The organism is Mesorhizobium sp. WSM4823, assembly GCF_055811195.1.
On record NZ_JBVVQL010000022.1, the window covers coordinates 1 to 55,971 of the forward strand.

Genomic DNA, 55,971 nt, shown 5'->3' on the forward strand with positions numbered 1-55,971 from the left:
CAGGTTGAATCCGGCGGTTGCGATTTCCGCAGCGGACCCACCCGATGTGTAGTGCAGAGTAGCCATTTATATTCCTTATTCTTATTTTCTTAGCGCCCCGCGGTGCCCTGCCTACTCGACAGGTATATTAGCTACAAATCACATACCCACACGCATTGATAGAAATCTTGAGAATTTTCGGAACGGAACGGCCCCCTGCAAGCTGGATATCGTCGCGCTCAAACCGCGTGCTGCGGCCAGCGCTGCAAGGCTGCATAGCCAGCATCTGTAAGCGCATAGACGCCGCGCTCGGCCCGGGCGAACCATCCATAGACGTTGTCAAGCAGGATCTTGGCGGCGCGCGGTGAAATGGCTTTCAGATCGCGCGGCCGCTTCGGGCCATCGGTCATCGCAGCGGCGCAGGCCAGCGCATCTTGTCTGTAAGCGGTCATTATCGGCGCACGGGAGCCACCACCGAGCACAGGGTCGCCGCGCCGGCGCCGATGCTCGTCCACCAGGCGCGATCTTCGCCTCGGGTCTCGTCGGGGTGGCAAGGCGGCCGGGCTGAGCAGCAATTCGACGTTGCCAGCGGCGCCGACCCCCAGAAGCCCGAAGCCAAGCCGCCGGCAGAGTGCGCGGAACCGGCGATCGTGCTCGCGGCCTTTGCCTCGGCTCGACATCCGCGCCGCAAGCCAGACCTCGTCGCATGACGCGGCACGATCGACACCTTGAAGTATGAGCTCGAGGTTGAACTGCAGCTTCAACTCGCAGATGACGACCACGGGCGGCTCGCCGTCACGCACGCCCACGACATCGCAGCCACCAATTTCGCCTTTGACGGTGAATTCCAGGCTCTCGAGAAACCGCTTCACCGGGATGTAAAGAGACGTTTCCTGCATGCCTGTGGCATAGCCGATTCGTGGCTGGGTGGCACCGAACCTCTTAGCCATTATCAATAGTCACCCTGCGGCCTTTGTAGAAACAATTCCAAAAATTGACATCGACACAAGAATTTGTAACTTCTCTATCATCGGCTGAATACGGGAAGGGAGAGGTTCGGTGTCGATCCGCGAAGAGTTGGCGCATACCACCCTGGCCCTCACATCCGCCGAATCCAAGATCGTGCAGGTCCTGCTTGCCGACTATCCGATGTCCGGCCTCGGGACTGCCTCGCGGCTGGCAAAGGCAGCGGGCGTCAGCGACCCGACGGTCATGCGCCTCATGGTCAAGCTCGGCTATGGCGGCTTTGCCGCCTTCCAGGCCAAGCTTCTGGCGGAAATCGAATCCCGCCTGCATTCTCCTCTGCTGATGATGGAGGCGAAGCGGCCTGCCAATTCGAGCGAAGGCACTGTCAGCGACTACTTCCATTCGGTTTCCGACAGCCTGGAGCGGACGCGCACGGCGGTTCCCTCGCAGAGCTATGGCCGCGCCGCCAGGATGCTGCTCGACTGCAAAGGCCAGGTCGTGCTGCTCGGCGGACGCTTCAGCCGCCACATCGCCTCGATGCTCGCCGGTTATCTCGTGCAGTTCCGTCCCAGCGTGCACGACATCGGCGCTCTGGCGTCGACAGATTTCGACCTGCTGATCGATCTCGGCAAGCGCGACCTGCTCGTCGTTTTCGACTATCGCCGCTACCAATCGGACGTGGTGAACTTCGCCCGCCAGGCGCGCGAGCGAGGCGTGGGCATCCTGCTTTTCACCGATCCATGGCTGTCGCCGATCTCCGAACACGCCGATCTGACGCTGATCGCGGCGATAGAGGCCAACTCGCCGTTCGACACGCTGGCCACCGCCGTCGTCCAGATGGAAACCGTATTTGCTCACGCGCTGGAGAGCGAAGGCCAGACGGTACGCAAGCGCATCGAGGACATCGAAGGGATCCGCCGCGCCAACGGCGTGACGCTCGACGCCTCGGATTTCGTCGATCCCGGCGGCCGCAGCGCAGCCGCCGGCGATCCGGCAAAGTGGGCGGCACCATTCGTCAGGGGCAAACCCAAATCGACGTAACCGGCCCGACATGGTCGGCGCAGGAGGAGCGGCCGAGCCACCCCGCAACACCAAGCAACACCAAAGAGACAATCACGAACGCCGCAGAGGCACGAAAGGACATCGACATGCTGGACAGGGATGCGGCCGTCGCCGCTGCGCAAGCCGAGATCGACAAGGATCGCGACTGGGTGATCGGGCTGACCAGCGACATGGTGCGGATTCCTTCGGTGAATCCCAAATTCGAGGCCAAACAAGGCCTGAACCGCGAGGCCGACGTGCAGGCGCTGCTGGAGCCGATCCTCAAGGCGGACGGTTTCGCGACCGAACAATGGGACGCCTTGCCGGGTCGGCCCAATCTGGTCGGCGAATGGGCCGGCGACGAGGAACGCAGCCTGATCCTGTGCGGCCATATCGATGTCGTGCCGGTCGGCGAAATGAAAAACTGGTCGGTCGATCCGTTTGGCGGCGACATTACCAACGGGCGCCTCTACGGCCGCGGCGCTGTCGACATGAAGGGCGGTGTCGCCGCCTGCATCGCGGCGGCGCACGCCATCCGCAAGGCCGGCATCAAGCTGCAGGGCCGGCTGGCGATCCACACTGTGGTCGACGAGGAGGCCGGCGGCTTCGGCGCCATGGACGCGGTCGCCAGGGGCAAGCTCGCCAAGGCGGTGCTGGTCGCCGAACCAACCTGGGGCGATGTCCTGCCGGTCGAGGGCGGGCTCGAATGGGCGCGGGTGACGATACGCGGCCGCAACGCGCATTCGGCGCTGCGCTACAATGAGATCTATCCGCAGCGCCACGACAAGGACCGGCTGGAACCCGGCGTCAACGCCATCGAGCTCGCGGCGCGCTTCATCGCCGCCGTGCGCCAATACGAGCTCGACCGCACGCGGGCCGGATCGCATCCGCTGCTGCCGCTCGGCATGAACACGATCAACATCGGCGTGATGCATGGCGGCACCGGTCTTGGCGAGAACGGCTTGCCGACGGTGATGACCAATCCGGCGATCATCCCTGATGTCGCGGTCCTCGATCTCGATATGAAATTCCTGCCCGACGAGAACTCGGCCGATTATCGCCGCGATTTCGAAACGTTCGTGCATCATTTCGCCGCCACCGACGCCTGGCTGCGCGACAACCCGCCAACCATCCAGTGGGAACTGGGCGGCCTTTATTTTCCGCCGATGAACACCGCGCCGGATCATCCGCTGGTCAGGTCGCTCGTCGCCAATAAGGCACGCATCGGCAAGACGCCTGAGGTGAAGGGCTTCGTCGCTGTCTGCGACGCCGCGCACTATGCCGGCGCCGGCGTCGACGGCGTCATCTTCGGTCCGTCCGGCGACGGTTTTCATGGCGCTGACGAATATGTCGAGATCGATTCGGTGGTGGAGACCGCCAAGGTCATCGCCGCTTCCGTCATCGACTGGTGCGGCGTCCGCTGATTTCGGCTGACTTAGGCCGGGCGCTTGATGCGACCGGCCACCACCGTCCAGGCAGCGCGGATCATGCCGACGAGGCCGCTTGGATAGACCAGCATGATCACGATGATGAGCAGCGCCGAGATCATCAGCCGCCACGCGCCGAAATCGGCCATTGCCTCGGAAAAGACGGTGAGCACGAAAGACGCGATGATGGCGCCATAGATCGTGCTTGTCCCGCCGAGAAGCACCATCGACAGGATGATGGTCGCCAGGCTCATGCCGAACACGTCGATCGAGGCGTTGCGCTGGTAGGCGGCGTAGAAGGCGCCGGCAATCCCGGTGAAGAAGGCGCTTGCCGCCAGCGTTACCATGCGCTGCCTCACCAGCGAGACGCCGCGGCTGATGGCGTATTCCTCATTGTCGCGCAGAGCCACGATGCTGGCGCCGGCGCGAGAGCGCACGAACAGCCGCAGGAACAGCGTGCTGAGGACCAGAAGTGTCAGCGCAATGTAAAAATAGGCGAGCTTGCCGTCGCGGACCATGTTGTGGTCGAAAAGATAGAGGCCGGGCACCCGCACCAGACCTTGCGTGCCGCCCGTCAGTTCCGACTGGCTGATGATGACCTGCATGACGAGCTGTGCGAAGCCGAAGGTCACCAGGATGATATAGATGCCCTTGAGCCGCAGGATCGGAATGGTCACCAGCACGGCCGCCAAGGTGGCGATGGCGCCACTCGCCAAAAGCGCGATCCACGGATCGACGCCTGCCAGCTTGGCAAGCAGGCTGTAGGCATAGACGCCGATGCCGAACAGCGCCAGATGGCCGAAATTGAAGACGCCGCCATAGCCGAGGCTGAGGTCCCAGTTCGAGGCGACGATGGCGTAGATGAAGATCATGATCAGCACATGCCGGCTGTAGCTGTCGCCGAAGACGAGTGGCAGCAGGGCAAGCAGCACGAAGCCAGCCACGAAGCCGATCGCCTCGCGGTTCCAGACGACGCGGCCGGGAGCAGACGGGATGGCGATGTCGAGAAGGGTCATGCGAGCCCCCTGGAGGGGCTGGCGAAAATACCCTCGGGGCGCACCATGAGCGTCGCGATAAGCACGAGGAAAAGCAGTGCGGGCGTCCAGTAAAGGCCGAAATAGTAGTTGCTCGCCGCCTCGAAGAACCCGATCAGGTAGGCAGCGAAGATCGGTCCCGAAATGCTTGAAATACCACCGAAAACCACCACGATCAGCGCTTTGAGCAACGGGTCTGCGCCCATCGACGGGTTCATGAAGCGGTAGCCGCCCATGAAGATCCCGGCCAGCCCCGCCAGCGACGCGGCGATGGCGAAGGCAAGACCGTAAAGCGCCGTGACGTTGAGGCCGACGAGTTGGCTCGCATCCTCGTTCTGCGCGACGGCCCTCAGCGCAAGGCCGAGCCGCGTCCGGTTGAGGAACGACCACAAGGCTGCGAGGATCAGCGGCGTGATGACGATGATCGCGATCTGGTGCAGCGACACGCCGACACCGGCGACGGTGGTGTTGCCCTCGATCAGGCTCGGCAGCTGCTTGGAGCGCGGCCCCCAGACCGTCAGCGCACCGTTTTCCATCAGCGAGCCGGCGGCCAGCGTTGTGATGACGACGACCAGCACGATGTTGGGACGACCGATCAGTGGCCGCACCACCGAGGCCTGCAGGATCCAGCCCGCGCCGGCCATGACGATGACGGCGAGCGGAAAGGCGATCACCACCGGCAGGCCGAAGGCGACAAGCTGCCAGGCGAAATAGGCGCCCAGCATCATGAACACGCCATGGCTGAAGTTGAACACGCCGATCGTCGTCCAGACGAGCGCCAGCCCGACCGCCATCATGGCGTAGAGCGAGCCCTGGAACAGGCCGCCGAAGAAGATATCCGAAAAGACGCTCATGCCCGAACCCTGTCCAATCCTGCCTTCAATGTCCGAAATACATCGCCATGATTTCGCTGTGCTCGATGCTCTCACCCGGCCGGATCTCGGTCTTGACCGCTCCGTGATCGACAAGAAAGAGCTGGCGACTGAGTTCGAGCAGGAACTCGATATCCTGCTCGACGACGACGAGCGGCACGCCGCCCTTCGAAATATCCATGACGGCGGTGCAGAGTTCGTCCTTGATCTTCGGCGCAAGCCCAAGCGTTGGCTCGTCCAGGATCAGCAGACGCGGATGGCTCATCAGCGCCGTGCCGATCGACACCATCTGGCGCTCGCCGCCGGAAAGCGTGCGCACCCTTTGCCGCCAGCGTTCGGCCAGCTTCGGGAACAGCTTCACCACCTTTTCGCGGTTCTCGGCCTCGTGCGGCCGTGCGCGCGGCGAATAGGCGCCAAGCGCCATGCAGTCGCCGATCGTCAGGTCGGGAAACAGCTTGTTGCCCTGCGGCACATGGATGAGACCGGTGGCGACGATGGCGCGCGCGCTCAAGCCGGTAATATCCTTGCCGTCGAAGACGATGCGGCCGCGTTTCGGCGCGACTAGGCCGGAAATCGTCCTCAGCAGCGTCGTCTTGCCGTGACCGTTCGGCCCGAACAGCCCGACATTGCCGAACCGGCCCGCCTCGAGCGTGATATCATGCAGAACGGTCACGCGGCCATAGCCTGATGTAACCGCCTCGATGCTCAGGATCGGGCTCTCGCTCACGCCGCCGATCTCCTTGTCCCGAGATAGGCTTCCACCACGCGCTGGTCGGCGATCACGCTCTTGGGCTCGCCCGCGGCGAGCACGCGGCCCTGGTTCAGCACCAGAAGATGTTGCGACAGGCTCATCAGGAAGGTCAGCACATGCTCGATCAGCACCACGGTGATACCGCGCGCCGCTGTCCGCCTGATCAATCCGATCGACGTCTCGATCTCGGGCTTGGTCAGGCTCGATGCCGGCTCGTCGAGCAAAAGCATGCGTGGTTCCGTGGCGATTGCCGTTGCGAGCATCAGGCACTTGCGGTCGAACACCGACAATTCGCCGGCAAGCCGTCCAAACGTAGCCGACGAAAGACCGACGAACTCCAGCGCCTCGGCGGCGCGGATCCGCGCCTCAACCACCCCTCGCCCGGGCTTGCCGTAGCTCGCGCCGATCAGCGCGTTCTCGAACACGGTCAGCCCGTCGAAGCTGGTCTCGCGCTGGAAGGTCCTGAGAAGGCCGAGCTGTGCAATGGCGTTGCCTGTTTTGCCCTGGATCTCCATTCCGTCAAACCGTATCCGGCCCTTGTCGGGGCCGAACGGAATGCCGGTGATGACGTTGAACAGCGTGCTCTTGCCGCTGCCGTTCGGTCCGGCGACGCCGAAGATTTCCCCGGCCTCGACGGCGAACGACACGTCGTCGACCGCCTTGAGCGAACCGAACGCTTTCGATACGCCCTCGACTTCAAGCAGCGGCATGCCGCTATTTCATCCAGGGCTGCGGCTTGAACTCGCCGGTCGCGTATTTGGCGGGAGAGATCAGGGTGCGGTTGCCGTCCCATATCTGGAAAAAGGTGATCGGAATGTAGTCGTCGCCCTGCATGGCAAGATGCGTCGCCGGATCGAATTTCAGGCTGCCCTCGGCGACCTGCTTGTCTGTCTCGGACAGCGCCTTCATGACCGCGGCATGGTCGCTTGGGTCGCCGGCCTTTTTCAGCGCATCGAAATAGACATTGACCATCTCGTAGAGGCCGACGCCATAGGTGCCGCTTTCAACGCCGTATTTGGCCTTGAACTTGCCCGCCACTTCGTCGGCGCGTGGGTTCTTCGGCGTCGTCAGCGCGCCGCCGAGCAGGTTATAGATCACGCCGTTCGACTTTTCCTTGGTCAGCTCGACGAATTCCGGAACACTCGGCGCATATTGCAGGAACACCAGGCTTTTGGTCGGCTGCTCCAGGAACTGGTTGAGGAACGAGGCCGAGTTGCCGGGCAGATAGTCGGTGTTGATGACCACGTCCGGCACGTCTTCACGCACCTTGGCCAGGATCGAACGCCAGTCGGTCACGTCACCGAAGGGCACGAGTTCGTCGACGGTGATGGTCCAGCCCTTCTCCTTGAAGGTCTTCTTCATGCCCTCGGAAATGGTCTTCGAATAGGCGTTGTCGGACGAGATGATGGCGACCTTCTTGGTCGGCAGCGTAATCTTGCCTTCGGCCGCCAGCTTCTCGACAAAAACCGTTACATCGGTGTTGTAGGCGTCGAACGACGGGGTCAGCGACCAGCAGCAGGCATATTTCTCCGGATCGGGCGCGATGATGTCCTTGGTCTGCTGCGATGTGGCGGCAAGCATGTAAGGCATCTCCGCCTCGGCCATGTTGTCGATCTCGAAATTGGTCAGGCTGGCATAGCCGGTCAGCATGAAGTGCACGTCCTGGTCGCCGAGCAGGCGCTCGACCGCGCTGGTGACGTTCGCCGCCGACTGGTCCTTGACGTCGCCCACGACCAGCTCGAACGTATGGCCGTCGACGCCGCCGGCGCTGTTTGCCTCGTCGATCGCCATCTGCGCGCCGCGCTGAAATTCCTGGCCGTCGGCTGCCGCCGGGCCGGTCAGCGGCGCCAGCAGGCCGATCTTGACGACGTCGGCGAATGCTGGCGCAGCGGCCAGCATCATGCCGAGCGACGTTCCGATCAGCATATGCCTGACATGGCGTTTCATCGACTTGGTCATCATTGATCCTGTTCCCCTGTTATTATCGTGGCGATGGTTGGATGATTGACAAATTATGCACAGACGGGTCAATTTGAAAAGATATTTTCATGCACGCGCGAACAAATTTGACTGTTAAGCAGTCCGCGGGAACTGCAGCGGCCAGGCGAATCGAGGCACGAGCGAAAATCGAGACAGGAGACAGTGCGAATGGAGAGGGCGCGAATGGAGACCACGATCAAGACGATCGAAACCAGTCACGGCACGCTGGCCGTGCGCGAAAGCGCCGGTACCGGCATGCCGGTGCTGATGATCCACGGCAATTCGTCGTCGGGCGCCGTCTTCCGCAATCAGTTCGACGGCAGGATTGGTGCGGCCTACCATCTGATCGCGGTCGACCTTCCGGGGCATGGCGAGTCCTGCGACGCGGTCGATCCGGAGCGCAGCTATTCGATGCCGGGTTACGCCGACGCGATGACCGAGGTGTTGAACCGGCTTGGCATCGAACAAGCAGCGGTCTTCGGCTGGTCGCTGGGCGGTCATATCGGGCTGGAGATGATCGACCGCTATCCCGGCATGCTCGGCCTGATGATCACAGGCACGCCGCCGATCGCCGCCGCGGATTTAGGCAAGGGCTTCAAGACCAGCCCGCATATGAACCTTGCGGGTCAGGAGGTCTTCACCGAAGAGGACATCGACGCCTATGCGCACTCGACCTGCGGCGAGCCTTATGACCAGTTGCTCCGCAATGCCGTCACGCGCACCGATGGCCGCGCGCGCAGACTGATGCTCGGCAAATTCGCGGCGGGCGAAGGAAAGGACCAAAGCCAGATAATTCTCGGCAAAACGCCACCGATCGCGGTCCTCAACGGCGCCGACGAACCGTTCGTCAACACCGACTTCGTCGATACGATCCCGTTCTCCAATCTCTGGGAAGGCAAGAAACACCTGATCAGCAATTCCGGCCACGCGCCGTTCTGGGATTCGCCGGACCGGTTCGACCCGATCTTCGATCGCTTCCTCAAAAGCCTCGAGCCCGGCTGGCGCTAAACCCTGAGCCCCTTTGCCTCGCCAGGACGTTTGCCTGGAACCATCATATCTCTGGCCAGGAGGCGGCTCACCCGGCAGAAAGTCAGGAATGCCCGGCAGGCCTCCTCGGTCTCGACCAGGTCGACCGTGGCGCCGAAGCATGCATTGAACGCAGCCTGATAGACCGGGCCTTGCCGGCGAACCGGCCAAGCCTGCAGGAAATCCAACGCCTGTTCGACGCTGTAGATTTCCTCGATAGGCAGGCCGGGTGCGGGCATGATGCGTACCGGCACCTTGAATTGCAATCTATCCATTCATTGTCTCCCGACATCGCCGCAGCAACGCCGTTCGTCGCGAAAGGTTGCTCGACCGGCTCTCGCCTTGGGCTCGACGCCTCGGAAGTGGCTAACGAGGAGGTCACCTCGTGACCGCCAACTTCGATCGGAGCCCTGTGAAGGATGGGCTGAAACCTGAAATAAAAAACCCGCCTCAGCGGCGGGTAACTGGCGCACATCAGCACCGTGCCTAAATCAATAGCATAACTGCCGTCACAAAGCAACGGATTCGCGAACTCGCGGAGCGCGCAAGGATTGACGTGCGAACCCTGGTCGAACGACCCTCACCGAATAGCATCACCGCTGACCGGTGACGGCGCATCAGAGCGAAAAGGCTTTCGCTCTCAGGCGAACAAAAAGTCATCCGCCGTCAGCACGTTCGAAAAATTTTCGAGAGTAACTTGATCGACCCCCGCGGTAATGATGGTGCTGGTTCCACTTTGGACAATAGCGAGATCATTGAACGATTGCACGCCCTCCACACCACTAAACATGATACTATCGCCTTGGTCCTGGCTGAAGTCGTAAATGGTATTTTGGGTTCCGACCGTCATTACACCATCGTCCTCGAATATGAACAGATCTTGGCCACCCTCTGCCAAGTCGCTCAGTTGCCCATCACCCCACATGTCATTGATGACCGTGCAGCCGGCTGCCGCGCTCCCCGCGGACAGGACATCGTTGCCGCCCGTGGCCGAACCGGACATTTGTAAAGCGTCACCGCATAAGAAGTTACTGACTTGGCCGCTTTCGCTGTTCTGGCCCCCGGTAAGAATGTCGTTGCCGCCCGTGGCGGACCCGGACATAGCGAATGCGTCGCCGTACAACTCGTTTTGAGTGTCAGGAAAGAAGCTCTTATTGCCGCCGGTTAGGTCATCATTGCCGCCCACAGCGCTGCCGAGCATCGTAACAGCGTCGCCATAGCCCAGATTATGGGTGCCTTGCAGCACGGCCACGTCATCGCCGCCGCGAGCATCGTCGGACATGTTGGCGCCCGCGTCGCCGTAGAACGTTACCTGAGACCCACCCACGCTCGTGAAGGTGTCGTTGCCGCCCTCGGCGAAACCGGAAAGATCGCCGCCCGCATCGCCATAGAGAGTTTTGCTCCCGAGATCCCCAAACGTGTCTGTGTAATAGTCGTCGCCGCCCAGCGCATGGCCAGACATGTTGCCGCCAGCGTCGCCGAAGAAAGTGTTGACGGAAAAGGAGCGGCCCGTAAAGGTATCGTTGCCACCCCTACTGTCGTCCGACATGTCGCCGCCGGCATCGCCGTAGAAAGTGTTGAATGAATCGCTCTTGCCCGTGAAGCTATCGTCGCCGCCCAGCGCTTTGCCGGACATGTTGCTACCGGCGTCACCGTAGAAAATGTTATTGGCTTCTGTCGAGCCCTCGAACGTGTCGTTGCCGCCCTTGCTGCGATCGGACATCTCGCCGCCTGCATCACCGTAGAAGGTGTGGTCGGCTCCTTGTCGAGTGCTGGTCACGAAAGCGTCGTCGCCGCCTTGGGCAAAGCCGAACATATTGCCGCCGGCGTCACCGTAGAACGTGTTGTCTACCCGCCTACCCTCTTCACTGCTGAAGGTGTCGTTGCCGCCTTTGCTGTGGTCCGACATATCGCCGCCGGCGTCACCGTAAAAAGTATTGAAGGAGTCGCCCTGGGCGCTAAAACTGTCGTCGCCGCCCTGGGCATGACCGAACATGTTGCCGCCGACGTCACCGTAGAAAATGTAGGTGCCTAGCGAGGCGCCCGTGAAAATGTCGCTGCCACCCTTGCTGTGGTCCGAGATATCGTCGACGGCATCACCGTAAGCAGTGGTGGTGGTGGAGATTGGCAACGCCGTGAAGGTGTCGTTGCCGCCCTTGGAAAAATCGAGCATGCTGCCGCCAGCATCGCCGATTAAGATAGCTGTAGCGAAGTCGCTACTAAGGATGTCATCGGTGCCTCGTTGATGATCCACTAGATCGCCGGGAGTAAAAGGAACGCGTTTAGCCATCGTACGCTCTCCTGTTAAGCCTACCCGACCCATCACAGTCCTAAGCTGCTGGGCTAGAGCGAGCAATAATCACGGAGGACTAGTTCGGCTCTTTACCGTGCGACGGACGAGCTATTCTTCGCGAAACGCCTTGCCAAAAGAATCCAGGAAAGGCCGCAGGAGATAATTCAGAAAGGTCCGGTCGCCGGTTCCGATGAAGGTTTCAACAGGCATTCCGGGATAAATCTGTTCTCGCTTGATCTCCATCGGAAGCTCCTCGTCTATCTTCATTCTTGTCGCATAGAACGATTGGCCGGTCTTGTCGTCGACGATGCGGTCGGCTGATATGTAGATGACTTTTCCACGCACTCGCGGCGTAATGCGTGCATTCAGCGCGCTCAGCATCATATGCGCTTCCTGCCCCAGCCTGATCGAGTCGATATCCTGCAAAGAGATGCGTGCCTCGATAACCAACTCATCGGTGGTCGGCAGCAGTTCCATTACGACTTCACCGGGCCGGATAACCCCATCCTCGAAATTATATGACGAGTGAACCACGATGCCGTCGGTCGGGGCCTTCACAATCGTCCGTTGAAGGATGGATTGGGCAGCGTTGATCTGTTCTTGGAGGTCGGCCAGTGATGAGCGGACCGTATTCAGTTCGCCGACGGCCTCCTCCACTCGCGATGTTGTTAGTCTCTCGATTTGTTGACTGGCCTCCGCAAGTTGCGTCGCAGTTCCAGCGATCTGCGATTCTATCGCTCCAGCCTGGCCGACAAGCGAAGCACTGGTTCGCAAGAGTTCGGTATACTCGCTGCGGTTTGTCAGGCCTTTCTCAAGCAATTGCTTCTTGCGCTCGGCTTCTTCTCGCACGATTGTCAACTGTTCTTCTGAAGCTTTCTTTTGTGCCCGAAGCCCGGTGACGGATTCCTTTAAAGTTTCGATCCGCTGCCGCAGAATTTCCTGCTCGGCATGATAGCGCGCCAGACGTGCCTCAAATTCCTTTCGTTGCTGGGCGATAACATCCTGGACGTCGAGCCCACCCGAGGGGCGCTCCAGGTCAGGAGGCATGTCGATTTCGAACAGTCCGTCGCGCTCAGCTTCAAGCCTCGCTGCTTTGGCTCTCTGGGATATCAACTGTTTGACAAGACGGTTGACCTGCGTCTCAGCCGCTGTTGCGTCGATAACGAAAAGCGGGTCTCCCTTCTTGACCCTGTCGCCTTCCTTAAAGTGGATTTTTCGTATGACTCCGCCTTCGAGATGCTGGATCATGATGTTCTTGCCGGCAGCGGCAACAACACCTGGCGCAATTGCCGCGCCGGCTATCGGCACGGTGGCTGCCCACACGCCAAATCCACCAATGAGGGCTGCTATCGCTGAGTAGCCGGCAATGGCGATCTTCCCAGTTCGCGTGGGAATTTTTCTATGCCAGCGGAAATTCTCAGCTTCGTTTTGCATACATGTCCTTTGGACAGCCGAGCCCAAACGCCCTGGGCTCAGTTCTCCAGGCGAGGCGGTATCGCTTGATCCAGCAAGCCTCGGCCTTCGTTCGCGGTTCCAACAAGGGATTTTGCAGTCGCAGACTGTGTCATGGGTTTGTTTTGTCCTTGAGCCAATCGGTGCAACACATCCTGGGCCGGGCCGTACAGCTCGATCTGTCCATCTCGAAGCATTAGGATCCGGTCGCATTTCGCAGCAAGCGACGGGCGATGCGTGATGAGCAGAACTGTTCTTTTATCTGAACGGGCATTAAGGATCGCTCGCTCGAGGGCAGCTTCACCTTCTGCGTCCAGATTTGCGCTTGGTTCGTCGAGCACAAGAATTCTGGGGTCGCCGAAAAACGCGCGGGCTAGCCCGATGCGTTGTCTTTCTCCGCCAGAGAGCCTCACTCCCATCGGGCCGATTACCGTTGCGTAGCCGCGGGGAAGACCGAGCACCAGTTGGTGCACGTGAGCGCGTTCTGCAGCTGCTATAATCTCCTGGTCGAACGGATCAGCTTCAAATCGTGAAATATTCTGCGCGACCGTTCCGGGAAAAAGTTCCACATCCTGCGACAGATATCCGAAATGCTTACCGAGTTGATCCGACCGCCAGTTCTGGATGTCGGCGCCGTCTATCCGCACGACGCCAGAGCGAGGCTTGACAGCGCCGACTATCAATCTTGCAAGCGTCGACTTGCCAGCCTGGCTGGGTCCGATGATGGCAACGCACTCGCCGGCGTTAACAGAAAAACTCAACCGCTTGATCAGTGGAAGATCGCCAGGGTCGGTGTTGGGCAGGAAGTAGACGACCTGGTCGAGTGTCAGCCCGCCGACCGGCGGGGGCAGTTCCACATCGGCGTGCCTTTCGCTGAAAACCTGCTTTTGCAACGCGGTGACTCTTTTCCAGGCCTGGCCCGTTTCAGCGATTTGCCGCCAGCTGCCGACGATCTGGTCGATGGGTTGCAGTACACGCCCCGAGATGATCGAAGCCGCGAACATCATTCCCGCCGTCATTTCGTCAGCCAGGACGAGATAGGCGCCTACGGCAAGCGCGGCCAGTTGCAGCAGGATGCGGATTGTCCGTGACAGGCCGCCATAGAACGCATTGTTTCGTGCGACTTTGTCTGACGCGCGGAGCGACTGTGCAAAGCGATCGCCCCAGAACTCGATAATGCTGGAAACCATCCCAAGCGCGCGCACGGTTTCGAAATTACGCGCAAAAGTCTGTGCGGCATTCATCGTGGCGGCGAGCGTGTCGCCGGCCTCCCTGCCGCTTCGGCTTGTAACCGCCTGATTGAGCAGCGCGATGATAACCATGATGACCACACCAACAAGCGTGATCGCAAACAGTAATGGGTGAACAAAGTAGAGGAGAACCAGGAAAAGCGGTCCGAAAGGCAAATCGAAGAGGAAGAACAATGAGCGCGAGGCAACGAAACTGCGGATTGTCGCTAGGTCGCGCAACGGTTGGACGTCGCCGAAGCCGGCTCCCGGACCATTCATCGCTGCGAGAAAAGCCGCAGATCCCAATCGAGCGTCAAAGCGTGCAGCCAGCCGATTTGCATAAAGCGAGCGGACTACTTCCAAAATCCCAAGGACCGCAAGCCCAGTGACCGAAAACAGCGACAGATAAATGAGAGTGTTCATGCTCGACGACGGCAGAACCCGATCATAAATCTGTAAGAGATAAAGCGGAGGTACGAGCAGCAACACATTGACGGCAGCGGAAAACACCCCGATCTCGAACAGGCTTTTCGACAAAGGCAGCCTGCCGTTCGAAGTCGACATTCCCATCCCTCCCGAAGTAACGCTCGTCTCCCGACCACCGAAATCTATATCATGATGACCTAATGTATCGCATCGCGCCAGAGCGCTGTCCGAGCGGGCTCCTTCTCATCCAATCGCGCACCCCCGAAATCGAGGTCCTGAGTGTCATAGGCAATCGAAGTCGATGCGGGCTTTGCCGCGGTCGCCAAGGCCGCGGGGCTCGGGGACGACTTTGATCCGTTCGGCAACCAGATGAATTTCGTGCGAGGCGGCATGCGTTCGGGGACGTTGGCGTCACCGCCTATGCTCGCAACACACCAGACTCATGCCTGTTGTCCACCGGCATCCGGCGAGGTCATTCGCAGGGATTAAGGAACATTCCACCCTTGGCGAAGTTGGGAACGAAGGCCCGCTTTTAAGGTGCCAGATAATTTGATGCCGGCGGGCTTTTGGGAGGAAGCCATGATCCGTGCTACGCCTTCACTTCATGTTTCGCGCCGCCGCGCATTGCAATTTGGCCTGGGAGCCACACTCGCTACGACCACCGGCTTTACCCCCGTTTCCCGCGCCTATGCGCAGGACGACGTTAAAGACGAAGACATTTTCCGGTTCGCCCTCAATCTGGAATACATGGAAGCCGAATATTATTTGCGCGGCACCACCGGAAAAGGCATCGATGACTCCGATGCTGGCCCCAAGGCCGGCGCTGTCGTCGGTGGCAAACAGGTTTCCTTTGACACGCCTGCCATCGGTCAATTCATGCAGGAAGTCGCGGAAAACGAACTTGCTCACGTCAGGTTCTACCGCAAGACGCTTGGAAGCGAAGCCGTAGACCGGCCGGCAATCGATTTCGATGCAGGCTTTGCTGCGGTCGCGAAGGCCGCGGGACTCGGGGACGACTTTGATCCGTTCGGTAACCAGATGAATTTCGTGCTAGGCGGGATGCTGTTCGAGGACGTTGGCGTCACTGCCTATGCTGGCGCCGCGACCGTCCTGAAGAACAAGGACTTCGTGGCGGCTGCCGCCGGCATTCTGGCCGTCGAGGCTTACCACATGGGAATGGCACGATCGTCGCTTTACCGAATGGGCGAGGATGCCTGGAAGGCCGCCAACGCCGTTTCCGACGCACGTGACAAGATTGACGGATCGGAAGACAAGGACCAAGGCATCCGAATGGATGACAAGACCAATATCGTTCCATCGACGCCAGATGCGATCGCCTTCACGAGAACGCCGCAAGAGGTGCTGCGGATCGTCTATCTGACCGATCAGGCCGGCGTGAGCAAAGGCGGCTTTTACCCGAACGGCATGAACGGAACGCTCAAAAGCACCTGAGCGGACTGCGAACGAGAAGCTTGATGCGGACGGATGCACGGCTGCGCCTGCAGCCCACGTCCAATCTGGTGCGAACGAAGTAGCGCACAGCGCAAGATGAATTTGAGCGCTACTCGGCTGGGCATCTTTGCACGGGCTTAACGCACAAGACGGTGTTAGGCCGGAATTTCGCCGGCTTGTGCCCGTGATCGGCAGTTCGTCCTTGAACCTGACGCCATCAGGTGCCAAATCTGGGAAGATTTTCGCGCGGGCTCATTAGAAGCCCCCTCTCCCGGCAAGACGGACAAGAATGGTCACCTATCTCGACGCCGCCACGGCACCGCTCAGAAACACCGGCCAGGTCCGCCTCTATGGCGAAGAGGGCTTTGCCGGCATGCGCAAGGCCTGCGATCTTACCGCGCGCTGCCTCGACGAACTGGTGCCGATGGTCGCGCCCGGCGTCACCACTGAAGCCCTCGACCGCTTCGTCTTCGAGTTCGGCATGGATCACGGGGCATTGCCGGCGACGCTCAACTATCGCGGCTATACGAAGTCGTCCTGCACCTCGATCAACCACGTCGTCTGCCATGGCATTCCCGACAACAAACCGTTGAAGGACGGCGACATCGTCAACATCGACGTCACCTACATCCTCGACGGCTGGCACGGCGATTCCTCGCGCATGTATCCGGTTGGCTCGATCAAGCGCGCCGCCGAGCGCCTGCTCGAGGTCACGCATGAATGCCTGATGCGCGGCATCGCCGCGATCAAGCCCGGCGCCCGCACCGGCGCCATCGGTGCCGCCATCCAGACCTATGCCGAAGGCGAGCGCTGCTCGGTGGTGCGCGATTTCTGCGGCCACGGCGTCGGCCAGCTCTTTCATGATGCGCCGAACATCCTGCACTACGGCAGCGCCAACGAGGGCGTCGAGATGCGGCCGGGCATGATCTTCACCGTCGAGCCGATGATCAATCTCGGCCGGCCGCATGTAAAAGTCCTGTCGGACGGCTGGACGGCGGTGACGCGCGACCGCTCGCTGTCGGCGCAGTACGAGCACACGATCGGCGTCACCGAGAGCGGATGTGAGATTTTCACGCTGTCGCCGAAAAAACTCGACCGCCCCGGCCTGCCGGCCTAGTGTTTCGCCCGGCGCCGGACCTTTCCGGTCGATGGGGTGCGGGCGGCTTATGGGGACAAAGAACGACGACGAGCGGAGTTTCTTCTCCGAAAACCATGTTCAGCCTTTGGCGAAAGCCAAGCCGGTCAAAAAACCGCATTATCTGGGTCATCGCGATCGCTTGCGCCAACGGTTCGCGGCCGCGGGTCCCGACGCGCTTCCCGACTACGAATTGCTGGAGCTCCTGCTCTTTCGCCTGATCCCCCGCTCCGACACCAAGCCCGTCGCCAAGGCGCTGCTGGCGCGCTTCGGCACGCTGGCCGAGGTGCTTGGCGCGCCCGTCGCGCGGCTTGAGGAGGTCAACGGCATCGGTCCGGCGGTGGCGCTCGACCTGAAGGTGGTTGCCGCAACCGCGCAGCGCATGGCTCGCGGCGAGATTGCCGGCCGCGAGCTATTGTCGACCTGGACGCAGGTCCTCGAATATTGCCGGTCGGTCATGGCCTTCGAGGAACGCGAGCAGTTCCGGATCCTGTTTCTCGACAAGAAGAACGCGCTGATCGCCGACGAGGTGCAGCAGGTCGGCACCGTCGATCACACGCCGGTCTACCCGCGCGAAGTGGTCAAGCGCGCGCTCGAACTCTCGGCCACGGCGATCATTCTGGCGCATAACCATCCCAGTGGCGACCCGACGCCGTCGCGCGCCGACATCGAGATGACCAAGCTGGTCATCGAGACGGCCAAACCGCTCGGCATTGCTGTCCACGATCACATCATCATCGGCAAGAAGGGCCACGCCAGCATGAAGGGCCTGCTGCTGATCTGACGCCCGATCTGAACATGCACCGGCATCTCGTCGAAAGCGTCCGGGTTGCGCTCAGACTACGGTGTCATGACACGCCAGACATCGAAGCGCGTGCCGCGAGAGCACGGCTTCCGACCACGATGGCGAGCGCGACGACGATCAGTATCGTCGCGACCGCGAACGTGATCCGCATACCGGCGGCAACGGCCTCTGGGCGCGCCGTCGTGATGTCGGTCGTCGCTGACGCAACCGCGAACACGGCGCCCATGACGGATGCGCCAGTAATGAGCCCGAGATTGCGCGACAAATTGAGCAAGCCGGAAATGACGCCCCGCTGGCCCGGGCGGATGTCTGACATGACAGCGGTGTTGTTGGCCGTTTGGAACAGCGCATAGCCTGATGTGATGATTGCGATCGGGGCGATGTAGCCAGGGAGCGTTGCCGGCATTATGGACAGAATGAAGCAACCGGCCGCTATCGCGACGAGCCCAATGGTGGTCATCCGCCCAGCGCCAAAACGGTCCGCTATGCGACCAGCTGGCACACCGGTCAGCGCGGCGACAAGCGGACCGACCGACATGACGATGCCAACAAGAGCAGCGTCGAGCCCGAGCGCACGAGACAGATAGAACGGCCCGACCACCAGCGTCGCCATCATCACCGTCGCAACGAGTGCACTCATGGCCAAGCTTGCACTTAGCATCGCGTTGCGGAACGCCGCCAGTCGGATCAAAGGCGACGCCACCCTCGCCTCCACAAGCACAAACAAGCCGGCTCCGAAAACGGCTGCCACCAATAGGGCCATGTTGAGCGGACCAAAATTGCCACGCCCGGTCGTCATCGCGAGCGCATAGGCGCCAAGCGCCAAGGCAAGCAGCAGCGTGCCCAAAACGTCGAAGTCGGCCCGATCCGTCTTCGGCCCCCGGCGATCAGCTGGCAGATAGCGGTACGCGAGAACAAAGGCCAAAAAACCCAGTGGCACGTTGACGAGGAAGATCGCCCGCCAACCGGCTCCGGCAATCAGAAAGCCGCCGAGCGATGGACCGAGAGCGGTACCGATCGCCGACATCGTTCCGAGCAGCCCCATGGCGCTGCCGGTCCTTGCCCTCGGAACCGTCTCACCGACAAAAGCCATGGTGAGGGTCATCATGATGGCCGCCCCCAAACCCTGCGCCGCTCGGGCCGTAATCACCAGCCAGAGCGTCGGCGCGACGCCGCACAGAACCGAGGCCACGGTGAACAGGAAAAGCCCGGCCAGCAGCAGCCGCCGGCGGCCGGTGAGGTCGCCGAGCCGTCCGACGCTGACGATCAGGGTGGTAATGGTGAGGAGATAAGCCAGCACGATCCACTGGACTTCCTGGAACGAGGCGTTGAACGCCTGCGCCAAGCTCGGCAAGGCGACATTGGCGATGCTGATGCCGAGCGAGGACAACAACATGGACAGCGAAAGGCTGACGAGCGCCCACCGAACCGAAGGTGCCCGTTCCGCATCTTCGGCGACTGCCCGTTCTGCATCAATTGGCTTCAACATGAACTCCGTTTTTCAGCGACTCCCGGAACGGAGCTGTCAGACACGTAGTCCTTTTGTTTGATATGACGAAAGGCGCATCATTTGCACTTATTCATTGCGTTTGACGCCATGTCAGATCATGCCAGCCATGCTACGATCCGTTTATGTCGCATCCCGATCTCAATCTGCTTGTCACCCTTGACGTGCTGCTGACGGAAGGCAGCGTGGCACGCGCCGCCAAGAGGCTGCGGCTGAGCCCATCGGCGATGAGCCGCGCACTGGCGCGATTGCGTGAGACGACGGGCGATCCGCTGTTGGTCAGGGCCGGACGCGGCCTCGTTCCCACACCTCGAGCCATCGAACTCCGCGAAAGCGTCGGTCAGCTTGTGCAGGAGGCCGAAGCCGTTCTGCGTCCTGTTGAGACGCTCGACCTCAAACGGCTTGTGCGAACCTTCACCCTTAGAAACAGGGATGGCTTCGTTGAGAATTTCGGGCCGGATCTCATCGCGCGCGTCCGTGAACAAGCACCGGGCGTGCGGCTGCGTTTTGCGCTGAAGCTGGACAAGGACAGCACGCCGCTACGGGACGGCAGCGTAGACCTGGAAACGGGCGTCGTCGGAAAGATCACGGGACCGGAGGTGCGCGCGCAAGCGCTGTTCCGTGATCGCTTCGTCGGCGTCGTGCGGGTGGGGCATCCACTATGCGAGGTCACGATTACCCCTGCCCGTTATGCAGCTGGCCGGCACATCCTCGTCTCCCGTCGCGGCCTCGACATGGGACCGATCGACGACGCCGTTGAGCCGTTAGGATTGAGACGGGAGATCGTGACGGTCGTCAGCGGTTTTTCGGAAGCTCTGGCTCTGGCGCGCGCCTCGGACCTGATCGCCAGCGTTCCCGAGCGCTATACGGGGAACCTGCGCGACGGGATGTTCTGTTTCCCTCTCCCGGTTCCCTTGCCGGAAATCACGGTTTCGCTTTTGTGGCACCCGCGGCTCGATGCCGATCCGGCGCACCGCTGGCTGCGCGGGTGCGTTCGAGACGTTTGCGCCGGAATAACTCACTGGATCTCTTAGCGGTCAAGGCGAGCGTTGCCGATCCGATCAAGGCAATTCCGCATTGCAGGTGTTGGCAATCTGGCCAACGGCCTCTTCAACCCCGGCAAGGTCGAAATCGGCCTCGCCTCGCCCCGACAGCAGCCCGAACCGCCAGGACAGCAGCAGCCGGTCCGCGGAAACCAGCCGCCTGATACCGTCGGCACCGTCCCGAACCAGCGTCCTGCGGCGCGGGCCGACCGACCAGCTTTCGTTGACCTTGCTGGCTTTGTCGACGGTCACCGACACGGTGACGGTCCGGCTGGCGGAGACGGCATCGTTCAACTGCAACCATTCGCTCCAGCGCGGTTCGCCATTCGCCCGGCAGGCAATGGTCAGGACCGGGCTGTAGCTCAAGGCGCCGCCGCCGGTGATGAGCTTGTTGGTGGCATGCAGCGAGGCCGTGACCAGACCACCGCTGCCGGTGTCGAACCGCCAATTGTCAAGAGCGCTGCTTGCCTGGGCGATGCCGCAGGCCGAGGCGAGGAGGAACGCTGCTACGACCGCGCCTCCGGTACCGACGAATAGCTTCAACGATGCCTCCAACAACCCTGCACTTTGCACCAACACAACCCAGATAATGATCAAGATCTCGTATCGCCAGCCGCCACCCGCTGCTTGGATGCGAATCTGTCGCTACCGCATCCGCACGAAAATCAGAATCGATTCTCGAACAGCCCGATGCGAGGAAAATAAGAGTTCAGAGTGTACTTTGTGCGTCCAAGTGGCCGCACGTCGCTCTAAGGTCACAACGAAAAAGGCGGCATTGAGGGCGTCCTTTCACAATTCGGCGGAATGCCGTGTTGTTCGGCGCTCGCAGCAGGTTTTTTCTTCGCCGCAGCCCTCTTCTTCTTAGCGTTATCCACATCATCGCCATTGCCTTTTCGGCTGGCCGGAAGACCGCACTAGAATTTCGACCGGAAATCGAGCTATGATGCACTTGGCATTTCCTGGGACGGCTTCGCGCCCTTGGAATGCCGGGAGGAAACGGGATATGGCCACCGCGCTTGTACTCGTTTTGGTAGTCGTGGGCTCGGTGTTGTTCCACTTCCTGAGCCCATGGTGGTGGACGCCGATTGCCTCGAACTGGGACTATATCGACAACACCATCATCATTACCTTCTGGATCACCGGCGTGGTCTTCGCCGCCGTCGTCCTATTCATGGCCTATTGCGTCTTCCGCTTCCGTCATCGGGAAGGCAATCAGGCCGCATACGAACCCGAGAACAGGCGGCTCGAATGGTGGCTGACGATCGCCACCGCAATCGGGGTCACGGCCATGCTGGTCCCTGGCCTGTTCGTCTGGAACCAGTTTGTCAGCGTCCCAAGCGACGCAACCGAAGTCGAAGTCGTCGGCCAGCAATGGCAGTGGAGCTTCCGCCTGCCCGGCAAGGACGGCAAGCTCGGCACGTCCGACACCCGCAACGTCACCGCTGAAAATCCGCTTGGCGTCATCGCCAGCGATCCCAATGGCCAGGACGATGTCGTGGTCGAAGCCGCCGATCTCCATCTGCCGGTCGGCAAGCCGGTCAAGATGCTGCTCCGCTCGATCGATGTGCTGCACGATTTCTACGTGCCGGAATTCCGCGCCAAGATGGACATGATCCCGGGCTCGGTCACCTATTTCTGGTTCACCCCGACCAAGACTGGCAGCTTCCAGGTCCTGTGCGCCGAACTTTGCGGGCAAGGGCATCCTTTGATGCATGGTGTAGTCATGGTCGACACGCAGGAAGATTATACGGCGTGGCTCGGCGAACAGCAGACTTTTGCGCAATTGTCGGCCCCCCAGCAGGTGGGCTCGGCAGAGTAGACGCCGGCAAAGACGGCGACGTGATTGAAATTACGGCAGGGCTCGAACTGTCGAGCCTGGCCGAAAAGGGCACGGAGGTGTTCCTATGGTCGATATCACACCTGCAGATGCGGTACCGCCGGCCGAAGTCGCGGAAATGGAGCTCTACCATCCGCACAGCTGGTGGACGAAATACGTTTTCTCGCAGGACGCCAAGGTCATCGCCATCCAGTATTCGGCGACGGCGACGGCAATCGGCCTGGTGGCGCTGGTGCTGTCCTGGCTGATGCGGCTGCAGCTCGGCTTCCCCGGCACGTTCGATTTCATCACCCCTGAAGCCTACTACCAGTTCATCACCATGCACGGCATGATCATGGTGATCTACCTGCTCACGGCCCTCTTCCTGGGCGGTTTCGGCAACTATCTGATCCCACTGATGGTCGGCGCGCGCGACATGGTCTTTCCCTATGTCAACATGCTGAGCTACTGGATCTACCTGCTCGCCGTGCTGGTTTTGGTATCGAGCTTCTTTGCGCCCGGCGGACCGACGGGTGCCGGCTGGACGCTCTACCCGCCGCAGGCGATCATGACCGGCACACCAGGCGGCCAGGACTGGGGCATCATGCTGATGCTCATCTCGCTGATCCTGTTCATCATCGGCTTCACCATGGGCGGCTTGAATTACGTCGTGACCGTGCTGCAGGCCCGCACGCGCGGCATGACGCTGATGCGCCTGCCGTTGACCGTCTGGGGTATCTTCACCGCGACCGTCATGGCGCTGCTCGCCTTCCCGGCGCTGTTTGTCGCCTGCGTGATGATGTTGTTCGACCGTGCGCTCGGCACCTCCTTCTTCATGCCGGCGATCGTCGAGATGGGCGAGCAATTGCAGCATGGCGGTGGCAGCCCGATCCTGTTCCAGCATCTGTTCTGGTTCTTCGGCCACCCCGAGGTCTACATCGTGGCGCTGCCGGCCTTCGGCATCGTATCCGACCTGATCAGTACCCATGCGCGCAAGAACATCTTCGGCTACCGGATGATGGTCTGGGCCATCGTCGGCATCGGCGCGCTGAGCTTCGTGGTCTGGGCGCACCACATGTATGTCAGCGGCATGCATCCCTACTTCGGTTTCTTCTTCGCCACCACGACGTTGATCATCGCCATTCCGACCGCCATCAAGGTCTACAATTGGGTGCTGACCCTGTGGCGCGGCGACATCCACCTCACCATACCGATGCTCTTTGCCCTGGCCTTCATCGTCACCTTCGTCAATGGCGGGTTGACCGGATTATTCCTCGGCAATGTCGTCGTCGACGTTCCGCTCTCGGACACGATGTTCGTCGTCGCCCATTTCCATATGGTCATGGGCGTCGCGCCGATCCTCGTGATCTTCGGGGCGATTTATCACTGGTACCCGAAGGTCACCGGCCGGATGCTGAACGAGGCAATGGGCCAGTTCCATTTCTGGGTCACCTTCCTCGGCGCCTATCTGATCTTCTTTCCCATGCACTACCTCGGCCTGATGGGCGTGCCGCGCCGCTACAATGAACTGACCGATATGACGGTGATGACCGAGTCGGCCCACGATCTGAACTCGTTCATCAGCATCATGGCGTTCCTCGTCGGCTTCGCCCAGGTCGTGTTCCTGTTCAATCTGATCTGGAGCATTCGCCACGGCCGCGAGGCCGGCGGCAATCCGTGGCGCGCCACGACGCTCGAATGGCAGACGTCGCAAACACCGCCCGCCCATGGCAATTTCGGCAAGGAACTGCCGATCGTTTATCGCTGGGCCTATGACTACAGCGTGCCGGGCGCCAAGGAGGACTTTATCCCGCAAAACATGCCGGGCACCTTCGGCACCTCCAAGGAGCCGGCATGAGCGTCGTTCTGGTCTTCCTGCTTGTGATCGCCGGCTTTGCCGGATGGTGGCTTTCCCATCAGCGGCTGATGGCGAAGCCTTGGCTCGAGCAAGGTGTGATCGGGGACGTTGTCGGCATGGAAGGCTCGACGCTGCCGACCGCCAAGATCGGCCTCGGCGTCTTCCTCGCCATCGTCGGCTGCCTGTTTGCGCTGTTCGCCAGCGCCTATTTCATGCGCATGGCGCTGTCGGACTGGCAGGCGCTGCCGCTGCCGCGCGTGCTCTGGTTCAACACCGGCGTGCTGGTGCTGAGCAGCGTCGCGCTGCAATGCGCCGCGGTCGCCGCGCGCCGGGGCCAGATCGACACGGTCAGGCTCGGCCTCGTCACGGCCGGGCTCACCGCCCTTGCCTTCCTGATCGGGCAGCTTGTGGCATGGCGGGAACTGACCGCCGACGGCTACTTTCTGACCGCCAATCCGGCAAACAGTTTCTTCTACCTGATAACCGGGATGCATGGCCTGCACATACTGGGAGGGCTGGTCGCCTTGGGCAGAACGACTGCCGGCGCCTGGGACGGAGCGCGGCCGGAGCGGCTTCGTCTCAGCGTCGAACTGTGCGCCATGTACTGGCATTTCCTGCTTTTCGTCTGGCTCGCCATTTTCGCGCTTCTGGCTGGCTGGGCCGCGACTTTTATCGAGATTTGCCGAGAGTTGCTGACCTAGGAGGGCCGGGCGGATGGCAGACACGACACTGACGCATATCGGCCGGACACAGCCGCGGCCGGCGGGCTTGCAAGGCGTCGCCGCCGATTGGTCCTCGGATCAGCGCGCGTTCAAGAACGTGTCCTGGGGCAAGGCCATGATGTGGATCTTCCTGCTCAGCGACACCTTCGTCTTCGGCTGCTTCCTGCTCTCCTACATGACCGCGCGCATGTCCACCCGAGTGCCGTGGCCCAATCCGAGCGAGGTCTTTGCCCTTCATATTGGCGGCTCGAATGTTCCGCTGATCCTTATCGCCATCATGACTTTCGTGCTGATCTCGAGCAGCGGAACGATGGCGATGGCGGTCAATTTCGGCTACCGCCGCGACCGCCGCAAGACGGCGATTCTCATGCTTCTGACCGCCGTACTCGGCGCGACCTTCGTCGGCATGCAGGCGTTCGAATGGACCAAGCTGATCAGCGAAGGGGTGCGGCCCTGGGGTAACCCGTGGGGGGCGGCGCAGTTCGGATCATCCTTCTTCATGATCACCGGCTTCCACGGCACCCATGTGACGTTCGGGGTGATCTTCCTGATCATCGTGGCGCGAAAGGTCTGGCGCGGCGATTACGACACAGGACGGCCTGGATTCTTCACCAGCCGCAAGGGCAACTACGAGCATGTCGAGATCATGGGACTCTACTGGCATTTCGTCGACCTGGTCTGGGTGTTCATTTTCGCATTCTTCTACCTTTGGTGAGAGGCAGAAATGGCTTTGGTGAGAGGCAGATATGGCTGAAGCAACCGCAAACGGCCTGGGACAACACACGCTGCACGGAGCTCAAGCGCATGAAGGGACGCCAACCGGCGTCGCCCCTGCGGAGGTTCATCAGGAGCATCCGATCAAGCTCTATCTGGTGGTCTGGGCATGGCTGTTCATCCTCAGCGCCTGCTCCTATCTGGTCGATTACATCGGCCTTCAGGGCTATCTCAGATGGTCGCTGATTTTGATCTTCATGATGCTCAAGGCCGGGCTGATTGTCGCCGTCTTCATGCACATGGCCTGGGAACGGCTGGCGCTGACATATGCGATCATCTTGCCGCCTATATTGGTGCTGGTGTTCGTGGCGATGATGGTCTTCGAATCGGATTACACGCTCCTCACCCGGACGGTGTTTTTTGGGGCCGGTCCCTGACGCGCAATCCGGTTCGGGCTTTTTCGGCACATTTCCCGTCAAGAGCCCAACTGCTGTTTTGCGGCCCGCTCTGCCTTGCCTTGAAACGATCGACAGGTGGCCCATTTTTGTCCACCGGAAACGACAGGAGGAGAACGATTTTCGCCGCTTCTCCGTCGCGAACTCCAGCAAGGGAGGCTCAAGATGACGATCGCCAACAAACTGAAGGACTTTATCGACGGGAAAGGAATTTCCTATGACACCGTCGAGCACCACCGCACCTCGACAAGCAGGCAGTCCGCCATAGCGGCCCATGTGCCCGGCAGCATAATGGCCAAGTCGGTGGTCGTTCACCACGACCGCGGCTATGCGCTGGCCGTGGTCCCCAGCACCCACAGGATCGAACTCGGAACGTTGCAGGACGTCATGGATCAACGCATCGGCCTGGCCTCCGAAGACGAGGTGGAGTCGATTTTCCAGGATTGCGACACCGGCGCCATCCCGCCGATCGGCGCGGCCTACGATGTGCCTGTTATTCTCGATGAAAGCCTCGGCAAGGCCGCCGACATCTATTTCGAGGGTGGCGACCACAGGACGCTGGTGCATGTCAGCGGCAAGGATTTCCGCAACCTGACCAGCGACGCCCGCCAGGCCCGCTTTAGCTACCCGGCCTACTGAACACTCTGGCCAGCCTGCCGCACCGGCGCTCTCGCCGGTGCGGCAAAGGCCGGATTTTTCAGTCGGCCGGCTTGGCCGAGGCCGGCGATTCTACAACTTTGCGATAGACGTGCCAGGTGGCGTGACCGAGGATCGGCAGCACCACCGCCAGCCCGGCGAACACCGGCAGCGAGCCGATGATCAGCGCGACGGCGACGATCAGGCCCCAGACGGCCATCACGACCGGATTCGCCAGGACCACCCGCACGGAGGTGTGGATGGCTTCATAGGCGCCGACGTCGCGGTCGAGCAACAACGGGAACGCGACGACTGTGGTGCACAGCACGACCGCGGCGAAGACGAAGCCGATCGCGTGGCCGAGGATAATCAGCGTCCAGCCGCGGCCGGTGGCGAATATTTCACTGATGAAGCTCGACAGCGATTCCGGCGGGGCCGGGCCGAACACCTGCTGGTAGAACAGCTGCGCGGTCAAAAGCCAGGCGATGAAGATCGCAAGCAACATGACACCGACCGCCGCGATGGCCGGCAGCGCCGGAGAATTCCTGATCTCGAAGGCGTGGCTCCACGAGGCGTCGAGCCCGGCCTCCCGTCGCCGGCTGATCTCATAGAGGCCGAGCGCCGCGAATGGACCGATCAGCGCAAAACCCGACACCAGCGGAAACAGCAGCGGCAGCGCGTTGTTGCCCGATGTCCAGACGGCGAGCACGACGCCGACAAGCGGATAGATCAGGCAGAGGAAAACGATGTGCGACGGTTTGACCATGAAATCGTCGACGCCGCGTTTGAGCGCGTCGAAAAGGTCGGAAACGCCGATTTTTCGAATTCTGGTGTGTTCCAGCGTCTCGCTGGCGCCTGCAATCACGTGAAAACTTGCCATGACCATTCCTCCAGACCAGGTCCGGTAAGGTCGCGGTTCACGGTGCCGTCGTTCAGCGTGACTGGCCACGCAAAACCGCGACCTGCACCATGATCAACATACTCTCTTGCATGGCGTTTGTCGCCCTTTGTCAGAACAGCGCGGCTCCGGTGATCAGGCTAGCTCTAACGGCCTTTCTTCGATAATCTCCAAAGTGGGTTGAAGGGGTGAAGGTCATGGATGGAAAGACCGTTCTCATACTCGGCCTTGGCATAGTTATTCTGCTGTTGCTGGGTTTCTGTGCGCTGCCAACGTGAGATTTGAGCAGGTTAGGACAGACCTTGTTCAGGCAGGTGCCGTCAATTTCCGGCCGACATGACGGCACGCATTGCAATTGTGTCGGCAAGCAGCACGGCAAAGATCGCGAAAAGATAGAAAATCGAATAGGCAAACAGCGCCTTTGCGCGTTTCGTCTCCCGCCCTTCACCTCCGCTTTTGTCGACCAGAAGCTTCCAGGCATGCCAGATGAAGCCCGCGCCCAATGCGGCCGAAACAATCCCGTAGAATCCGCTCGCGAATCCAAAAGCCCAGGGTAACACGCCGATTGGCGCCAGGATCAGCGAATAGACGAAGATCTGTTTTCGGGTTGAAGCCTGGCCGGCCACGTTCGGCATCATCGGGATGCCGGCCGCCGCATAGTCGCCGATCTTGAACAGCGCGAGTGCCCAGAAGTGCGGCGGCGTCCACAAGAAGATGATGAGAAACAGAACGAAGCTCTCGATCCCGACGGCGCCGGTGGCCGCCGCCCACCCGATGACAGGAGGAAGGGCACCGGCTGCGCCGCCTATGACGATGTTCTGCGGCGTCGAGCGTTTCAGCCACATCGTGTAGATGACGACGTAGAAGAAGATGGTGAAGGCCAGCAGCGATGCGGCAAGCCATCCTACCAGCACACCGAGCGTCAGGACCGAAAGCACGGAAAGTACCAGGCCAAAGCCGAGAGCTTCGCCTGGCGTGACCCGGCCTGAAGGGACTGGCCGCTTTGACGTGCGCGACATCAACGCATCAATATCGGCATCGTACCACATGTTGAGCGCCCCCGCCGCTCCTGCTCCAACTGCAATTGCGCCGATGGCAATCACGGCGATGACCGGATTGGTCATTCCGGGCGCCACCATCAGGCCGACGAAAGCGGTAAAGACGGCAAGCGCCATGACACGGGGTTTCAGAAGCGCGAAGAAATCAGCGACCGTCGCTTCCGAGATCCGGATACCGGTATCCTTGAGGCCGCTTTCCCGAGCCGACATTTCAGGCGACCCCAGATGGGGGCAGGCAATCTGGCCGGCCGATCGGCCGGCGGAAGAGCCAGGTTACTTCCTGGCGGAAGAACCGGGTTACTTCCTGGCGGAAGAACCGCGTCATTTGGAGAATTGCTTCAGATAGGCGATGACATTGGCGAGGTCCTCGTCCTTCTTGAGACCGGGAAACGCCATCTTCCCACCTTTGATCATGGCTTTGGGATCGCGAAGATAATTCGTCAGCGTGGCTTCATCCCATTTCACGCCGGATTTACCGGCCTCGGTCATGGCTTTAGAATATTTGAACCCCGGATGCGTGCCGGCCGTTCGGCCGATGACGCCGCTCAATGACGGGCCGACCTTGTTCTGATCCTTGTCGACGACGTGACAGACCTTGCATTTGGTGAAGACCTTCTCACCCGCGGCGGCATCCTGTGCCTGGGATTGGTTGGTGATAAACGTCGCAGCGGACACGGCGGCGACAAAAGCGATCACGCGCATGGCATTTCCTCCCCGACCGCCAAATCTGCGTTGGACGATCTGCGCGTGCCGGCATTTCGCCGGCATGCGCCCCTTGCGCGACAGAGCGGAATATCCGCTTCTGCCGTATGGAATTGCGGCATCTACATACCACAGAATCTGGCTGGCAGATAGAAGAAGCCGACCAGCAAGATTTGCCGCCGAAGCAACGGGCAGTTCGATCGGCGTCGAACGCGGTCGGAACGCATGCCGGCCAAAGGCGTTAGAGCAGCTACGGTTCAGCGTCAGCAAGATCAACGATCAGAGAAGCGTCCATGAACGACAGCAGCGTCCTGGAGGTGCGCCACGGCACCCTCACGATCGACGGCGAGACGGTCTTCTACAGAGAGGCAGGCCCTCAAGCCGCGCCGGTGTTGCTGCTTCCGCATGGCTATCCCTGCTCATCCTTCCAGTATCGCCGGCTGATGCCGGCGCTCGCCGATCGGTGGCGGACTGTCGCGCCGGACTTCCCCGGCTTTGGCTACAGTGGAACCCCAGATCCGGCACGGTTCGGCTATGATTTCGACGCCTACGCGACTTTCCTGGAGCGGTTCGCCGACGCGCTGGGGCTCGGCAGCTACGCGCTGTGGCTGCACGACTATGGCTCTCAGATCGGCCTGCGCCACGCTATAGCGCATCCATCGCGGATCAGGGCCCTCATCATCCAGAACGGCGACATCTACGCGGATGCGCTTGGCCCCAAATACGAAACGATCCAGCGCTTCTGGTGGGATCCTTCACCGGCGAACCGCGCGCCGCTGGAAGAAGCGGTGAGCGAGGACGGCTTTCGCGCCGAGTTCGTCGGCGAAGTCGATGACGACGTCGCCCGACGTGTCCCGCCCGATCTGTGGAAATTGCATTGGCCGCTGATGGATACGCCGGTGCGCCGCGCACTTTCGGTCGGACTGATGGAGAAGCTCAAGGCTAACCTCGACTGGTTCCCTCGTTACCAGGAATACCTGCGCGAACAGCGGCCGCCGGCAATGATCATTTGGGGGCCGAAGGACGAGTACATGCCCGAGCCGGCAGCGCGCGCCTATCTGCGCGATCTCCCGGAGGCCAAGCTGCATTTGCTGAACGACGCAGGGCATTGGCTGCTGGAAACCCATTTCGAGGCCGCCCTGCCCCTGGTGCGAGGGTTTCTCGGAGAGGTCCTGCATTAATCGCCCGCACAGAGGAGCGCTTCATGAACGACAACGCCACAATTGCCCAGATCTGGCGGGGAAGGACGCGCCGCGATCTGGCAGACGCCTACGAGCCATATCTGCGTCGCGAAGGCATTCCGCCGCTTGAGGAGAAGGCGCTTGGCGTGCAGTTGTTTCGCGAAGATCGCGAAGAAGAAACGGAGTTCGTGACGATCTCGTACTGGCCTGACGTCGACGCCATGGCGAGTTTCACCGGCGACGATCCGCACAAGATCCATCACCTGCCGCGCGACGAAGAGTTTCTCGTCGAACTGCCAAAGCGAGTGACCGTGATGCGGATCCTCGTCAATCAGTCGCCTCGCGATTAGGCAGCGGCGGTGACGCGATTTTCGTCAGCGGAGCCCTAAAGGCAGGCGGCCATCAGCGTATCGGTCTCAATCCCCGGTGCCGAAAATTCCTGCACGAAGTTCCCGTCCTTCAACACCAGGACCCGGTCGCAGACCTTCGGCAGTTCCTCGATCTCGCTGGACACGAAAATGATGCTTTTGCCCTCGGCGGCAAGCTGGCGGATGAGAGCATAGATCTGCGATTTCGCTTCGACATCGACACCACGGGTCGGCTCGTCGAGCAGCAGGATCCGGCTGCCGGCATACACCCAGCGGCCGATCACCACTTTCTGCTGGTTGCCGCCAGAAAGCGTGCCGACCGGCGTATCGACACGCGCCGTTTTGATGCCGATACGACGGATGATGTCGCCGGCCGCTTCCGCCATCCTCGACGCCGAGATGACGCCGTTGACCGCCACCTTCGAGAAATCGGTAGCAACGGTGTTTTCGTCCACGCCGAGCAGCGGCATGATACCGTCTTCCTTGCGGCTTTCCGGCGTCATGCCGATCCCGCTCTTGACCCGCTCGCCATAGGAGCCGCGGGTGATGTCCTTTTCGTCGAGCAGGACCGTGCCGGCGCGCAAGGCATCGAGCCCGCCGATCGCCCTCAGCAACTCGGTGCGACCCGAGCCGAGCAGGCCGGCAAATCCCAGCACCTCGCCGCGCTTCAGATCGAACGAAACACCCGAAAGCTTTGGCGGCACGGCAAGATCGCGCACCGACAGTACGGTATCGCCTCCCCTCGCCTCGCCGACGAGCCGATCTTCCTGGCCGCTGCGGCCGAGCATCAGCCGGATGATCTCGGCGGTGTCGGCGCCGGCGACCTCGACGGTCCCCGCAACCTTGCCGTCGCGCATCACCGTGGCGGCTTCGGCGATCTGTCTTATCTCGCTCATGCGGTGGCTGACATAGATCACCGCTATGCCGGCGGCGGCCAGGCTACGCACGGCCTTGAACAGAAGCTCGACCTCGGCTGCCGCGAGCGAACTGGTCGGCTCGTCGAGGATGACAAGCTTCGGCTCGCCGATCATGACGCGCGCGATCTCGACGAGCTGCCGTTCGGCCGGGCTCAGCGTTGCGACGCGGCGGCGCGGATCGAGCGTCAGGCCGAGCCGGGCCAGCGTCTCGCGCGCCTGATGCTCCATGTCGCCATGGGAAAGCACGCCCATGCTGGACGGCCAGCGGCCAAGGAACAGGTTCTCCGCAATGCTCATGCCGACAATCAGGCTGAGCTCTTGATAGACGGCGCGCACGCCGAGCCGGGCCGCTTCGACCGTGCGCTGGGTGCCGGAACCGGTCAGCGCCGCGCCATCGATGGCGATCTCGCCGCTGTCTGGCACCGTGGCCCCGGTCAGCAGCCGGATCAGTGTCGATTTCCCCGCACCGTTCTTGCCGAGCAGGGCGCGGACTTCGCCGCGGCTGATCTCGAAATCGACATCGTCCAGCGCCAGCACGCCGGGATAATGCTTGGTGGCGCCACTTACGGCGGCTACCAAGGTCTGCGGATCCTGCTGGCGGGCGGTCTGCATGGCTGATCCTCGCGGGTTTCCGTCACGCGCCGAAAATGCGGCGTTCGCGATAGCGCGTGACCAGGATGTTGGCGAGCACTGCTGCAACGATGATGACGCCGCGCACCACTTCCTGGAAGAACGGATTGATGCCGCGCAGCACCAGCCCGTTGCCGATCAGCGTGATGACGAAGACGCCGAGCAGCGTGCCGAGCATCGAGCCGCGCCCGCCCGACAGCGCCGTGCCGCCGATGACGACGGCGGCGATCACGTCGAATTCGAGGCCGGAGGCGGTGCCGGCATTGCCGGAGCCGAGCCGCGCCGTCAACAGCACGCCGGCAAGTGCCGCCATCACGCCCGACGTGGTGAAGATCAGCACGCGAATGCGCGCAACATTGATGCCGCAGAGTTCGGCCGCATTGGCATTGCCACCGACGGCGAAGATCGACCGGCCATAGGCGGTCTTCTGGCTGATGAAGGAGAAGACGGCGAACAGCACCAGCATGACGATGGCCGAGGTGGGGATGCCGAACATGTTGTCGGCAAGGATGTCGAGGAAGGTGTTATCGGGAAAGGTGACCGGCAGCGCGTTGGTGGTGAAGAACGACATGCCGCGCAGCGCGCTCCACAGGCCGAGCGTGGCGACGAAGGACGGCACTCCGAAATAGGCACGCAACGATCCGGCGAAGGTACCGAGCGCGCCGCCGATGGCAAGTGCGGCCAGGATGGCGAGCGCGACGTTGACGTCGGCTTTCAGCATGAAGGCCAGGCAGACGGAGGTGAAAGCGACCATCGGCCCGACACTGACGTCGATCTCGCCGGCGATGATTATCAGCGCCACCGCCCAGGCGGCAATGGCGATGGAGGCCGCGTCGCGCAGCAGCGACAGATGGTTGTTGGCCGACAGAAAGCCGTTGGTGGTCGCGCCGAAGCCGAAATAGAGCAGAAGCAAAATGACGATCAGGCCGATCTCGTTCATGTCGAGCGCAAACAGGCGAAAGCCGCGCCGACGGTCGGTTGTGGTTGTGGTGACGCTCATCGCAATCTTCCTCGTCAAGGCCGCTGGCAGGTGTAGCGAACGGAGCCTGTGAGGCTTTCACCGGGCGCCAGCCTCACCAGCCCGCCGCCAGTGGGCATGTTATGCCCGTCAGCGCTGTGGCTCATCGGTTCGAAACAGAAGAAATCATAGTCGTAACCGGCATCGAAGGCCGGATCGGAAACGAAGACCAGATAGCGGGAAAAGATGGGATCGGCATCGATCGTCAGTGAAATCCCGCTTTCGGGCCAGTCGATGTCAGCCGCGCCGTTCCAGCCCTCGAAAACCGTGTTGACCCAGCGGCGCGGCAGGTCGCGCGGCTGGGCGAAGTCGATATCACCGGCGACCGGATGCTCGACGGTCGGCAGCCAGGATGAATCCTCGTCCCAACAGGAGCGAGCCGCCGCCTTGAGCGTGGTTCCTTTCGTCAGCGGAAAATAGGGATGCCAGCCGAGGCCAAATGGGAGCGCGAACTCGCCGCGATTGGTGACCGACAGTGTCGTCGTCAGTGTAGAGCCGTCGATCGAAAAGCGCTGTTCGGCATCGTAGACATATGGAGTGCCGTCGCTGCGATGGCTGAACACAAGTACGATCTCGGTGCTCGTCTGGCGGACAATCTGCCATTCGCCGGTCCAGCCGTCGCCATGCAGATAGTGCTTGTCCCAATCCATGTTGGGTTTGAGCGAATACTCCCGGCCTTCGAAGGAAAAGCGGTTGTCGCGCACCCGGTTGCCGAAAGGCACCAGCGGAAAGCAGCCCGATTTCAGCGCTTCTCGTTCCGGTCCCTGCGGCGGCTCGCGAAACAGCGGCGTCTCGACACCGCCCGAGCGCGATACAAACCGCCAGACCGCTCCACCGGTCGTGGTGACAGTGAGGCCCAGTGCGTCATTGGCGATGTCGATATCGGCCATCGTTCAGTCCGGGAATTCGACGATGACTTTTCCGGAGCGTCCGCCTGCCATCAGCGCATAGGCCGCGGGCGCTTTTTCCAGCGGGAAGGCATCGGTGATGATGTCTTGCGGGTGCAGGCCCCACGCGTCGAGATCCTCGCAGCACTGGTCCATATTGTGGACGCTGGTCACCCATGAGCCGTAGATGGTGCGTTGGCGGTGCAGAAGGTCGTCGCTGACGTCGAACTCGACCTTGCCGGTTTCGCCGATATAGACGCAGCGTCCCCAGGTGCGCGTCGCCTGCAGCGCCAGCACCCTCCCGCGCGGATTGCCGGAGCAGTCGATGGCGACCGCAGCACCGCCCTTGGTCAATTCATTGATGGCGTCGAGCGCGTCCGGTCCGGCGACGAGACCGTGGTCGAGCAGACCAAGCTTCCTCGCTGTCTCGACCCGGTCGGGCTGGGTGTCGACGCCGATGGCCAGGCGTGCGCCACGGCCCTTGGCCAGCATCAGCGCTGCCATACCGACCGGCCCGAGGCCGACGACGAGGACCGCGTCACTGCCCGAAATATTGCCGCGCAGCACCGCTTCGTAAGCGGTGCCGACGCCGCACGAGATGAAGCAGCCGTCGCGATAGGACAGCGTGTCAGGCAGATGCACAAGGTCGCGCTCGTCGGCGACGAGATATTCGGCGTGGCCGCCATCGCGCTGCCAGCCATAGGCGGCGCGCTGCGGGTCGGTGCAGGAGATCTGAAACCCCTTGCGGCAGTTGCGGCAGAAGCCGCAGCCGGAAATATGATAGACGGCGACACGGTCGCCCGGCTTGAAATGCCGGCAGCCGGCGCCAAGCTCGACGACCTGACCGGCCGGCTCGTGGCCCGCCACCACGCCCTGATAGGACGTGCGCGGATCGTCGCCGAGATGCTTGTGATAGATGTAGTGGATGTCGCTGCCGCAGATGCCGGACGCCTTCATCTTCAGAAGCACCTGGCCTATGCCTGGCTGCGGGCGGTCAATTTCGCGCAGGTCGACAGTGGAATTGCCGGGAAGGTAGGCGGCAAGCATTTTTGGCATGATCAGGCTCCGGACCCCGGTTCTTTCGACCGCGGGCAGTATCCGAGATTGTCGGTTTCCCGAAAGGTTATCAGTTCCCGAAAGGACTGGCCGCCGGGATGCGGCGGCCAGTATCGCATGGTTCGGGAGGATGCGATCAGGAAAGGCCGTCCTTGTGGGTTTCGAGCCACTTCTTGGCATCGTCGGCCGATTTGAAGATCGAAATGCCCATCGGCACGATGATGTCGGCGGCCTTCTTGCCCTCGGCGCCATTCAGCGCCTGTTCCAACGCCAGCTTGCCGATGCCTTGGCCGGACACGTCCGCGACTGCCTTCATCACCGAGAAGTCGGCAAGTTCGGTCGCGGCCGAAGACGTCATGTCGGCGGCAAAGACGACGACCTTCCCGGTCAGGCCGCGCTGCTTGATGGTCCGCACCGCACCGGTGCCGGCATCGCCGCCCTCGCCGAAGAAGGCGTTGATTTCAGGATTGGCCGACAGCATCTGGTCGCTCACCGAAACGGCGTCATCGAGCACCGTGCCCCGCTGGTTCGCAGCGATGACATAGCCGGGAACCTTGACCTTGAGCGCTGCTTCGAAGCCCTCGCGGCGCTTGACGCAAACCTCGACGAATTCGCAGTTCAGCACGCCGATCTTCGGCTCCTTGATGCCCTGAGCGATGAAATAATCGGCCGCGACGTCGCCGAGCTGGCGGCCGAACTCCGTCGGATCGGCAACCGCATAGGCATAGACATGTTTCTTCATGTCGGCGTCGTTGATGCAGGTGTTGTAGCACACGACCGGAATGCCGGCCTCATGCGCCCGCCTGATGGCGCGCACCGAACCGTCGGCAGAGACGGCCGATAGGATGATCGCCTTGACGTCTGCAGAGATCAGGCGGTCGATGAAAGAGGCCTCGGCGCCCGGATCGGCGCGGGCATTGGTCTCCAGCAGGTCGACCTCCTTGCCCATCGATTTGGCGCTGTCCTGGATGCCTTTGCGCACGGCGGCATAGAAACCGACATCGTCGAGATAAATGGCGCCGATGCCGGTCGAATCGGCTAGCGCCGGCGCTGCCGCCGAACCAACCGTGGCGGCCGCAAGCGCTGCGATTGCAAACTGCTTTATGGATTTCATGTCGTCCTCCCAACGGATGGTGAATTGTGCCCGTTGCGGCGCCGCAGCCAAGTCGGACTGCAGGCAACCTCTCCCTACGGGACTTGCCCAATCCGAGATCGACGTAACATCTAGATCGGATCAAACTAATTTATAGATACTATGTTTGATACGGCTGTCAACGCCTTTCTCACAGCACATTGACCAGCTCTGCGCCGTTGCTGCGCCGCAGTTTGGCGTTGAACACATCGGCAAAGTCGACTAACGTGACTTATAGATATGATCTATTAGGCAATTGCGCGGGAGCTCCCAAGTGAGGATCACAAGTATCGAGACCCGCGTGGTCAATGCGGAAATGCGGAACTGGGTGTTCGTGAAGGTGCTGACCGACGAGCCGGGGCTGCATGGCTGGGGCGAAGCGACACTGGAATGGAAGACGCGGGCAGTGGTCGGCGCGGTCGAGGATCTGGCGCCGCTGATCGTCGGGCGTGATCCTCGCGACATCGAACAGGCCGTGCGGGTCATGTGCAAGCAGTCGTTCTGGCGGCTCGGCGCCATCGGCATGAGCGCGATCTCCGGCATCGAGATGGCCTTGTGGGATATCATGGGCAAGCATTTCGGCGTGCCCGTATGGCGTCTGCTTGGCGGCAAGGTGCGCGACAAGGTCGGCGTCTACACCCATCTCGGCCTTGGCGACATGCGCGCCGTCTACGAGACGATGGAGGCCGATCCGTTGGTCGAACGCGCGCATGCCGTGGTCGAAAAGGGCTATCGCGCCTTCAAGGCGGTGTTCATTCCCTATACCCACTACCACGCGCCGCTGCCCGACGTGGACAAGGTGGCGCGGTTGATGGAGGCGCTGCGCAAGGCGGTCGGACCGGGGATCGAGATCATGGTGGATTTCCATGGCCGCCCGGCCTCGGTTTCCGCCGCGCTTTCCTATGTCGAGGCCCTCGCTCCCGGCCGGCCGATGTTCGTCGAAGAGCCGTTGCCGCCCGGCGACACGGTCGGCCTGAAGGCCCTCGCCGCCCATACTTCGGTGCCGCTGGCGACCGGGGAGCGACTGGTCGAGCGCGCCGAATTCGTCGAACTGCTTTCGGCAGGCGCGGTCAGCATCATCCAGCCCGACATCTGCCATTGCGGCGGCCTCTCCGAGGCCAAGAAGATCGCCGCCCATGCCGAGGCCGTCGGCGTCGGCGTCGCCCCGCATAACCCGCTTGGGCCGATCGCCGGCGTCGCCGCGCTCCACTTCGCCGTCTCGACGCCAAACCATATCATTCAGGAGGAAATGGTCGGCGCGGTGCCGTGGTATTTCGACGTGGTCAAAGGCCCGATCCGCATGGTTGATGGCTTCTGGCAGGTTCCCGAAGCGCCGGGTCTCGGCATCGAGGTCGACGAGGCGGTCTGCGCGCGCTATCCGTTCGCGCCCGAGGTGCTGCATACGCAGAACGCCGTAATGCCGGACGGCACCGTCGTCGACTGGTGAGGTAACCCGCTGGTGAGGATGAAATGACCGGACGCCTGCAGGACAAGGTCGCAATCATAACCGGCGCCGGGCGCGGCATCGGCGAGGCGATCGCCCGGGCCTTCCGCCGCGAAGGCGCTAAAGTCGTCATCGCCGAGATCGATCAGACGACCGGCGAAGCGGTTGCAAAGGATCTTTCGCCAAACAGGACGAGCGCCCTGTTTGTGCCGTGCGACGTCCGCCAGACCGCTTCCGTCGAAGCCGTCGCCGCGCTTGCGAAGGAGACCTTTGGCCGGATCGACATCCTCGTCAACAATGCCGGCATCAACGTCTTCCACGACCCGCTGGAGACAAGCGAAGCCGAATGGCGGCGCTGCTTCGATATCGATCTCGACGGCGTCTGGCGCATGAGCAAGGCTGTACTGCCGGCTATGCTCGACCAGGGCGCCGGCTCGATCGTCAACATTGCATCCACGCACAGTTTTTCGATCATCCCCGGTTGCTTCCCCTACCCCGTCGCCAAGCACGGGCTTTTGGGCCTCACCCGGGCGCTCGGCATCGACTACGCAGCCAGGGGTGTGCGGGTGAACGCCATTGCGCCCGGTTATATCGAGACGCAGATCGCCGTCGACTACTGGAACACTTTTCCGGACCCCGAGGCCGAACGCCGGCGTACCTACGATCTGCACCCGCAAAAACGCATCGGTAAACCCGAGGAGGTGGCGATGACGGCGCTGTTCCTCGCTTCCGACGAGGCACCTTTCCTCAACGCCGCCTGCATCGTCGTCGATGGTGGCCGCTCGGTGCTCTACCATGACTGATGGGATCATGACCGAGGGCGGCGTTGCGCAGGGTGTCGGTCGCGCCTATGAGTTGCAGGTTGGAGAAGGGCTGGGAAGACATGGCATCTGACCTTGGCATGGTTGAAGACGGTTCGTGGCGCCGCCTCGAAACCGAAGGCGCCGGCGGCAGCCGCATCCACGATTCCGTGGTCAACGTTCTCGGCAGTCGCATCCTTGGCGGCGTCTATCGGCAAGGCGAAATGCTGCCGCGCGAGGAAGAGCTCTGCGCCATGCTGGGTGTCAGCCGCACCTCGATACGCGAAGCCATCAAGGTGCTGTCGGCAAAGGGGCTGGTCGAGGCGCGGCGCCGGGTCGGCGTGCGCGTTTTGTCGCGCGATGACTGGCGGCTGCTCGATCCCGTGGTGCTGAGTTGGCACCCGGATATCCAGAACGACCACGAGCTGATTTCCGGACTGATCGAGGCGCGCCGCATCTTCGAACCGGCCGCCGCCGAACTTGCCGCCAGGCGCGCCACCGGCTCCGATCTCGCCGCGATCGAGGCCGCCTTCAACGCCATGCGCGATTCGATCCCACATGATCTCGATGGGGTCTGCCGGGCAGACCTGGCCTTCCACCGCAGCGTGATCGCGGCAAGCCACAACGTTGTTTTGAAAGGATTGATCGGGATGCTGGAGGCGGCGCTGAGCGCATCCTTCCTCGTTACCAACAGGCTGATGGAAGCGCAGTCGCGGGCGCTGGCAGCGCATCAAACCGTGCTCGAGGCGATCCGTATGCGCGACACGGCCGGAGCCAGGGCCGCGATGAACCGGCTGCTCGACATCGCCGCCGACGATCTGCAGGTCGCCTAGTCTAGAAAAAGAAAAGGCCGCCTCGTGGGCGGCCTTTCACGATTGAGAACGCGGTGTTATTCGGCGTCCTTGGCCGCTTTCTTCTTCGGCGCGGCCTTCTTCTTGGGCTCTTCCGCATCCTCGGCCTTCGCGTCGTCGGCCTTCTTGGCGTCCTTCTTCGCGGCGGCTTTCTTCGCCGGCTTCGCCTTGGCCGTCTCGGTGTCCTCGTCGTCGGCCATCAGCTCTTCCTTGCTGACCTTGACGTCGGTGACCGAGACCTGGCCGAGCAGATGGTCGACCACCTTCTCCTCGAACAGCGGCGCACGCAGCGTGTTCAGCGCTTCGGGATTGCTGCGGTAGAATTCGAAAGCTTCCTGCTGCTGGTTGGCCGGATAGCGGCGCACCTGCTCGAACAGGCCGCGCTGCAATTCGTCGTCCGACACGGTGACGCCGGCCTTCTCGCCGATTTCAGCGAGAACCAGGCCGAGACGCACGCGGCGCTCGGCAAGCCGCATATATTCGGCGCGCGCCTCTTCTTCCGTCGTTTCCTCGTCGGCGAAGGTGCGGCCGGCGGCTTCCAGATCGCGGTTGACCTGGCTCCAGATGTTGTTGAATTCGGCCTCGACGAGCTTCGACGGCGCCTCGAACGAGTAGGCGGCGTCGAGCTGGTCGAGCAGCTGGCGCTTGATCTTCTGGCGCGTCATCGAGCCAAACTGGTTCTCGATCTGGGTGCGCACCACTTCCCGCAGGCGCTCCAGCGACTCCAGGCCGAGATTCTTGGCCGTTTCATCGTTGATTTCCAACACACCGGGCTTGGACACTTCCTTGACGGTGACGTCGAAGGTCGCTTCCTTGCCGGCCAGATGCGCCGCCTGGTAGTTTTCCGGGAACGTGACCGTGACCTGGGTCTCGTCGCCGGCCTTGCTGCCGATGAGCTGATCCTCGAACCCGGGAATGAATTCTTTGGAGCCGAGCACCAGAGGCTGGTCTGTGCCGGCGCCGCCGCTGAAGGCTTCGCCGTCGATCTTGCCGACATAGTCGATCGTGACGCGGTCGCCTTCGGCGGCCTTGCCGGTCTTCGGTTCGTAGCTGCGCGCCGATTCGGCGACACGCTGGACCTGCTCGTCGATCTCCGTGTCAGGCACGTCGAACACCTGACGCGTCACCTTGATGTCGGAGAAATCCTTGATCTCGATCGGCGGAATGATCTCGTAGTTCAGCCGGAACTCGAAGTCGGCGCCGCCGGCCAGGATTTTCTCGGCCTCTTTCTCGTCCTCGGTCATGATCACTTCGGGCTGCATGGCGGCCTTTTCGCCGCGCCCGGTAATGATCGAACGGGTCGAATCGTTGAGGATCTCGTTGACCACTTCGGCCATGAACGACTTGCCGTAGACCTTGCGCAGGTGCTGCACCGGCACCTTGCCGGGGCGGAAGCCGTTGATGCGGACCTTGTTCCTAGCATCGGAAAGCCGCGCCATCAGCTTGGCTTCCATGTCACCGGCCGGCACGGTGATCTTGATCTCGCGCTTGAGACCTGAGTTGAGCGTTTCGGTGACCTGCATCATAAAACCTTTGTTTCCACCAATGAGGCCGCCAAACGGCCCCTGCCGTTTACAGCCTGCCGGTATGATCTTGCCGGGAATGGCTTTTGGTGCGGGACTTGGCGATCTGTCCGCCCAACGCGGTTCAAATCGTTCAAAAATACGCTCCAAAATGTGAATAAGTCTTTGTTTTTCCTACTTCTTATCACATTTTGCAGAAGCGGATCGTCGCATCCCGTCACATTCGACACGCCTTTTGTCACAGGCGCGGCTAATTTTCAACCATCTTCGCATCTACAGCGCCGCGGGTCTTCTTGGACGCGCAAAGGACGCTGTAGCACCTTGATTTTGGCGCATGATCGCGAAATCGGCTCTTCGATTTTCGCGATCATTCGCCGGCGAACGGCCCTATTTTGATCGCGACATTGACAGAATGATGGCTCAGCGCAGCGGTCCTGACGCAGAGAAGCCCGCCACGTTGCGAGTGGCGGGCCGGCCGCGACGCCAGGAGAGTATCGTTAAAGCCCCACGGCCGATGCGATATTCCCGTTTGCGCAACAGTCTCTTCAGCGGCGTGCGATCAGCAAGCAAAGCTCACGTAGGTCGCGATCGTATGTGCCGCCGCTCCCGAGCACGTCGACGCAGCGTTTCTTCATCCGTATCAACTGGCTGCTGGACATCTGCGCGACCACGCTCACGCCGGGAGTGCCGGGAATGCCCGGCGTTCCAGGAGTTCCGGGTGTTCCAGGGGTGCCGGGAAGGGTTCCGCCACCGACGCCAACACCGACGCCCACGCCAATACCGCCTGTCCCACCGACATTGGCACCCACACCCGCTGTGACGCCGCCGGAGTCGCCTACATTGGCGCCTGCGCCGGCAGTGATGCCACCGGTGCCGCCGAGATTGGCACCCAGGCCAGCCGTGACGCCACGAGTGCCGCCCACATTGGCGCCAGCACCGGCGCTAATGCCCCTGCTGCCGCCAACCGATGCACCGGCGCCAGCATTCACCCCGCTGCTGCCGCCGATCGAGGCGCCGAGACCAGCGGTAATGCGCTTTTTGCCGCCAACCGATGCACCGGCGCCGGCATTCACCCCGCTGCTGCCGCCGATCGAGGCGCCAGCCCCCGCATCGATGCCGCCACTGCCACCGATCGAGGCGCCGAGACCGGCGTTTACGCCGCCACTGCCGCCGACCGAGGCGCCGAGACCAGCGTTTACGCCGCCTCGGCCACCAACCGATGCGCCGGCGCCGACGCTAATGCCGCCGGCGTTGGAAGGAAAAGACAGAGATAAAACAAGTGCACCACCGGCCAAAGCTGTGGCGAAACGCTTCACGACATTTGCCATGACACTCTCCTTTGGTAGTTACCTCAGCAGCAGTTTCAAAGCCTGCTGCTTTAGCGACAACGAACTCAGAGAGTTTTTGAGTTGCCGGCGCGAAACAATGTTTGCGATTGTAACTTACGGCTAGAAAAATATTCCGAATCAATTTGAAATAAATAATTGTGAGCTTGTCCTCTTGCATGAAGACCTGACCCGCCGACGAGTTCGTTCGCGAAGCCGTTGCCTCGTTGGACTGAAAGGTCCCCGTCGTGGCCGCCGACGGTGTGAAGTCCACGGTCCACCGACTGGGGACTTGCCCAGGCAACTGGCATAGACGGCAACGCGGGGGCCGAAAAGACCTCGAAATCTAAGTCTTGAATTTGTGACACGGCTTGTGACATAGACCACGGTGATCCAAAGCCAGCGGGTATGGCGGAATTGGTAGACGCACCAGATTTAGGTTCTGGCGTGAGAACGTGGGGGTTCGAGTCCCTCTACCCGCACCACTGCTCTTCTCGAACAGTGGATTAAGGTTCCAGTGCCGAAAGGCGTGCGGGTTCGCATCCCTGCATCCGCAGCAAGTTTTTCGCCAGAAGGCAACGCTGCGTTCTCCCACGCGCGATCTGTTCGGCAGGGCATCACTAGGGCCCTGTGATCGCTCACCCTGCTCAAGACGGCTGCCGGGAACCAGCCTCGGCAAGACACGTTGCTAAGCCATGAACCTTACAAAAAGGATCGTGCAATGGCGAAACACTTATCTCGCGAGGAGGAGAAACGCGGCACCGGAAACGTCCTCATGTGGGGCGTCGTGATCATCGCTATGCTTTTCATCGCCCTAATGGCCGTGTTCGTCCTTGGGCCGTTCTGGTCTTAAGCTACTATCGGGCATCGTGAAACTGGTGGCGATGCCGGTAAGGCAGTCGAGAGCCCCTTCATCCGGCCAAGCGGCCTACTCCTCGAAAACCTGGCGCGTGAACCATTCGGTCAAATTCGCAAGCTCGGGTCCCAGCACGCGATCGTCGCCGACCGGCGGCACGATGCTCCTGATCTCCGCGACGAACGGCTGAAGCGCGGGAGGCGCTAGGCGCTCGGTGACATGTAATGCCTGCGAGGCGATCACAGCCAGCATCGCCATGGCGGCATCGAGGCAGTGGCCGGCGCGTGCCTCCTTCGTCCATGCGAGGAAGACCGTCGTCGCGACATCGTCCTGGCCGGCGCCGGCCGATTCGGTTCCCGGGATGAAGGTGCGCTGCGCCGAAAGCTTGGCCTGCTCCAGGTAACCTGTGATCGCCATCGGCACATAGCCGACATTGCCGTGACCGTCGCTATCGCTCCAGTCCCTCCCCGTCAAAAGCAGATCGGGCAGGAGCGACACCTTGCCGTTCAGGAGCTTCGAGGCGTGGCGGTCGCACAACAGGCAGATATCAGCCCATATCGCCGCCAGATCATCCAGGGCTGGTGTTGCCATGGCGTTGTGATAGCCGCCGGTGCTGATGCAACGCCCGAACGGATGCCCGTCGTCAGGCGGGATGTAGACTGGGTTGTCCGATATTGAGGCGAGCGACACTGTGGCCGCCCGCTCCGCCGATGCCAGCGCGCGATGCGCGTGTCCGAGGATGCGAGGGACGATGCGGTAGCTGACCGGTGCCTGATAATTGCGGCGGCCGATGCCGGCACCGGCAAGAAACGCCCTCAATCCCCGCAGGGCCGCCGCTTCGTATTCATCGCCCCAAAGCGCGTCGAGGGCCGGATCGTAATGTTCGAGCGGCGCGCGAAACGCTTCGATCGAAAGCGCAAAGACCTTTTCGGCAAGGCGAACTCGGCGGCGAGCCGCCAAGGCCCCATCAGCCACGAGTGCGGCAGCGCAGGGCGAGCCATTGATCAAAGACCCCCGTTCCTTGACTTCCAGGTCGAAGCGCGTCGAAAGCTCTGCAAATAGCGGATAGAGGGCGAGGATTTCGCCGGCGCCACCCTGGCCGGAGGATGGCACCATGGGCATCGGTCCGCCGTCCAGCATCGCCGCGACCGCGACCGCCATGCGCGGTGTCGTTGCCGCATTTCCTTCGAGGAAATTCGCCAGGCGGGCGAGCACGATCGCTCTCACCACGCGATCCGGCAAAGGCTCGCCGAATGATGTGGCGGCTGCAAACGCCTTGATGCGCGCATGGCGATCCCGCTCGCCAAGTTCGAGCCGCCGGCTCGCCAGTTCTCCCATGGCGGTGGTCACGCCATAGATGACCGGTACAGGGTCGGTTTCAATGAGACGCAGGAACGACGCGCGGCACTCGGCGATGCGCTGCAAGGCCTTGTCGCTGATCTGCACCGTGTCTTTTTTCCAGGCGACGCGGAAAACCGAGTCGAGATTTATGTCTTCTCGTGTCGTCAGGATAATTGTCATGTTTGATGCTGTCCGAGCCGGCCACGCCTTTTTATTCTAATAAAGCGGTTCCTCGAATAGCGTCTTGTCGCCGTCCATCAGCGCCTTGATCTGCGCGGTGCCATCCCTGGCGATGGCGACGCGGATGCCGAATGGCCGCACCCGCATGTCGTTCTGGATCGCTATGCCCTCGCCTTCCGGCAGATAGAACCGTTCAATGCCATAGTCCGGCGTGATCGTCGTTGCTGCGCTGAGATCCCACCCCTCGGCCACCTGTCCGACGATATCCACTTCGTCGGATGCTGCCGGCGCCGGCGCCTCACCGAACCAGGCCGTGGTCGCTTCCCAATAGCCGTCGGCGCCCTGCTTCAGCCTGACCACAATAGAGGTGTCGTCACTAGACAGCTTGCCAGCCGGAACGTTGGCGATCAGCTTCACCGGTATCTGCGAAATCTCATAGCCAAGGCGAATGTAGTCGCCGCGCAGGAGATCGCGCGGATCGACCGGTTCGACCCTGAGCAGCGCTTGCTTGCCGTCGCGCAAGATCGCCGCCCGGCCGGCGATGATCCAGCTCAGGAAGCCGATCTGGACGAGCGCCAGCACCAACGCCGAAATAACAAGTCTTTTGCCGGTCATCATGCCACTGCTCCTTCTGCGCTGGGCGCCCTCATTCGCTTTTCGATGCGCAGGATGACAAAGGCAAGGATGCCGAGAAGCACGGCTGCCGCCAGGAAGAAGCCTGCCGTATCAAGCATCGACTGCAGCATCACCACATAGATGATGGCGAGTTCGAAGGCGAAGCCGGCATAGGCAACCCAACGCAATCCCCTGCTTTCCCGGCCGCCCAGAACGATTGCAGCGACAATCCCGGCAAGCGCAATGGCCGAAGCAATGGCAAAGCCGCCATTGTTGCTTTCATCGGCCAGCTCGAACTGGATCATCGCCAGACCGGTGAGAAATCCGATCAGCGCATGTAAGGGCAGCCGGCCGCCAAGCTGCACGAACCTGTCGCCGGGCCCGGCAGCGAAGATCGCCGCCGCGAAAAGCAGCACCGACGCGACAACGAGAGGGATGGCGACCTGCAGCGTATCGTAATGCATTGCCAACAGCACGAGATAGAAGATGATCGACAAGACGATTAAATGCCGAGCCGCCTGGCTGCGCGTCCAGAACGAAATGGCGAACAGCACGATCGCCATGACGACGAAGAGGTGCGGAAATTCCGTGTGCGTGAAATAGTCGAACCCGGTGAGGACCAGCCATGCATCGGCGATTCCGACCGCCGCAACGGTCAGCGGGTTCGAGCGCAGCGCAACCGCCGCCAAGGCCGTGCCTGCGCCCCAGGTGATCAGGGCGGATGCCTCGTCGCCGGATAGATGATACATCTGGCCGATCAGCGCGATCGATCCGCCGAATGCCGCCGCAGCGACGATCCAAACTGCCTCGCCGAGCGCAGCATGGTCGCGTATCTTCAACACTGCGCCGCCGACATAGCCTGCGAGGATGATGGCGAAGAGCGCCGCCACCCGTGCCAGCCGCGGGATAGCTTCCCAATTGGCGGCGACGAAGATCAGAATGGCAGCGCCAAACAGCAGCGCCGCCATCATCGCCAGGATCGAACCGAAGCTCAGCGATCTCCGCTCATTGGCCGCGACGTCGCGCCTCAGCGCGTCGGCCGTCGGGGCATCGATCAGGCCAGCCTGCGCCCATCGTGCAATATCGGCCCTGACCCGTGACGAATAGCTCGCCATACCTTTCTCCCCCAGCTCGGTCTTTTTTTCAGCAGACCCGGCCAAGTCGTTGACGTCACGACATTTTCCGATTCCGGTTTATCTATGTCGAACACGTGAACGCCCCGTGATGGTGCATTGCACAATTTGCATTGCTGCCATGCACCAATAGCGCTTTTAAATCGATATGACCCCACCTATCTTCAGGGCGTACACAAAGACGGAATGATCCGAAAGAAAGACGAAACGAGAAATACCATGAACCTGATCCGCAACTACCGCAACTGGCGCCGCTACCGGGACACCGTTTCCGAGCTGAGCCGCCTGAGCAACCGCGAACTGACCGACCTCGGCATCAGCCGCAGCGACATTCATTACGTCGCTCGCAAGGCGGTCTAATCCTCTTCGGACCGCAAATGGTCCGAACCAGTTTGACTTGAAAAGAGAACGACAATGAACCTGATCCGCAACTATCGTAACTGGCGCGTTTATCGCTCGACCGTTACCGAGCTGGGTCGCCTTTCGAACCGCCAGCTGCATGATCTCGGTATCGTCCGCGACGAGATCAAGATCATCGCCCGCAAGGCGATCTAAAAGGAATTTCGCCAGGGTCGACCTCCTCCCCGACCCTGACGAATACGGTCAGCCTTCACCTCCTCCCGAGGGTTGACCACAAAAACGGCGCCCGCCGCACCTCCTCCCGCGGCGGGCGCTGTTAGAAGGTGAGTTTCGTCTTAGGGTTTCGCCCCCGTTCATCAGGCGAAAGGAATTTCGTCAAAGCCGACCTCCTCCCCGGCGATGACGAATACGGTCGATCTTCACCTCCTCCCGAGGATCGACCAGCAAAACGACACCCGCCGGACCTCCTCCCCCGGCGGGTGTTGTTGTTTTCAGGGCAGGCGTTCCCCGGCAGCGGTTTGTCCTGTCCTCTGCGCGGCAATTGCAATCGCAGCTGCAAGCGACTATTTCGGCGCTCATGAGCAAAAATCCCATTCACGTCATCGGCGGCGGTCTCGCCGGTTCCGAAGCAGCATGGCAGGCGGCAGAAGCCGGTGTTCCGGTCGTCCTGCATGAAATGCGGCCCGTGCGCGGCACCGATGCGCACAAGACTGATGGGCTGGCCGAGCTCGTCTGTTCCAATTCCTTCCGCTCCGACGATGCGCAGACCAACGCCGTCGGCCTGCTGCATGCCGAAATGCGACTGGCCGGTTCGCTGATCATGGGCGCCGGCGATGCAAACCAGGTGCCGGCCGGTGGCGCGCTGGCCGTCGACCGCGACGGGTTTTCGCAAGCGGTGACCAGAAAGCTCGAAGCGCACCCGCTCATCAGCATCCAGCGCGAGGAAGTGCCCGGCCTGCCGCCGGCTGACTGGGACCAGGCGATCATCGCCACCGGCCCACTGACCGCGCCTGGGCTCGCCCAATCGATCGCGGAAGCGACCGGCGCCGATGCGCTCGCCTTCTTCGATGCCATCGCACCGATCGTGCATTTCGACACGATCGACATGGATATCTGCTGGTTCCAGTCGCGTTACGACAAGGTCGGGCCGGGCGGCACCGGCAAGGATTACATCAACTGTCCCCTGGACAAGGAACAATACCTTGCTTTCGTGCAGGCGCTTGTGGCCGGCCAGAAGACCGAGTTCAAGCAGTGGGAAGGCACGCCCTATTTCGACGGCTGCCTGCCGATCGAGATCATGGCCGAGCGCGGCGTCGAGACGCTTCGCCATGGGCCGATGAAGCCGATGGGGCTGACCAATGCGCACAATCCCGCGGTAAAAGCCTATGCCGTCGTGCAGCTTCGCCAGGACAATGCGCTGGGCACGCTCTACAACATGGTCGGCTTCCAGACCAAGCTGAAGCATGCCGAGCAGGTGCGCGTGTTCCGCACCATCCCAGGCCTCGAAAACGCTGAATTCGCCCGCCTCGGCGGTCTGCACCGCAACACCTACATCAATTCGCCGACGTTGCTTGACCATTCGCTGCAGCTGAAATCGCGGCCCGGCCTGCGCTTCGCCGGCCAGATCACCGGCTGCGAAGGCTATGTCGAAAGTGCGGCCATCGGCCTGCTTGCCGGGCGTTTTGCCGCCGCCGAGCGGTTGGGCCACACGCCGGCGCTGCCGCCGTTGACTACAGCTTTTGGCGCGCTGCTCAACCACATCACCGGCGGCCACATTGTTTCCGACGATGAGCCGGGAAAGCGCTCCTTCCAGCCGATGAATGTCAATTTCGGCCTGTTCCCTCCGGTGGAAGCACCGAAGTCGGAGGGAAAGCGCCTGCGCGGCAAGGACAAGACCGTCGCCAAGCGGCGAGCGGTGACGTCGCGCGCGCTGGCCGACTGCCGCGAATGGCTGGGGCTGCCTTCTCGGGCGGAAGCGGCGGAGTAGCAAGCCGCCTCGGTTTTGGCTTGGACCCACGGCGCAAAGTGGGATAGTATCCTACTTCTAGAGAGAGCAGCTTCATGGAGCCCGCCGAGAAACTGTCAGTCACCGTCACGCCCGCCATGGCGCGCATGATCCGCGAAAAAGTCGAGGACGGCTCCTTCGGATCGGCAAGCGAGGTCATCCGTGCAGCGCTTCGCGCGTTCCAGCGCGAGGAGGAAGAGCATGCCGAGCGCATGGCGTCGATCAGAGCGCGCGTAAAGGCATCGATCGAGGATAAGCGGCCAGCTGTTCCGCTGGACGAGGCAATCAAAAGAGTAAAAAATAGGATTTCGGAATTGGCGAGAGACAGCGATGATTCAGCGTCTCGCCGTAGTTCTTAATGAAAGCGCGCTCACAGACCTAGAATCGATTGCCGCCTATATCCTCGATAGTGGTGGAAGCGAAACCATCGCCAACAGTTTCGTCGATCGAATCAAAGTGCGCTGTAGAAATATCGGCAATGCCCCTCGCGGTGGCCGCCCGCGCGACGACATCGTGCCAGGATTGCGAACGGTACCGTCGAGCACTCCGTCATCATCACTTGCGTCGTCGATGGCGATCTCGTCCGTATCGTCAACATCTTCTATGGTGGTCGCGACTACGAGACGCTGATGCGCGATGCCGGATCGAGCGTCCATCGTGACAGACCTCAAGGCTGCGGTGGTAGTTCCGGCTCCCTGGATTCCTTCGTACTTGGCCGCCTTCAGGCCTCCGACCAGCCTCGCGTCGCGCACCGGAACAGCAGCCAATGCCGGCGCATAGCCGACAGCCGCACCGCGCCATCGAGCAGTGAATGGCGAGAACTTTCCATCTTGCCGAGATAGGCGCGCGAGAGGGCCAGCGGCAGAAATGCCGGGCGCAGCGAAACCGGCAAAGCCGATGCGCCGCTTTCGAAAGCGGCAAGATGTTCCCGCGCCAGTGCAATCATCGCCGCGACAGCGCGTTGCGCTCCAGGCCCACCATCGCCCGCAACGAACTCTTCCGGCGACGACCCTGCCGCCGCCAGAATGTCGGCCGGGACAAAGCACTGCCCACGCTTGCGGTGCTGCGGCAGCAGCAGCAAAAGGCCGGTCATCGCCTGGGCGCAGCCTGCCCTGCCCGCAAGCTCGGCGAAACGCGGCGCTTCAGCCGGATCAAGCACCATTGCCGCCAGTTGGATGAGCGCTGCTGCCGTCTCGCCGCAATAGCCTTCCAGATCGATGCGCGACGGCATCGGGTCGTCATAGAGATCGAAGACACGCGCTTCGAGCATGTTCTCGAACGCCAGTTTCGGCAGCCGGTAGGCGGCAATCGTCGCCTTCAACGCATCCGCGACAGGATGGCCGGTGCCTGCCCCACCGTCCTCGGCGGCCCCATCGTCCTCGCCTGCGATGACATCGCGCCACCATTGCAGCCGCACTTCGCCGGGCAGCGCCTCGCGGATCCGGTCGCGAATGCCTGATATCTCGGCATTGAAGGCATAGAGCGAAAACAGCGCGTCACGCTTGTCTTCAGGCGCATAGAGCGCGGAAACATAGCGGTCATGGTCGGCGGTTCGCACCGTCTCCATGACGATTTTGGTGTTTTCGCTCACGTCACTCGACGGCTATCAGCGCGGCGGCCACCGCACGGTTTTCCGTCAGAAGAACATTATAGGTCCGCACGGCAGCACCAGTCGACATCGGATCGGCCGCAATGCCCGCCGCCTTCAGCGCAGCACGCAACGCCGCCGGCAACGGCTTGAGGTCCTTGCCGGTGCCGACCAGCAGGATCTCGACCTTGTCAGCCTCATTGAGCAGTTTGGCGAAATCCGCCGCCGTCAGTGCCTGGGGATCGGCCGGCTCCCAGCCATAGATGCCCGAAGGCAAGCACAGAAGCGAGCCGCGATGCGACATATCGGCGAAACGAAACCCGCCATTGCCATAGGCCTCGATCGGCGCACGACCGGGGAAATGCGCTTCGCGGATGACTATGCCTTTTGCCACGGGCGCAGCAATCGTCAGGTTGCCAGGGCTTTGCCGCCGCTCACCGGCTTCTCCTCGTCGGACGTCGCGGCCTGTGGCCGCAGCTTGAACAGGATGAGCAGAGGGGCGGCAATGAAGATCGACGAATACGTCCCGAAGACGACGCCGAACAGCATCGCCAGCGTGAATGAGCGGATCACCTCGCCGCCGAACAGCACCAGCGCCAGCAGCGCAAGCATCGTCGTCACCGAGGTCAGCGTCGTTCGCGACAGCGTTTCGTTGATGGCGTTGTTCAACAATTGCGGCAGCGGCATCCTCTTGTATTTTCGCAGATCCTCGCGAACACGGTCATAGACGACGATCGTGTCGTTGAGCGAATAGCCGATGATTGTGAGTATCGCAGCAAGCGATGATTGGTTGAATTCGAGACCGGTGATGACGAAGAAGCCGATCGTCATGACCACATCGTGGACTGTGGCGATGATAGCGCCGACCGCAAACTGCCATTCGAAGCGGAACCAGACATAGATCAGGATTCCGAGCAGTGCGATCAGCATGGCGATGGTGCCTTGCTTGGCGAGCTCGCCGGAAACCGTCGGTCCCACCACCTCGACGCGGCGGAAATCGTAATTGTCCTGCAGCTCGCCGCGCACCTTGTCGATGACGGTCTGTTCGGCGTTCTCGCCGCCATCCTGCGTGCCGACGCGAATCAGCACATCGTTCGGATCGCCGAACTGCTGCACCTGCACTTCGCCGATGTTGAGTTCCGAAAGCCTGCCGCGGATGTCGGCAATATCGGCGGTGCCATCCTTGGCCTGGACCTCGATCAGCGAGCCGCCCTTGAAGTCGATGCCGTAATTGATGTCGACGGTCATGAACAGCACGACCGACAGGATCGACAGCATGCTGGACAGTGCGAATGTCCAGCGGCGGATGCCCATGAATGGAATTCTCGTACCCGGCGGGACGAAGGTCACCGGCGCGCGCGGCAGCTCCTTGGGGCGGGCGCGGCGAAGCCAGATCGATACCAGCAGCCGGGTGAAGGTGAAGGCGGTGAAGACTGTGGTCAGAATGCCGATGGCGAAGGTTACGGCAAAGCCCTTCACCGGCCCGGTCCCGAGCCAGAACAGCACCACGGTTGCGATCAGCGAGGTGACGTTCGAATCGACGATGGTTGCCAGCGCTTTCGAAAAGCCGGTGTCGATCGCCTGGATTACCGAGCGACCGTTTCGTCGCTCCTCGCGGATACGCTCGTAGATGAGAACGTTTGAATCGACCGCCATGCCGATGGTCAGCACGATGCCGGCGATGCCAGGCAATGTCAGTGTCGCGCCAAGCAACGACAACAACGCGATGATCATGGCCACATGCACCGCCAGCGCGATATTGGCGATGAAGCCGAGAAAGCCATAGGCCACGAACATGAACACGACGACGAGGATTGAGCCGATCACGCCGGCAATCTTGCCGGCGCGGATGGAATCTTCGCCGAGCCCGGGGCCTACCGTGCGTTCTTCGATCACCGTCAGCGTCGCCGGCAGCGCGCCGGCACGCAACAGAACGGCGAGGTCGTTGGCGCTCTCGGCGGTGAAATTGCCCGAGATCTGGCCGTTGCCGCCAAGGATCGGTTCGCGGATCTGCGGCGCCGAAATCACCTGATTGTCGAGGATAATGGCGAACAGCTTGCCGACATTCTGGGAGGTGGCTTGGCCGAAACGCGCCGCTCCCTTGGAATCGAAGGTGAACGAAACCACCGGCTCGTTGGTCTGGGAATTGTATGTTGCCTGCGCATCGACGAGATTTTCGCCCGAAACGATGACGCGGTTCTCGATCAGATAGGGAACCGGCGGATCATCCTGCGAATACAGAACCGAGGATCCCGCCGGCGGACGACCGTTGAGCGCATCCTGCACCGGCATCGACTGATCGACCATCTGGAAGGTCAGCTTGGCGGTCTGGCCAAGAATGTCCTTCAGCCTTTGCGGATCCTGCAGGCCCGGCACCTGAACCAGAATGCGGTCTTCGCCTTGGCGTTGCACGATCGGCTCGGTGGTGCCGAGTTCGTTGACGCGGCGCTCGACGACTTCGAGCGATTGCGCCAGAGCCGTCGACGTGCGGTATTTGATGCCGGCATCGGTAACAGTGAATTTGAGCAGGCCAGGCTCGGAATCATCAAGCGACATCTCCTGGACGGAGCCGCCGCTGAACAGGCCGGCCGCCACCGGGTCGGTCAACGTCTTCAGCGCCGCCTTGGCGGCATCGACCTGACCGGGATCGGTGATGCGGACCTGCACGGCCCGGCCTGATCCGGAAAGGCCGGTGTAACCGATCTTGGCATCGCGCAGCCGCGTCCTGATTTCGTCGCGCGTCGTCTCCAGACGATCCTTGATCAGATCGTTGGGATCCATCCTGAGCAGGATATGCGAGCCGCCCTGCAGATCGAGGCCGAGCGTCATCTGACGCTTCGGCACCCAGCTGGGAAGCTGGGCCAGCGTGCTGGCAGAGAAAAGGTTGGGCGCAGCGAGGATCACCGTGGCGGCCACGGCCAGCCAGATCAGGATCATCTTGAAGCGCGAGAAATAAAGCATGTGGCGTCGTCCGTAAGGCGTTCTGGCGGATCGTTCCGCCTGGAATTGGGTTATTTCTGGGCGTTCTGGTTCGCCACCGGCTCGCCCTTGGTGCGTGCACAGGTGATGTCGGGCACAAGGCAGTTCACTTTGGTGCTGCCATCGGGCTTTCTTCAACTATTGTCAATCTTGCCGGCAACGGACCGGCGCGCAGTAGCACGACTAGATCGTTGGCGCCCTGGACGGTGAAGTTGCCCGATATCTGGCCGATGCCGTCAAGGATCGGCTCGCGGATCACCGGTACCGAAACCAACTGGTTGTCCAACACCACGGCAAGCAACCCGCCGACATTTTCCGACGTCGCCCTGCCCAAGCGGGCAGTACCTTTTGAATCAAGCCGGAACAAGACCATCGGCTCATTGTTTTGCGAATTGTAGGTCGCCTTCGCATCGATCAGATTTTCATCCGAAACGATGACGCGGTTCTCGATCAGATACGGAACCGGCGGATCATCCTGCGAATAAAGCACCGAGGACCCAATTGGTGGCTGGCCACTGAGCGCATCTCGCACCGGCATCGACTGATCGACCAATTGGATGGTCAGTTTGGCCGTCCGGCCGAGGATTTCGCTCAGCCTTTTCGGATCTTTCAAGCCCGGCATTTGAATCAGAATCCGGTCGTCGCCTTGCTGCTGCACGATCGGTTCGGTGATGCCGAGTTCGTAGATACGACGTTTGATGACCTCTATCGACTGCGCAAGCGCAGTTGAAGTGCCATATGTGATGCCCGCGTCTGTTGCGGTGAATTTGAGCAACCCCCCCGGCTCCGACTCATCCAGTGTCGTCTCCTGGATGGAGCCGCTGGCGGCGACTGGATCGGTCAATGTTTTCAACGCCGTCTTGGCCGCTTCGACCTGCGTGGAATCCGAGATGCGAACTTGAACCGTGCGTCCTGACCTGGCAAGGCCCGTATAGCCTATGCGGGCGGAACGCAGCAGTGAGCGGATTTCATCGCGTGTCGTCTCCAGCCTGCCCCTGATCAAGTCGTCCAGATCCAAGCTGAGCAGGATGTGCGAACCGCCCTGTTGATCGAGGTCGCCCGCCATTTGGAGTTTCGGTACCCCGTCGGGCTGCTTGGCGAGCGGACTGGCGGCGAAAAGACCGGGCGCACCAAGAACCCCTGTCATGGCCACGGCCACCCAGATCAGAGTCATCTTGAAGCGCGAAAGATATAGCAAATGGCGTCGTCCGTCAGGGCGTATCCGCGGATCGCTCCGCCAGAAATTTCGGTTATTTCTTGGCGTTCTGGTTCGCCACCGGCTCGCCCTTGACGCGCACATCGGCGATCGTGGAGCGCAGCGCCGTTACCTTGGTGCCACCGCCGAGATCGATCTCGAGCTCATTGTCGTCGATCACCTTGGTCACCTTGCCGACGAAGCCGCCGCCGGTGACGACCGTATCGCCGCGGCGAACTGCCGCCAGCATCTCGCCGCGCTTCTTCAACTGCGCGCGCTGCGGCCGGATGATCAGAAAATACATGATCACGAAAATCAGGACAAACGGCAAAATGCTAATGAACATATCCGGGGAGGCGCCGACGCCTTGAGCGTATGCCGGTGTCACGAACATCGAAGTACTCCTGAATTTTGAAAAACAGCCGCCAATTTGGCCGCCCCGTGAAATTTCGCCGGAATATAGTCGGTAAAGTTGCCAATGCAACTGCGGTCGGGCTTTTCGGCTGCTTTTCCGGCTGGTTGAGCCGTGTTAGAGCATGTTCCCGAAAACGAAGCCCGGTTTTCGGAAAAGATCATGCTCTAACAAAAGGTTGGAACTGGTTCCGAAACGCTGGAAACAAGTAGGTTCCGCGTCATACCCTCCTGAGGGCAAAGATAAAATGAGCGACAGCACCATCGAAGCCCTGAACAAGAAGCTTGACCGCCTGATCGAGGCGGTCGCTCGCCTCGCCCCGCCGCCGGTGCCGGAAACCGACCTCGGCGAGGCCGATTGCTTCGTCTGGCAGGCCGATCCCGGCCATCTGGAGCCGGTGCGCAAGGTCAACCGCGTCGACATCGGCCTGATCCGCGGCGTCGACCGCGTCCGCGACATATTGGTCGACAACACCGAACGCTTCGCCTCCGGCTACGCAGCCAACAACGTGCTGTTGTGGGGGGCGCGCGGCATGGGCAAATCCTCGCTGGTCAAGGCCGTGCATGCCGCCGTCAATGCGTCGGCTAAGCTGGACCTGCCGCTCAAGCTTATCGAGATCCACCGCGAGGACATCGACACGCTGCCGAAGCTGATGAATTTGCTGAAGGCAGCACCTTACCGTTTCATCCTGTTTTGCGACGACCTCTCCTTCGACCATGACGACACCTCCTACAAGTCACTGAAGGCGGCGCTCGAAGGCGGCGTCGAAGGCCGCCCGGCCAATGTCATCTTCTATGCCACCTCGAACCGGCGCCACCTTTTGCCGCGCGACATGATCGACAATGAGCGCTCGACCGCCATCAACCCGTCGGAGGCTGTCGAGGAAAAAGTCTCGCTG

Annotated in this window: 55 protein-coding genes, 1 tRNA gene and 1 pseudogene (1 of these 57 only partly in view); 27 read left to right on the plus strand and 30 right to left on the minus strand. The window is 61.5% G+C overall.

Translation table 11 applies throughout. The features are described from left to right. Positions 1-218: 218 nt before the first annotated feature. Positions 219-878 (minus strand): DUF2161 domain-containing phosphodiesterase, encoded by a 660-nt coding sequence (locus tag AC0L26_RS30020; protein WP_473635858.1) that lies wholly within the window; start codon positions 876-878, stop codon positions 219-221. A 160-nt stretch (positions 879-1,038) separates the two neighbouring features. Here AC0L26_RS30020 and AC0L26_RS30025 point away from each other — a divergent pair, with 160 nt between their 5' ends. Continuing rightward, positions 1,039-1,986, plus strand: a complete 948-nt coding sequence (locus AC0L26_RS30025) for a MurR/RpiR family transcriptional regulator (protein WP_473635813.1) — start codon at positions 1,039-1,041, stop codon at positions 1,984-1,986. Positions 1,987-2,093: 107 nt separating this feature from the next. Next, positions 2,094-3,410, plus strand: a complete 1,317-nt coding sequence (locus AC0L26_RS30030) for a M20 family metallopeptidase (protein WP_473635814.1) — start codon at positions 2,094-2,096, stop codon at positions 3,408-3,410. An 11-nt stretch (positions 3,411-3,421) separates the two neighbouring features. Here the strand turns inward: AC0L26_RS30030 and AC0L26_RS30035 are convergent, their stop codons facing one another. Genes AC0L26_RS30035 through AC0L26_RS30055 form a run of 5 tightly spaced genes read right to left on the minus strand, consistent with a single transcriptional unit; the run spans position 3,422 to position 8,029 of the window. Next, positions 3,422-4,429, minus strand: a complete 1,008-nt coding sequence (locus AC0L26_RS30035) for a branched-chain amino acid ABC transporter permease (RefSeq protein WP_473635815.1) — start codon at positions 4,427-4,429, stop codon at positions 3,422-3,424. Continuing rightward, positions 4,426-5,301, minus strand: coding sequence for a branched-chain amino acid ABC transporter permease (locus AC0L26_RS30040; protein WP_473635816.1), 876 nt, complete (start codon positions 5,299-5,301; stop codon positions 4,426-4,428). The genes AC0L26_RS30035 and AC0L26_RS30040 overlap by 4 nt, the downstream gene beginning before the upstream one ends. A 25-nt stretch (positions 5,302-5,326) precedes the next feature. After that, the gene (locus AC0L26_RS30045; protein WP_473635817.1) at positions 5,327-6,046 is read right to left on the minus strand and encodes an ABC transporter ATP-binding protein; all 720 of its coding nucleotides are present in this window, start codon (positions 6,044-6,046) and stop codon (positions 5,327-5,329) included. Continuing rightward, on the minus strand, positions 6,043-6,780 hold the full coding sequence (locus tag AC0L26_RS30050) for an ABC transporter ATP-binding protein (protein ID WP_473635818.1): 738 nt from the start codon (positions 6,778-6,780) through the stop codon (positions 6,043-6,045). Before AC0L26_RS30050 ends, AC0L26_RS30045 begins: the two co-directional genes overlap by 4 nt. 4 nt (positions 6,781-6,784) lie before the next feature. Next, on the minus strand, positions 6,785-8,029 hold the full coding sequence (locus AC0L26_RS30055; protein ID WP_473635819.1) for an ABC transporter substrate-binding protein: 1,245 nt from the start codon (positions 8,027-8,029) through the stop codon (positions 6,785-6,787). A gap of 204 nt (positions 8,030-8,233) precedes the next feature. Here AC0L26_RS30055 and AC0L26_RS30060 point away from each other — a divergent pair, with 204 nt between their 5' ends. Next, on the plus strand, positions 8,234-9,058 hold the full coding sequence (locus AC0L26_RS30060) for an alpha/beta fold hydrolase (RefSeq protein ID WP_473635820.1): 825 nt from the start codon (positions 8,234-8,236) through the stop codon (positions 9,056-9,058). Here the strand turns inward: AC0L26_RS30060 and AC0L26_RS30065 are convergent. The 4 genes from AC0L26_RS30065 to AC0L26_RS30080 all read right to left on the minus strand — a co-directional run bounded on the left by AC0L26_RS30065 (position 9,055) and on the right by AC0L26_RS30080 (position 14,614). After that, positions 9,055-9,351: a DUF982 domain-containing protein gene (locus tag AC0L26_RS30065; protein ID WP_473635821.1), complete on the minus strand. Its 297-nt coding sequence runs from the start codon at positions 9,349-9,351 to the stop codon at positions 9,055-9,057. The genes AC0L26_RS30060 and AC0L26_RS30065 overlap by 4 nt on opposite strands. 365 nt (positions 9,352-9,716) lie before the next feature. Then, the gene (locus AC0L26_RS30070; protein ID WP_473635822.1) at positions 9,717-11,366 is read right to left on the minus strand and encodes a hypothetical protein; all 1,650 of its coding nucleotides are present in this window, start codon (positions 11,364-11,366) and stop codon (positions 9,717-9,719) included. A gap of 111 nt (positions 11,367-11,477) precedes the next feature. Further along, positions 11,478-12,803, minus strand: coding sequence for an HlyD family type I secretion periplasmic adaptor subunit (locus AC0L26_RS30075; protein ID WP_473635823.1), 1,326 nt, complete (start codon positions 12,801-12,803; stop codon positions 11,478-11,480). Between the two features lie 38 nt (positions 12,804-12,841). Further along, entirely contained in the window at positions 12,842-14,614 is a 1,773-nt protein-coding gene (locus tag AC0L26_RS30080) for a type I secretion system permease/ATPase (protein ID WP_473635824.1), read from the minus strand. 150 nt (positions 14,615-14,764) lie between these two features. Here AC0L26_RS30080 and AC0L26_RS30085 point away from each other — a divergent pair. From AC0L26_RS30085 to radC, 4 genes and pseudogenes are all read left to right on the plus strand, one after another. Continuing rightward, positions 14,765-14,901: pseudogene (locus AC0L26_RS30085) on the plus strand (ferritin-like domain-containing protein); the annotation flags it as partial. Positions 14,902-15,055: 154 nt separating this feature from the next. After that, a complete protein-coding gene (locus AC0L26_RS30090; RefSeq protein WP_473635859.1) occupies positions 15,056-15,928 on the plus strand; it encodes a ferritin-like domain-containing protein in 873 nt (290 codons plus the stop codon). A gap of 289 nt (positions 15,929-16,217) precedes the next feature. Continuing rightward, positions 16,218-17,045 (plus strand): type I methionyl aminopeptidase, encoded by an 828-nt coding sequence (gene map / locus AC0L26_RS30095; RefSeq protein ID WP_473635825.1) that lies wholly within the window; start codon positions 16,218-16,220, stop codon positions 17,043-17,045. A gap of 49 nt (positions 17,046-17,094) precedes the next feature. Beyond that, complete coding sequence (radC, locus tag AC0L26_RS30100) at positions 17,095-17,847, plus strand: RadC family protein (RefSeq protein WP_473635826.1); 753 nt, start codon at positions 17,095-17,097, stop codon at positions 17,845-17,847. 64 nt (positions 17,848-17,911) lie between these two features. Here the strand turns inward: radC and AC0L26_RS30105 are convergent, their stop codons facing one another. Continuing rightward, complete coding sequence (locus AC0L26_RS30105) at positions 17,912-19,354, minus strand: MFS transporter (protein WP_473635860.1); 1,443 nt, start codon at positions 19,352-19,354, stop codon at positions 17,912-17,914. Between the two features lie 146 nt (positions 19,355-19,500). On the opposite strand from AC0L26_RS30105, the gene AC0L26_RS30110 reads away from it, so the two are divergent. After that, a complete protein-coding gene (locus AC0L26_RS30110; protein ID WP_473635827.1) occupies positions 19,501-20,409 on the plus strand; it encodes a LysR family transcriptional regulator in 909 nt (302 codons plus the stop codon). A gap of 27 nt (positions 20,410-20,436) precedes the next feature. Here AC0L26_RS30110 and AC0L26_RS30115 read toward each other — a convergent pair whose 3' ends face one another. Further along, the gene (locus AC0L26_RS30115) at positions 20,437-20,961 is read right to left on the minus strand and encodes a hypothetical protein (protein ID WP_473635828.1); all 525 of its coding nucleotides are present in this window, start codon (positions 20,959-20,961) and stop codon (positions 20,437-20,439) included. 460 nt (positions 20,962-21,421) lie between these two features. Between AC0L26_RS30115 and coxB the strand changes: the two genes are divergently transcribed. The 6 genes from coxB to AC0L26_RS30145 all read left to right on the plus strand — a co-directional run bounded on the left by coxB (position 21,422) and on the right by AC0L26_RS30145 (position 26,622). Beyond that, positions 21,422-22,237 (plus strand): cytochrome c oxidase subunit II, encoded by an 816-nt coding sequence (gene coxB / locus AC0L26_RS30120; RefSeq protein ID WP_354491198.1) that lies wholly within the window; start codon positions 21,422-21,424, stop codon positions 22,235-22,237. An 85-nt stretch (positions 22,238-22,322) separates the two neighbouring features. Further along, positions 22,323-24,092: a cytochrome c oxidase subunit I gene (gene ctaD, locus AC0L26_RS30125; RefSeq protein WP_473635829.1), complete on the plus strand. Its 1,770-nt coding sequence runs from the start codon at positions 22,323-22,325 to the stop codon at positions 24,090-24,092. Further along, entirely contained in the window at positions 24,089-24,793 is a 705-nt protein-coding gene (locus tag AC0L26_RS30130; RefSeq protein WP_473635830.1) for a cytochrome c oxidase subunit 3, read from the plus strand. Before ctaD ends, AC0L26_RS30130 begins: the two co-directional genes overlap by 4 nt. Before the next feature lie 13 nt (positions 24,794-24,806). Next, positions 24,807-25,529: a heme-copper oxidase subunit III family protein gene (locus AC0L26_RS30135; RefSeq protein WP_473635831.1), complete on the plus strand. Its 723-nt coding sequence runs from the start codon at positions 24,807-24,809 to the stop codon at positions 25,527-25,529. Between the two features lie 31 nt (positions 25,530-25,560). Then, the gene (locus AC0L26_RS30140; RefSeq protein ID WP_473635832.1) at positions 25,561-25,965 is read left to right on the plus strand and encodes a cytochrome C oxidase subunit IV family protein; all 405 of its coding nucleotides are present in this window, start codon (positions 25,561-25,563) and stop codon (positions 25,963-25,965) included. Between the two features lie 183 nt (positions 25,966-26,148). Beyond that, the gene (locus tag AC0L26_RS30145) at positions 26,149-26,622 is read left to right on the plus strand and encodes an aminoacyl-tRNA deacylase (RefSeq protein WP_352938339.1); all 474 of its coding nucleotides are present in this window, start codon (positions 26,149-26,151) and stop codon (positions 26,620-26,622) included. Between the two features lie 58 nt (positions 26,623-26,680). Here the strand turns inward: AC0L26_RS30145 and AC0L26_RS30150 are convergent, their stop codons facing one another. The 3 genes from AC0L26_RS30150 to AC0L26_RS30160 form a co-directional block, all read right to left on the minus strand. Further along, positions 26,681-27,499 carry a DUF2189 domain-containing protein gene (locus AC0L26_RS30150; RefSeq protein ID WP_473635833.1) on the minus strand — a complete coding sequence of 273 codons (819 nt, stop codon included), beginning with the start codon at positions 27,497-27,499 and terminating at the stop codon, positions 26,681-26,683. A gap of 338 nt (positions 27,500-27,837) precedes the next feature. Further along, positions 27,838-28,785 carry a heme o synthase gene (locus tag AC0L26_RS30155; RefSeq protein WP_473635834.1) on the minus strand — a complete coding sequence of 316 codons (948 nt, stop codon included), beginning with the start codon at positions 28,783-28,785 and terminating at the stop codon, positions 27,838-27,840. Positions 28,786-28,896: 111 nt separating this feature from the next. Then, complete coding sequence (locus AC0L26_RS30160; protein ID WP_473635861.1) at positions 28,897-29,277, minus strand: c-type cytochrome; 381 nt, start codon at positions 29,275-29,277, stop codon at positions 28,897-28,899. Positions 29,278-29,570: 293 nt separating this feature from the next. Between AC0L26_RS30160 and AC0L26_RS30165 the strand changes: the two genes are divergently transcribed. After that, positions 29,571-30,458, plus strand: a complete 888-nt coding sequence (locus tag AC0L26_RS30165) for an alpha/beta fold hydrolase (protein WP_473635835.1) — start codon at positions 29,571-29,573, stop codon at positions 30,456-30,458. Between the two features lie 23 nt (positions 30,459-30,481). After that, positions 30,482-30,808, plus strand: coding sequence for an antibiotic biosynthesis monooxygenase family protein (locus AC0L26_RS30170; RefSeq protein WP_473635836.1), 327 nt, complete (start codon positions 30,482-30,484; stop codon positions 30,806-30,808). A 35-nt stretch (positions 30,809-30,843) separates the two neighbouring features. Here the strand turns inward: AC0L26_RS30170 and AC0L26_RS30175 are convergent, their stop codons facing one another. The 5 genes from AC0L26_RS30175 to AC0L26_RS30195 all read right to left on the minus strand — a co-directional run bounded on the left by AC0L26_RS30175 (position 30,844) and on the right by AC0L26_RS30195 (position 36,448). Next, positions 30,844-32,355: a sugar ABC transporter ATP-binding protein gene (locus AC0L26_RS30175; RefSeq protein ID WP_473635837.1), complete on the minus strand. Its 1,512-nt coding sequence runs from the start codon at positions 32,353-32,355 to the stop codon at positions 30,844-30,846. Positions 32,356-32,377: 22 nt separating this feature from the next. Continuing rightward, entirely contained in the window at positions 32,378-33,373 is a 996-nt protein-coding gene (locus AC0L26_RS30180; protein ID WP_473635838.1) for an ABC transporter permease, read from the minus strand. 14 nt (positions 33,374-33,387) lie between these two features. Further along, positions 33,388-34,281 carry an aldose 1-epimerase gene (locus AC0L26_RS30185; protein ID WP_473635839.1) on the minus strand — a complete coding sequence of 298 codons (894 nt, stop codon included), beginning with the start codon at positions 34,279-34,281 and terminating at the stop codon, positions 33,388-33,390. 3 nt (positions 34,282-34,284) lie between these two features. Next, on the minus strand, positions 34,285-35,334 hold the full coding sequence (locus tag AC0L26_RS30190) for a zinc-dependent alcohol dehydrogenase family protein (protein ID WP_473635840.1): 1,050 nt from the start codon (positions 35,332-35,334) through the stop codon (positions 34,285-34,287). 136 nt (positions 35,335-35,470) lie between these two features. Beyond that, positions 35,471-36,448, minus strand: a complete 978-nt coding sequence (locus AC0L26_RS30195) for a substrate-binding domain-containing protein (RefSeq protein WP_473635841.1) — start codon at positions 36,446-36,448, stop codon at positions 35,471-35,473. A 292-nt stretch (positions 36,449-36,740) separates the two neighbouring features. Between AC0L26_RS30195 and dgoD the strand changes: the two genes are divergently transcribed. The 3 genes from dgoD (at position 36,741) to AC0L26_RS30210 (ending at position 39,543) form a co-directional block, all read left to right on the plus strand. Then, positions 36,741-37,913, plus strand: coding sequence for a galactonate dehydratase (gene dgoD, locus AC0L26_RS30200; protein ID WP_473635842.1), 1,173 nt, complete (start codon positions 36,741-36,743; stop codon positions 37,911-37,913). A gap of 23 nt (positions 37,914-37,936) precedes the next feature. Then, a complete protein-coding gene (locus tag AC0L26_RS30205) occupies positions 37,937-38,713 on the plus strand; it encodes an SDR family oxidoreductase (protein WP_473635843.1) in 777 nt (258 codons plus the stop codon). An 80-nt stretch (positions 38,714-38,793) separates the two neighbouring features. Continuing rightward, positions 38,794-39,543, plus strand: coding sequence for a FadR/GntR family transcriptional regulator (locus AC0L26_RS30210; RefSeq protein ID WP_473635844.1), 750 nt, complete (start codon positions 38,794-38,796; stop codon positions 39,541-39,543). Positions 39,544-39,599: 56 nt separating this feature from the next. On the opposite strand, the gene tig is transcribed toward AC0L26_RS30210, so the two are convergent. Together tig and AC0L26_RS30220 are read right to left on the minus strand one after the other, a co-directional pair. Next, positions 39,600-41,084, minus strand: coding sequence for a trigger factor (gene tig / locus AC0L26_RS30215; RefSeq protein ID WP_473635862.1), 1,485 nt, complete (start codon positions 41,082-41,084; stop codon positions 39,600-39,602). A gap of 545 nt (positions 41,085-41,629) precedes the next feature. After that, entirely contained in the window at positions 41,630-42,412 is a 783-nt protein-coding gene (locus AC0L26_RS30220; protein WP_473635845.1) for a hypothetical protein, read from the minus strand. Between the two features lie 399 nt (positions 42,413-42,811). Between AC0L26_RS30220 and AC0L26_RS30225 the strand changes: the two genes are divergently transcribed. Together AC0L26_RS30225 and AC0L26_RS30230 are read left to right on the plus strand one after the other, a co-directional pair. Continuing rightward, a tRNA-Leu gene (locus AC0L26_RS30225) sits at positions 42,812-42,894 on the plus strand. Positions 42,895-43,130: 236 nt separating this feature from the next. Continuing rightward, a complete protein-coding gene (locus AC0L26_RS30230) occupies positions 43,131-43,262 on the plus strand; it encodes a hypothetical protein (RefSeq protein WP_473635846.1) in 132 nt (43 codons plus the stop codon). A gap of 75 nt (positions 43,263-43,337) precedes the next feature. Here AC0L26_RS30230 and AC0L26_RS30235 read toward each other — a convergent pair whose 3' ends face one another. From AC0L26_RS30235 to AC0L26_RS30245, 3 genes are read right to left on the minus strand one after another with little or no spacing between them, the layout of a single operon-like run. Further along, positions 43,338-44,786 carry an aromatic amino acid lyase gene (locus AC0L26_RS30235; RefSeq protein ID WP_473635847.1) on the minus strand — a complete coding sequence of 483 codons (1,449 nt, stop codon included), beginning with the start codon at positions 44,784-44,786 and terminating at the stop codon, positions 43,338-43,340. Positions 44,787-44,822: 36 nt separating this feature from the next. Further along, positions 44,823-45,404 (minus strand): GDYXXLXY domain-containing protein, encoded by a 582-nt coding sequence (locus AC0L26_RS30240; protein ID WP_473635848.1) that lies wholly within the window; start codon positions 45,402-45,404, stop codon positions 44,823-44,825. Further along, positions 45,401-46,516, minus strand: a complete 1,116-nt coding sequence (locus AC0L26_RS30245; RefSeq protein ID WP_473635849.1) for a DUF2157 domain-containing protein — start codon at positions 46,514-46,516, stop codon at positions 45,401-45,403. The genes AC0L26_RS30240 and AC0L26_RS30245 overlap by 4 nt, the downstream gene beginning before the upstream one ends. Before the next feature lie 237 nt (positions 46,517-46,753). On the opposite strand from AC0L26_RS30245, the gene AC0L26_RS30250 reads away from it, so the two are divergent. The 5 genes from AC0L26_RS30250 to AC0L26_RS30270 all read left to right on the plus strand — a co-directional run bounded on the left by AC0L26_RS30250 (position 46,754) and on the right by AC0L26_RS30270 (position 49,529). Then, positions 46,754-46,894, plus strand: coding sequence for a DUF1127 domain-containing protein (locus tag AC0L26_RS30250; protein WP_006335194.1), 141 nt, complete (start codon positions 46,754-46,756; stop codon positions 46,892-46,894). Positions 46,895-46,948: 54 nt separating this feature from the next. Beyond that, positions 46,949-47,089: a DUF1127 domain-containing protein gene (locus AC0L26_RS30255; RefSeq protein ID WP_095485458.1), complete on the plus strand. Its 141-nt coding sequence runs from the start codon at positions 46,949-46,951 to the stop codon at positions 47,087-47,089. 382 nt (positions 47,090-47,471) lie between these two features. Continuing rightward, positions 47,472-48,881, plus strand: coding sequence for a methylenetetrahydrofolate--tRNA-(uracil(54)-C(5))-methyltransferase (FADH(2)-oxidizing) TrmFO (gene trmFO, locus AC0L26_RS30260; protein ID WP_473635850.1), 1,410 nt, complete (start codon positions 47,472-47,474; stop codon positions 48,879-48,881). Between the two features lie 74 nt (positions 48,882-48,955). After that, complete coding sequence (locus tag AC0L26_RS30265) at positions 48,956-49,258, plus strand: type II toxin-antitoxin system ParD family antitoxin (RefSeq protein WP_352938385.1); 303 nt, start codon at positions 48,956-48,958, stop codon at positions 49,256-49,258. Continuing rightward, a complete protein-coding gene (locus tag AC0L26_RS30270; protein ID WP_473635851.1) occupies positions 49,230-49,529 on the plus strand; it encodes a type II toxin-antitoxin system RelE/ParE family toxin in 300 nt (99 codons plus the stop codon). Before AC0L26_RS30265 ends, AC0L26_RS30270 begins: the two co-directional genes overlap by 29 nt. A gap of 91 nt (positions 49,530-49,620) precedes the next feature. Here the strand turns inward: AC0L26_RS30270 and AC0L26_RS30275 are convergent, their stop codons facing one another. The 5 genes from AC0L26_RS30275 to yajC form a co-directional block, all read right to left on the minus strand. Then, on the minus strand, positions 49,621-50,490 hold the full coding sequence (locus AC0L26_RS30275) for a phytoene/squalene synthase family protein (RefSeq protein ID WP_473635852.1): 870 nt from the start codon (positions 50,488-50,490) through the stop codon (positions 49,621-49,623). Between the two features lies 1 nt (position 50,491). After that, positions 50,492-50,881 carry an Mth938-like domain-containing protein gene (locus AC0L26_RS30280; protein WP_473635853.1) on the minus strand — a complete coding sequence of 130 codons (390 nt, stop codon included), beginning with the start codon at positions 50,879-50,881 and terminating at the stop codon, positions 50,492-50,494. 14 nt (positions 50,882-50,895) lie between these two features. Next, entirely contained in the window at positions 50,896-53,448 is a 2,553-nt protein-coding gene (secDF, locus tag AC0L26_RS30285; protein WP_473635854.1) for a protein translocase subunit SecDF, read from the minus strand. Between the two features lie 124 nt (positions 53,449-53,572). Further along, entirely contained in the window at positions 53,573-54,532 is a 960-nt protein-coding gene (locus AC0L26_RS30290; protein ID WP_473635855.1) for a SecDF P1 head subdomain-containing protein, read from the minus strand. Between the two features lie 184 nt (positions 54,533-54,716). Then, positions 54,717-55,055: a preprotein translocase subunit YajC gene (yajC, locus tag AC0L26_RS30295; RefSeq protein ID WP_354491147.1), complete on the minus strand. Its 339-nt coding sequence runs from the start codon at positions 55,053-55,055 to the stop codon at positions 54,717-54,719. A 265-nt stretch (positions 55,056-55,320) separates the two neighbouring features. On the opposite strand from yajC, the gene AC0L26_RS30300 reads away from it, so the two are divergent. Beyond that, positions 55,321-55,971, plus strand: partial view of an ATP-binding protein gene (locus AC0L26_RS30300; RefSeq protein ID WP_473635856.1) — the 5' portion only. The gene runs 225 nt beyond the window's last position; 651 of the gene's 876 nt are visible here — the first part of the coding sequence; the start codon lies at positions 55,321-55,323; the stop codon falls past the right edge of the window.

Bases quoted from the DNA above. Each gene is read 5' to 3' on its own strand.
- ctaD (WP_473635829.1), top strand. From the start codon at position 22,323: ATGGTCGATATCACACCTGCAGATGCGGTACCGCCGGCCGAAGTCGCG.
- secDF (WP_473635854.1), bottom strand. From the start codon at position 53,448: ATGCTTTATTTCTCGCGCTTCAAGATGATCCTGATCTGGCTGGCCGTG.
- AC0L26_RS30170 (WP_473635836.1), top strand. From the start codon at position 30,482: ATGAACGACAACGCCACAATTGCCCAGATCTGGCGGGGAAGGACGCGC.
- radC (WP_473635826.1), top strand. From the start codon at position 17,095: ATGGGGACAAAGAACGACGACGAGCGGAGTTTCTTCTCCGAAAACCAT.
- AC0L26_RS30070 (WP_473635822.1), bottom strand. From the start codon at position 11,366: ATGGCTAAACGCGTTCCTTTTACTCCCGGCGATCTAGTGGATCATCAA.
- trmFO (WP_473635850.1), top strand. From the start codon at position 47,472: ATGAGCAAAAATCCCATTCACGTCATCGGCGGCGGTCTCGCCGGTTCC.
- AC0L26_RS30040 (WP_473635816.1), bottom strand. From the start codon at position 5,301: ATGAGCGTCTTTTCGGATATCTTCTTCGGCGGCCTGTTCCAGGGCTCG.
- AC0L26_RS30270 (WP_473635851.1), top strand. From the start codon at position 49,230: ATGATTCAGCGTCTCGCCGTAGTTCTTAATGAAAGCGCGCTCACAGAC.
- AC0L26_RS30090 (WP_473635859.1), top strand. From the start codon at position 15,056: ATGATCCGTGCTACGCCTTCACTTCATGTTTCGCGCCGCCGCGCATTG.
- AC0L26_RS30075 (WP_473635823.1), bottom strand. From the start codon at position 12,803: ATGCAAAACGAAGCTGAGAATTTCCGCTGGCATAGAAAAATTCCCACG.
- AC0L26_RS30205 (WP_473635843.1), top strand. From the start codon at position 37,937: ATGACCGGACGCCTGCAGGACAAGGTCGCAATCATAACCGGCGCCGGG.
- AC0L26_RS30230 (WP_473635846.1), top strand. From the start codon at position 43,131: ATGGCGAAACACTTATCTCGCGAGGAGGAGAAACGCGGCACCGGAAAC.
- AC0L26_RS30080 (WP_473635824.1), bottom strand. From the start codon at position 14,614: ATGTCGACTTCGAACGGCAGGCTGCCTTTGTCGAAAAGCCTGTTCGAG.
- AC0L26_RS30235 (WP_473635847.1), bottom strand. From the start codon at position 44,786: ATGACAATTATCCTGACGACACGAGAAGACATAAATCTCGACTCGGTT.
- AC0L26_RS30055 (WP_473635819.1), bottom strand. From the start codon at position 8,029: ATGACCAAGTCGATGAAACGCCATGTCAGGCATATGCTGATCGGAACG.
- tig (WP_473635862.1), bottom strand. From the start codon at position 41,084: ATGCAGGTCACCGAAACGCTCAACTCAGGTCTCAAGCGCGAGATCAAG.
- AC0L26_RS30290 (WP_473635855.1), bottom strand. From the start codon at position 54,532: ATGGCGGGCGACCTCGATCAACAGGGCGGTTCGCACATCCTGCTCAGC.
- AC0L26_RS30265 (WP_352938385.1), top strand. From the start codon at position 48,956: ATGGAGCCCGCCGAGAAACTGTCAGTCACCGTCACGCCCGCCATGGCG.
- AC0L26_RS30150 (WP_473635833.1), bottom strand. From the start codon at position 27,499: ATGGCAAGTTTTCACGTGATTGCAGGCGCCAGCGAGACGCTGGAACAC.
- AC0L26_RS30140 (WP_473635832.1), top strand. From the start codon at position 25,561: ATGGCTGAAGCAACCGCAAACGGCCTGGGACAACACACGCTGCACGGA.
- AC0L26_RS30195 (WP_473635841.1), bottom strand. From the start codon at position 36,448: ATGAAATCCATAAAGCAGTTTGCAATCGCAGCGCTTGCGGCCGCCACG.
- AC0L26_RS30110 (WP_473635827.1), top strand. From the start codon at position 19,501: ATGTCGCATCCCGATCTCAATCTGCTTGTCACCCTTGACGTGCTGCTG.
- AC0L26_RS30180 (WP_473635838.1), bottom strand. From the start codon at position 33,373: ATGAGCGTCACCACAACCACAACCGACCGTCGGCGCGGCTTTCGCCTG.
- yajC (WP_354491147.1), bottom strand. From the start codon at position 55,055: ATGTTCGTGACACCGGCATACGCTCAAGGCGTCGGCGCCTCCCCGGAT.
- AC0L26_RS30160 (WP_473635861.1), bottom strand. From the start codon at position 29,277: ATGCGCGTGATCGCTTTTGTCGCCGCCGTGTCCGCTGCGACGTTTATC.
- AC0L26_RS30065 (WP_473635821.1), bottom strand. From the start codon at position 9,351: ATGGATAGATTGCAATTCAAGGTGCCGGTACGCATCATGCCCGCACCC.
- AC0L26_RS30130 (WP_473635830.1), top strand. From the start codon at position 24,089: ATGAGCGTCGTTCTGGTCTTCCTGCTTGTGATCGCCGGCTTTGCCGGA.
- map (WP_473635825.1), top strand. From the start codon at position 16,218: ATGGTCACCTATCTCGACGCCGCCACGGCACCGCTCAGAAACACCGGC.
- AC0L26_RS30175 (WP_473635837.1), bottom strand. From the start codon at position 32,355: ATGCAGACCGCCCGCCAGCAGGATCCGCAGACCTTGGTAGCCGCCGTA.
- AC0L26_RS30050 (WP_473635818.1), bottom strand. From the start codon at position 6,780: ATGCCGCTGCTTGAAGTCGAGGGCGTATCGAAAGCGTTCGGTTCGCTC.
- AC0L26_RS30165 (WP_473635835.1), top strand. From the start codon at position 29,571: ATGAACGACAGCAGCGTCCTGGAGGTGCGCCACGGCACCCTCACGATC.
- AC0L26_RS30185 (WP_473635839.1), bottom strand. From the start codon at position 34,281: ATGGCCGATATCGACATCGCCAATGACGCACTGGGCCTCACTGTCACC.
- AC0L26_RS30145 (WP_352938339.1), top strand. From the start codon at position 26,149: ATGACGATCGCCAACAAACTGAAGGACTTTATCGACGGGAAAGGAATT.
- AC0L26_RS30250 (WP_006335194.1), top strand. From the start codon at position 46,754: ATGAACCTGATCCGCAACTACCGCAACTGGCGCCGCTACCGGGACACC.
- AC0L26_RS30255 (WP_095485458.1), top strand. From the start codon at position 46,949: ATGAACCTGATCCGCAACTATCGTAACTGGCGCGTTTATCGCTCGACC.
- AC0L26_RS30030 (WP_473635814.1), top strand. From the start codon at position 2,094: ATGCTGGACAGGGATGCGGCCGTCGCCGCTGCGCAAGCCGAGATCGAC.
- coxB (WP_354491198.1), top strand. From the start codon at position 21,422: ATGGCCACCGCGCTTGTACTCGTTTTGGTAGTCGTGGGCTCGGTGTTG.
- AC0L26_RS30035 (WP_473635815.1), bottom strand. From the start codon at position 4,429: ATGACCCTTCTCGACATCGCCATCCCGTCTGCTCCCGGCCGCGTCGTC.
- AC0L26_RS30240 (WP_473635848.1), bottom strand. From the start codon at position 45,404: ATGATGACCGGCAAAAGACTTGTTATTTCGGCGTTGGTGCTGGCGCTC.
- AC0L26_RS30245 (WP_473635849.1), bottom strand. From the start codon at position 46,516: ATGGCGAGCTATTCGTCACGGGTCAGGGCCGATATTGCACGATGGGCG.
- AC0L26_RS30210 (WP_473635844.1), top strand. From the start codon at position 38,794: ATGGCATCTGACCTTGGCATGGTTGAAGACGGTTCGTGGCGCCGCCTC.
- AC0L26_RS30060 (WP_473635820.1), top strand. From the start codon at position 8,234: ATGGAGACCACGATCAAGACGATCGAAACCAGTCACGGCACGCTGGCC.
- AC0L26_RS30155 (WP_473635834.1), bottom strand. From the start codon at position 28,785: ATGTCGGCTCGGGAAAGCGGCCTCAAGGATACCGGTATCCGGATCTCG.
- AC0L26_RS30020 (WP_473635858.1), bottom strand. From the start codon at position 878: ATGCAGGAAACGTCTCTTTACATCCCGGTGAAGCGGTTTCTCGAGAGC.
- AC0L26_RS30190 (WP_473635840.1), bottom strand. From the start codon at position 35,334: ATGCCAAAAATGCTTGCCGCCTACCTTCCCGGCAATTCCACTGTCGAC.
- AC0L26_RS30135 (WP_473635831.1), top strand. From the start codon at position 24,807: ATGGCAGACACGACACTGACGCATATCGGCCGGACACAGCCGCGGCCG.
- AC0L26_RS30220 (WP_473635845.1), bottom strand. From the start codon at position 42,412: ATGGCAAATGTCGTGAAGCGTTTCGCCACAGCTTTGGCCGGTGGTGCA.